The 56704-nt window shown below is 63.3% G+C and carries 61 protein-coding genes, 2 tRNA genes and 2 riboswitches (2 of these 65 only partly in view); of the genes, 12 read left to right on the top strand and 51 right to left on the bottom strand.

All coding sequences use genetic code 11. The annotated features are described in order from the left end of the window. A protein-coding gene (locus Q7S20_01415; protein MDO8500484.1) for a cation diffusion facilitator family transporter crosses the window boundary here: on the bottom strand, positions 1 to 162 show its beginning. The gene continues 771 nt to the left of window position 1, outside the view; 162 of the gene's 933 nt are visible here — the first part of the coding sequence; it begins with the start codon at positions 160 to 162; its stop codon lies off the left edge, out of view. Positions 163 to 302: 140 nt separating this feature from the next. Between Q7S20_01415 and Q7S20_01410 the strand changes: the two genes are divergently transcribed. Then, on the top strand, positions 303 to 1184 hold the full coding sequence (locus Q7S20_01410; protein ID MDO8500483.1) for a serine/threonine-protein kinase: 882 nt from the start codon (positions 303 to 305) through the stop codon (positions 1182 to 1184). 30 nt (positions 1185 to 1214) lie between these two features. On the opposite strand, the gene Q7S20_01405 is transcribed toward Q7S20_01410, so the two are convergent. The 3 genes from Q7S20_01405 to Q7S20_01395 form a co-directional block, all read right to left on the bottom strand. Beyond that, complete coding sequence (locus Q7S20_01405) at positions 1215 to 1889, bottom strand: cytochrome c (GenBank protein ID MDO8500482.1); 675 nt, start codon at positions 1887 to 1889, stop codon at positions 1215 to 1217. A 400-nt stretch (positions 1890 to 2289) separates the two neighbouring features. Further along, positions 2290 to 4278, bottom strand: coding sequence for an aconitate hydratase (locus Q7S20_01400; GenBank protein MDO8500481.1), 1989 nt, complete (start codon positions 4276 to 4278; stop codon positions 2290 to 2292). Positions 4279 to 4521: 243 nt separating this feature from the next. Continuing rightward, a complete protein-coding gene (locus Q7S20_01395) occupies positions 4522 to 4794 on the bottom strand; it encodes a ferredoxin family protein (protein ID MDO8500480.1) in 273 nt (90 codons plus the stop codon). Between the two features lie 279 nt (positions 4795 to 5073). Between Q7S20_01395 and Q7S20_01390 the strand changes: the two genes are divergently transcribed. The 4 genes from Q7S20_01390 to Q7S20_01375 are packed head-to-tail and all read left to right on the top strand — an operon-like array spanning position 5074 to position 9174. Beyond that, complete coding sequence (locus Q7S20_01390) at positions 5074 to 5862, top strand: hypothetical protein (protein ID MDO8500479.1); 789 nt, start codon at positions 5074 to 5076, stop codon at positions 5860 to 5862. 54 nt (positions 5863 to 5916) lie between these two features. Beyond that, positions 5917 to 7167 (top strand): P-loop NTPase, encoded by a 1251-nt coding sequence (locus Q7S20_01385; protein MDO8500478.1) that lies wholly within the window; start codon positions 5917 to 5919, stop codon positions 7165 to 7167. After that, entirely contained in the window at positions 7160 to 7786 is a 627-nt protein-coding gene (locus Q7S20_01380; protein MDO8500477.1) for a NifU family protein, read from the top strand. The genes Q7S20_01385 and Q7S20_01380 overlap by 8 nt, the downstream gene beginning before the upstream one ends. A gap of 26 nt (positions 7787 to 7812) precedes the next feature. Further along, complete coding sequence (locus Q7S20_01375) at positions 7813 to 9174, top strand: NAD(P)/FAD-dependent oxidoreductase (GenBank protein ID MDO8500476.1); 1362 nt, start codon at positions 7813 to 7815, stop codon at positions 9172 to 9174. 230 nt (positions 9175 to 9404) lie between these two features. Here Q7S20_01375 and Q7S20_01370 read toward each other — a convergent pair whose 3' ends face one another. The 4 genes from Q7S20_01370 to Q7S20_01355 form a co-directional block, all read right to left on the bottom strand. Then, positions 9405 to 9962: an ATP-binding protein gene (locus tag Q7S20_01370; protein MDO8500475.1), complete on the bottom strand. Its 558-nt coding sequence runs from the start codon at positions 9960 to 9962 to the stop codon at positions 9405 to 9407. Between the two features lie 6 nt (positions 9963 to 9968). Further along, positions 9969 to 10553 (bottom strand): nicotinamide riboside transporter PnuC, encoded by a 585-nt coding sequence (gene pnuC, locus Q7S20_01365; GenBank protein MDO8500474.1) that lies wholly within the window; start codon positions 10551 to 10553, stop codon positions 9969 to 9971. A gap of 1 nt (position 10554) precedes the next feature. Then, positions 10555 to 12654, bottom strand: coding sequence for a TonB-dependent receptor (locus tag Q7S20_01360; protein ID MDO8500473.1), 2100 nt, complete (start codon positions 12652 to 12654; stop codon positions 10555 to 10557). Between the two features lie 91 nt (positions 12655 to 12745). Continuing rightward, positions 12746 to 12854: riboswitch (TPP riboswitch) on the bottom strand. Positions 12855 to 13954: 1100 nt separating this feature from the next. Further along, positions 13955 to 14614, bottom strand: coding sequence for a hypothetical protein (locus Q7S20_01355; GenBank protein ID MDO8500472.1), 660 nt, complete (start codon positions 14612 to 14614; stop codon positions 13955 to 13957). A gap of 1242 nt (positions 14615 to 15856) precedes the next feature. On the opposite strand from Q7S20_01355, the gene Q7S20_01350 reads away from it, so the two are divergent. Continuing rightward, positions 15857 to 16426: a tyrosine-type recombinase/integrase gene (locus tag Q7S20_01350; GenBank protein ID MDO8500471.1), complete on the top strand. Its 570-nt coding sequence runs from the start codon at positions 15857 to 15859 to the stop codon at positions 16424 to 16426. 356 nt (positions 16427 to 16782) lie between these two features. On the opposite strand, the gene Q7S20_01345 is transcribed toward Q7S20_01350, so the two are convergent. After that, positions 16783 to 17277 (bottom strand): hypothetical protein, encoded by a 495-nt coding sequence (locus Q7S20_01345; GenBank protein ID MDO8500470.1) that lies wholly within the window; start codon positions 17275 to 17277, stop codon positions 16783 to 16785. Positions 17278 to 17397: 120 nt separating this feature from the next. Here Q7S20_01345 and Q7S20_01340 point away from each other — a divergent pair, with 120 nt between their 5' ends. From Q7S20_01340 to tcmP, 3 genes are all read left to right on the top strand, one after another. Further along, positions 17398 to 17619 carry a helix-turn-helix transcriptional regulator gene (locus tag Q7S20_01340; protein MDO8500469.1) on the top strand — a complete coding sequence of 74 codons (222 nt, stop codon included), beginning with the start codon at positions 17398 to 17400 and terminating at the stop codon, positions 17617 to 17619. 333 nt (positions 17620 to 17952) lie between these two features. Then, positions 17953 to 18102 (top strand): hypothetical protein, encoded by a 150-nt coding sequence (locus Q7S20_01335; protein MDO8500468.1) that lies wholly within the window; start codon positions 17953 to 17955, stop codon positions 18100 to 18102. An 810-nt stretch (positions 18103 to 18912) separates the two neighbouring features. Continuing rightward, entirely contained in the window at positions 18913 to 19809 is an 897-nt protein-coding gene (gene tcmP / locus Q7S20_01330) for a three-Cys-motif partner protein TcmP (protein ID MDO8500467.1), read from the top strand. 2 nt (positions 19810 to 19811) lie between these two features. On the opposite strand, the gene Q7S20_01325 is transcribed toward tcmP, so the two are convergent. From Q7S20_01325 to Q7S20_01265, 13 genes are all read right to left on the bottom strand, one after another. Continuing rightward, the gene (locus tag Q7S20_01325; protein MDO8500466.1) at positions 19812 to 20564 is read right to left on the bottom strand and encodes a phage Gp37/Gp68 family protein; all 753 of its coding nucleotides are present in this window, start codon (positions 20562 to 20564) and stop codon (positions 19812 to 19814) included. 114 nt (positions 20565 to 20678) lie between these two features. Next, entirely contained in the window at positions 20679 to 22934 is a 2256-nt protein-coding gene (locus Q7S20_01320; protein ID MDO8500465.1) for a hypothetical protein, read from the bottom strand. After that, positions 22934 to 23323, bottom strand: coding sequence for a hypothetical protein (locus Q7S20_01315; GenBank protein ID MDO8500464.1), 390 nt, complete (start codon positions 23321 to 23323; stop codon positions 22934 to 22936). Before Q7S20_01315 ends, Q7S20_01320 begins: the two co-directional genes overlap by 1 nt. A 192-nt stretch (positions 23324 to 23515) precedes the next feature. After that, entirely contained in the window at positions 23516 to 23884 is a 369-nt protein-coding gene (locus tag Q7S20_01310; GenBank protein MDO8500463.1) for a hypothetical protein, read from the bottom strand. 2 nt (positions 23885 to 23886) lie between these two features. After that, complete coding sequence (locus Q7S20_01305; protein MDO8500462.1) at positions 23887 to 25038, bottom strand: HK97 family phage prohead protease; 1152 nt, start codon at positions 25036 to 25038, stop codon at positions 23887 to 23889. Beyond that, positions 25035 to 25619 (bottom strand): hypothetical protein, encoded by a 585-nt coding sequence (locus Q7S20_01300; GenBank protein MDO8500461.1) that lies wholly within the window; start codon positions 25617 to 25619, stop codon positions 25035 to 25037. Before Q7S20_01300 ends, Q7S20_01305 begins: the two co-directional genes overlap by 4 nt. Position 25620: 1 nt before the next feature. Continuing rightward, positions 25621 to 26199 (bottom strand): hypothetical protein, encoded by a 579-nt coding sequence (locus tag Q7S20_01295; GenBank protein ID MDO8500460.1) that lies wholly within the window; start codon positions 26197 to 26199, stop codon positions 25621 to 25623. Further along, a complete protein-coding gene (locus Q7S20_01290) occupies positions 26199 to 26486 on the bottom strand; it encodes a hypothetical protein (GenBank protein MDO8500459.1) in 288 nt (95 codons plus the stop codon). Before Q7S20_01290 ends, Q7S20_01295 begins: the two co-directional genes overlap by 1 nt. A 65-nt stretch (positions 26487 to 26551) precedes the next feature. Then, positions 26552 to 26854 carry a hypothetical protein gene (locus Q7S20_01285; protein MDO8500458.1) on the bottom strand — a complete coding sequence of 101 codons (303 nt, stop codon included), beginning with the start codon at positions 26852 to 26854 and terminating at the stop codon, positions 26552 to 26554. Positions 26855 to 27067: 213 nt separating this feature from the next. Continuing rightward, complete coding sequence (locus Q7S20_01280) at positions 27068 to 27412, bottom strand: hypothetical protein (protein ID MDO8500457.1); 345 nt, start codon at positions 27410 to 27412, stop codon at positions 27068 to 27070. After that, on the bottom strand, positions 27409 to 27603 hold the full coding sequence (locus Q7S20_01275; GenBank protein MDO8500456.1) for a hypothetical protein: 195 nt from the start codon (positions 27601 to 27603) through the stop codon (positions 27409 to 27411). The genes Q7S20_01280 and Q7S20_01275 overlap by 4 nt, the downstream gene beginning before the upstream one ends. Further along, positions 27603 to 29228, bottom strand: coding sequence for a DnaB-like helicase N-terminal domain-containing protein (locus Q7S20_01270; protein MDO8500455.1), 1626 nt, complete (start codon positions 29226 to 29228; stop codon positions 27603 to 27605). The genes Q7S20_01275 and Q7S20_01270 overlap by 1 nt, the downstream gene beginning before the upstream one ends. A gap of 255 nt (positions 29229 to 29483) precedes the next feature. After that, a complete protein-coding gene (locus tag Q7S20_01265) occupies positions 29484 to 29684 on the bottom strand; it encodes a hypothetical protein (GenBank protein MDO8500454.1) in 201 nt (66 codons plus the stop codon). Between the two features lie 85 nt (positions 29685 to 29769). Between Q7S20_01265 and Q7S20_01260 the strand changes: the two genes are divergently transcribed. Both Q7S20_01260 and Q7S20_01255 read left to right on the top strand, forming a co-directional pair. Then, the gene (locus tag Q7S20_01260) at positions 29770 to 30498 is read left to right on the top strand and encodes a hypothetical protein (protein ID MDO8500453.1); all 729 of its coding nucleotides are present in this window, start codon (positions 29770 to 29772) and stop codon (positions 30496 to 30498) included. Positions 30499 to 30508: 10 nt separating this feature from the next. Continuing rightward, positions 30509 to 31729: a hypothetical protein gene (locus Q7S20_01255; GenBank protein ID MDO8500452.1), complete on the top strand. Its 1221-nt coding sequence runs from the start codon at positions 30509 to 30511 to the stop codon at positions 31727 to 31729. A 9-nt stretch (positions 31730 to 31738) separates the two neighbouring features. Here Q7S20_01255 and Q7S20_01250 read toward each other — a convergent pair whose 3' ends face one another. The 9 genes from Q7S20_01250 to Q7S20_01210 form a co-directional block, all read right to left on the bottom strand. Next, a complete protein-coding gene (locus Q7S20_01250) occupies positions 31739 to 32113 on the bottom strand; it encodes a hypothetical protein (GenBank protein MDO8500451.1) in 375 nt (124 codons plus the stop codon). 252 nt (positions 32114 to 32365) lie between these two features. Then, positions 32366 to 32453 (bottom strand) — tRNA-Ser (locus Q7S20_01245). A gap of 68 nt (positions 32454 to 32521) precedes the next feature. After that, positions 32522 to 32608 (bottom strand) — tRNA-Ser (locus tag Q7S20_01240). A gap of 60 nt (positions 32609 to 32668) precedes the next feature. Further along, entirely contained in the window at positions 32669 to 33172 is a 504-nt protein-coding gene (gene tadA, locus Q7S20_01235) for a tRNA adenosine(34) deaminase TadA (GenBank protein MDO8500450.1), read from the bottom strand. A gap of 3 nt (positions 33173 to 33175) precedes the next feature. Next, positions 33176 to 35887, bottom strand: coding sequence for an ATP-dependent chaperone ClpB (gene clpB, locus Q7S20_01230; protein MDO8500449.1), 2712 nt, complete (start codon positions 35885 to 35887; stop codon positions 33176 to 33178). 79 nt (positions 35888 to 35966) lie between these two features. Next, the gene (locus Q7S20_01225) at positions 35967 to 36425 is read right to left on the bottom strand and encodes a hypothetical protein (protein MDO8500448.1); all 459 of its coding nucleotides are present in this window, start codon (positions 36423 to 36425) and stop codon (positions 35967 to 35969) included. Positions 36426 to 36575: 150 nt separating this feature from the next. Next, a complete protein-coding gene (selB, locus tag Q7S20_01220) occupies positions 36576 to 38456 on the bottom strand; it encodes a selenocysteine-specific translation elongation factor (GenBank protein ID MDO8500447.1) in 1881 nt (626 codons plus the stop codon). Beyond that, positions 38441 to 39202: a DNA repair protein RecO gene (recO, locus tag Q7S20_01215; GenBank protein ID MDO8500446.1), complete on the bottom strand. Its 762-nt coding sequence runs from the start codon at positions 39200 to 39202 to the stop codon at positions 38441 to 38443. Before recO ends, selB begins: the two co-directional genes overlap by 16 nt. Before the next feature lie 9 nt (positions 39203 to 39211). Next, complete coding sequence (locus Q7S20_01210; GenBank protein MDO8500445.1) at positions 39212 to 41020, bottom strand: TonB-dependent receptor; 1809 nt, start codon at positions 41018 to 41020, stop codon at positions 39212 to 39214. A 13-nt stretch (positions 41021 to 41033) separates the two neighbouring features. Between Q7S20_01210 and Q7S20_01205 the strand changes: the two genes are divergently transcribed. After that, positions 41034 to 41222, top strand: coding sequence for a hypothetical protein (locus tag Q7S20_01205; GenBank protein ID MDO8500444.1), 189 nt, complete (start codon positions 41034 to 41036; stop codon positions 41220 to 41222). Between the two features lie 13 nt (positions 41223 to 41235). Here the strand turns inward: Q7S20_01205 and Q7S20_01200 are convergent, their stop codons facing one another. The 20 genes from Q7S20_01200 to ribD all read right to left on the bottom strand — a co-directional run. Beyond that, on the bottom strand, positions 41236 to 42027 hold the full coding sequence (locus Q7S20_01200; protein ID MDO8500443.1) for an ABC transporter ATP-binding protein: 792 nt from the start codon (positions 42025 to 42027) through the stop codon (positions 41236 to 41238). Continuing rightward, positions 42024 to 43010, bottom strand: a complete 987-nt coding sequence (locus Q7S20_01195) for an iron ABC transporter permease (protein ID MDO8500442.1) — start codon at positions 43008 to 43010, stop codon at positions 42024 to 42026. Before Q7S20_01195 ends, Q7S20_01200 begins: the two co-directional genes overlap by 4 nt. Continuing rightward, positions 43007 to 43885, bottom strand: coding sequence for a helical backbone metal receptor (locus tag Q7S20_01190; protein MDO8500441.1), 879 nt, complete (start codon positions 43883 to 43885; stop codon positions 43007 to 43009). The genes Q7S20_01195 and Q7S20_01190 overlap by 4 nt, the downstream gene beginning before the upstream one ends. Before the next feature lie 112 nt (positions 43886 to 43997). After that, positions 43998 to 44117, bottom strand: a riboswitch (cobalamin riboswitch). A gap of 34 nt (positions 44118 to 44151) precedes the next feature. Then, complete coding sequence (locus Q7S20_01185) at positions 44152 to 45147, bottom strand: hypothetical protein (protein MDO8500440.1); 996 nt, start codon at positions 45145 to 45147, stop codon at positions 44152 to 44154. Further along, positions 45128 to 45664 carry a bifunctional nuclease family protein gene (locus Q7S20_01180; protein ID MDO8500439.1) on the bottom strand — a complete coding sequence of 179 codons (537 nt, stop codon included), beginning with the start codon at positions 45662 to 45664 and terminating at the stop codon, positions 45128 to 45130. Before Q7S20_01180 ends, Q7S20_01185 begins: the two co-directional genes overlap by 20 nt. Positions 45665 to 45742: 78 nt before the next feature. Further along, positions 45743 to 46981 (bottom strand): methionine adenosyltransferase, encoded by a 1239-nt coding sequence (gene metK / locus Q7S20_01175; GenBank protein ID MDO8500438.1) that lies wholly within the window; start codon positions 46979 to 46981, stop codon positions 45743 to 45745. Between the two features lie 5 nt (positions 46982 to 46986). Continuing rightward, on the bottom strand, positions 46987 to 48810 hold the full coding sequence (gene ptsP, locus Q7S20_01170) for a phosphoenolpyruvate--protein phosphotransferase (protein MDO8500437.1): 1824 nt from the start codon (positions 48808 to 48810) through the stop codon (positions 46987 to 46989). Next, entirely contained in the window at positions 48810 to 49073 is a 264-nt protein-coding gene (locus Q7S20_01165; protein MDO8500436.1) for an HPr family phosphocarrier protein, read from the bottom strand. The genes ptsP and Q7S20_01165 overlap by 1 nt, the downstream gene beginning before the upstream one ends. Continuing rightward, the gene (locus Q7S20_01160; protein MDO8500435.1) at positions 49073 to 49858 is read right to left on the bottom strand and encodes a PTS system mannose/fructose/sorbose family transporter subunit IID; all 786 of its coding nucleotides are present in this window, start codon (positions 49856 to 49858) and stop codon (positions 49073 to 49075) included. The genes Q7S20_01165 and Q7S20_01160 overlap by 1 nt, the downstream gene beginning before the upstream one ends. Beyond that, the gene (locus tag Q7S20_01155; GenBank protein ID MDO8500434.1) at positions 49855 to 50529 is read right to left on the bottom strand and encodes a PTS sugar transporter subunit IIC; all 675 of its coding nucleotides are present in this window, start codon (positions 50527 to 50529) and stop codon (positions 49855 to 49857) included. The genes Q7S20_01160 and Q7S20_01155 overlap by 4 nt, the downstream gene beginning before the upstream one ends. Before the next feature lie 5 nt (positions 50530 to 50534). After that, complete coding sequence (locus Q7S20_01150) at positions 50535 to 51038, bottom strand: PTS sugar transporter subunit IIB (protein ID MDO8500433.1); 504 nt, start codon at positions 51036 to 51038, stop codon at positions 50535 to 50537. Then, positions 51038 to 51460, bottom strand: coding sequence for a hypothetical protein (locus Q7S20_01145; protein MDO8500432.1), 423 nt, complete (start codon positions 51458 to 51460; stop codon positions 51038 to 51040). Before Q7S20_01145 ends, Q7S20_01150 begins: the two co-directional genes overlap by 1 nt. Then, a complete protein-coding gene (gene hprK, locus Q7S20_01140; protein MDO8500431.1) occupies positions 51450 to 52418 on the bottom strand; it encodes an HPr(Ser) kinase/phosphatase in 969 nt (322 codons plus the stop codon). Before hprK ends, Q7S20_01145 begins: the two co-directional genes overlap by 11 nt. Positions 52419 to 52423: 5 nt before the next feature. Next, positions 52424 to 52750 (bottom strand): HPF/RaiA family ribosome-associated protein, encoded by a 327-nt coding sequence (locus Q7S20_01135; GenBank protein MDO8500430.1) that lies wholly within the window; start codon positions 52748 to 52750, stop codon positions 52424 to 52426. Continuing rightward, positions 52741 to 53859, bottom strand: coding sequence for a glycosyltransferase family 4 protein (locus tag Q7S20_01130; protein MDO8500429.1), 1119 nt, complete (start codon positions 53857 to 53859; stop codon positions 52741 to 52743). The genes Q7S20_01135 and Q7S20_01130 overlap by 10 nt, the downstream gene beginning before the upstream one ends. After that, entirely contained in the window at positions 53859 to 54269 is a 411-nt protein-coding gene (gene nusB / locus Q7S20_01125) for a transcription antitermination factor NusB (GenBank protein ID MDO8500428.1), read from the bottom strand. The genes Q7S20_01130 and nusB overlap by 1 nt, the downstream gene beginning before the upstream one ends. Continuing rightward, a complete protein-coding gene (gene ribH / locus Q7S20_01120; protein ID MDO8500427.1) occupies positions 54259 to 54738 on the bottom strand; it encodes a 6,7-dimethyl-8-ribityllumazine synthase in 480 nt (159 codons plus the stop codon). The genes nusB and ribH overlap by 11 nt, the downstream gene beginning before the upstream one ends. Beyond that, positions 54739 to 55947 (bottom strand): bifunctional 3,4-dihydroxy-2-butanone-4-phosphate synthase/GTP cyclohydrolase II, encoded by a 1209-nt coding sequence (locus Q7S20_01115; GenBank protein ID MDO8500426.1) that lies wholly within the window; start codon positions 55945 to 55947, stop codon positions 54739 to 54741. Further along, positions 55947 to 56570 (bottom strand): riboflavin synthase, encoded by a 624-nt coding sequence (locus tag Q7S20_01110; GenBank protein ID MDO8500425.1) that lies wholly within the window; start codon positions 56568 to 56570, stop codon positions 55947 to 55949. The genes Q7S20_01115 and Q7S20_01110 overlap by 1 nt, the downstream gene beginning before the upstream one ends. Beyond that, positions 56571 to 56704, bottom strand: partial view of a bifunctional diaminohydroxyphosphoribosylaminopyrimidine deaminase/5-amino-6-(5-phosphoribosylamino)uracil reductase RibD gene (gene ribD / locus Q7S20_01105; GenBank protein ID MDO8500424.1) — the 3' portion only. 1015 nt of this gene lie beyond the right edge of the window; only the last 134 of its 1149 coding nucleotides appear in the window; the start codon falls outside the window, past its right edge — the gene reads right to left on this strand; it ends in the stop codon at positions 56571 to 56573. It abuts the gene before it with no gap.

Genomic DNA, 56704 nt, shown 5'->3' with positions numbered 1-56704 from the left:
CGCGTAGGTATTTCCGACGAGGCCCGCGACGAGTTTCACCAGCGCCAGCACCGCGTTGACGAGCATGCCGATCTGCGCGGCCCTGATCACCCGTGAGCCGGATTCGCTCACAGAGGCTTGATGTCGCACCGGCTGGATCCGGTCCGCTGGTAGTCTTGCCATGCGCGGAATCTACGCCGCTGGTGCGTGCGTTGCCCTCCTTCGCGCCGAAACCGGTACGCGGTTGCGTGGCCGGCCGCGGGTTCGGTAATATGGGACCATAGCGGACCTCTGCCGCGCCAGCCTACGCTTTCGCTGAATCAATGAACCCACGACATCCAGCAGAGCAGAGCGCGACCTCGGACGCAGCCGTCCCGCAACGAGACATGCTGGGCGAGTACTACCGCATAGACCGCGAGCTGGGCCAGGGCGGCATGGCGACCGTGTATCTCTGCACCGATCTGCGAACCGGGCAACACGCAGCCGTCAAGCTTCTCCGGCCCAAGCTGGGAAACGTCATCACACGCGAGAGATTTTTCAGGGAGATCAGATTCGCCGCCGCGCTCGAGCATCCTCGCATTCCGCGGGTCCTCGAGACAGGTGTCTCAAAAGGGCTTCCTTTCTACGCAATGACATACGTGGAGGGAGAATCGCTGCGGCAGCGGCTCGACCGCGAGCCGCCCCTGGAAGTGGGCGAATCACTGCGCATCGCCCGCGAGGTCACGATACCGCTGAGCTACGGACACGCGCGCGGAATCATCCACCGCGACATCAAGCCGGAGAACATTCTGCTGAGCGGTCGAGAAGTCTACATCCTCGACTTCGGCGTCGCGCGGGCGATCATCGGATCGGCGGATGATACGCTCACGCGCACCGGCATCACGGTCGGCACGCCGGCGTACATGAGTCCGGAACAGGTGCGGGCCGACCGCGCCCTCGACCGGCGGAGCGACATCTACTCGCTCGGCTGCGTGCTCTACGAGATGTTGTCGGGTGCGCCTCCATTCCGCGGGGCGACTCCGTATCTGCTGATGGCGAGTCGCTTCACGACGCCACCGCAGCCGCTGCGGGCAATGCGCGCGGACGTACCGGAGTCGGTCGAGCGGGCGATCGCGAAAGCGATGGCGCTCGTGCCGGAGCATCGCTGGCAGTCCGCTGAACAATTTTCGGCGGCGCTCGATGATTCCACGCCGGCTGCCAACTGACGACAAACCCCGCCGGCTCCGCTGCTATTCCTATTGGCCGAACGACCTGATGTAGGCGGCCACCGCGACCATCTGGTCGTGCGACAGCTTGTCCTTGAACGACTTCATTCCTTCGGATTTTCCGTTCGTCAGCACTGTCACCACCGAATCGACGGAGCGCTTGGCGAAGAACGCTGCATCGAACGCCGCGATCTTCGGGAACTTCGCCGCCATTGACTTGGGAGGAACGCCCCGTACCCCGTGGCATTTCCGGCAGTCTGCCTCATACAGAGTCTTGCCTTGCGCTACCTGGCCAGTCGCGACCGGCAGAGTGATCGGTTCAGTCCTGGCAGCCCTTGCCGCCTCCGCTCGCTTCAACGAGTCCAGCCTGGCAACTCTTATCGCCTCGGCCATTGCCTGCGCCCGTTTGATTGAATCTGCTCGTGCTGCCGCCGCCGCTGCCGCACTACTCTGAACGGTTTGGCCACCCTCTTTCTTCGGCTGATCCACTTTCTTGATTGGCGCTTGCGGCCCTGGCTTTGCTTGAGGCTCTGCAGCAGTTGCCGGTTCGGTAATTGGTTCCACGGACTTAGTCACGCTCTCCGCCGGCGCCTTGATCTGGCTTTCTGTGGTATCATTGCCCGCGTCCTTTCCGGCTGGCTGGCACCCAGACACACCGGTGCCGGCTAACGCTGACAATACCAATACATGAATGAACATCTTCATATCGTGACCAGCTCCTATTTTCAAGAAGGTTTTTTTGTTGCTCTTGGCTCATGGGTTGTCTGATTGCCTCTCGTCCTGCGCCTCTTTGCTTTACTACGGACAGGGTGGGATTCGAACCCACGGTACGCTATAAACGTACACACACTTTCCAGCTTGAAAGTAAGGCCACGGATTCGGACAATCTGAGAACGTAGCAGCGACCTCCGAGAAGTGAAACTACGCTTCCCAAAGTGCCTCGTCGAATTGGGGTAAAGAGCAGCGGCGCGGAACGCCGGTTCAATCCATATGATGGTGTTTGGCAGATCACGGTTGCAGTCTATGGCACAGCCACATACCCACAAATCCGACGACTGAACCGTCACAGGATCGAATCTTCCTGCACAATAAATCCGCGTGGGCCCTACCTGACTTCCTTACGATCGCCGGCGTCACGCGCTCTCCGCTCGCGCAGCCACGGAATGAGACCACCCACAAGGAGCATGTCGACCTGCCGCGTCGAGAGACCGTTCCGCACGGCGTAGACCTCATCGCGGGTCACGTTGCGCACGGCGATCTCCGTCCCGGCCACGAGCGCCTCGCGGATGCCGGCCAGCACAAGCACGTCGCCCTGCTGAATGCGATCGTGATCGGCCGCATCCGCGAACTCGAGCGCGAGCACCCCGAAATTGGCCAGGTTCTGCCAGTGAATTCGCGCGAACGACACGGCCAGCACCGCGCGCAATCCGAGGAAGCGTGGGGTGATCGCGGCGTGCTCTCGCGAGGATCCCTGCCCATAGTTGGCACCGGCGACCACAATGTGACCCGACGTGTCGCGGGTTTCCGCGGCGCGAGCAGGGTAGGTTTCGTCGATCTGCTCGAAGGTGAATTCGGCGAGCTTCGGGATGTTGCTGCGATAGGGCAAAACGCGCGCACCGGCCGGCAGGATCTCGTCTGTCGAAATGTCGTCGCCCACGACCAGGGCAACCGGTGCCTCGATGCGATCGGCGAGCGGCCCGAAGACCGGCACCGAGGAGATGTTTTCGCCCTTAACCAGTTGCACTTCGGAGGCCTCCTCCAGCGGCAGCGGCTCCTCGAGCATCGTCAGGTTCACGCTCGACACTGCGGGCAGTTCGAGCTCCGGGTACTCCAGGCCAAGGAGTTTCGGCAAGTCTCGCGGGTCGGTGATCATTCCGGTGAGTGCGGCCGCCGCCGCCGTCTCGGGCGAGCACAGGTAGACCGAGTCTTCCCTGGTACCCGAGCGACCCGGAAAGTTGCGCGGCATTGTGCGCAGGCTGTTGCGTCCGTTCGCCGGAGCCTGACCCATGCCGATGCAGCCCATGCATCCAGATTGATGCAGCCGGGCGCCCGCGCCGATCAAATCGAAAGTGGCGCCCATTTTAGTCAGGTCCTGCAGTATCTGACGCGTGCTTGGATTGACGTCGAAGGACAGGCCGGGGTGGGACTGCCGTCCCTTGGTGATTGCGGCGACAATCGCGAAGTCGCGCAGCCCGGGATTCGCGGATGACCCGATCACGACCTGCTCGACCGGCCGGCCGGCGACCTCTCGCACCGGCACGACGTTGCCTGGCGAACTGGGGAGCGCGATGAGCGGCTCGATCGTGGAGAGGTCGATCTCCTCGGTCACATCGTACGCTGCATCCGCATCCGCGAGCAGTTCGATGAAGTCGCCTTCGCGCTGTTCTGAGCGCAGGAAAGCTCGCACCTGATCGTCAGCCGGGAAAACCGTGGTGGTCGCTCCCAGTTCCGCGCCCATATTGGCGATCACATGCCGATCCATCGCGGTGAGAGTCGCGAGGCCAGGACCGTAGTACTCGATGATCCGATTCATGCCACCGTGGACGCCGTGGCGGCGCAGCATTTCGAGAATGACATCCTTGGCGCTCGTCCAGGGCGGCAACTGCCCAGTGAGCCGCACGCCCCAAATTTCGGGCATCCTGATGTAGAGCGGTTCGCCGGCGATTGCCAGGGCCACCTCTGTGCCCCCCACGCCGATGGCCAGCATCCCGAGCGAGCCCGCGGCCGGGGTGTGGCTGTCCGAGCCAACCATGGTCTTGCCCGGAATACCAAACCGCTGCATGTGCGTCGGATGCGACACCCCATTGCCGGCCTTCGAGAACCACAGACCGAACCGACGGGACGCTGAGCGGAGAAAGTCATGGTCCTCCGCGTTCTTGCTGTCGGCCTGCAAGAGGTTGTGGTCGACGTACTGCACGGATAGTTCCGTGCGTGCGCGATCGAGTCCCAGCGCCTCCAGCTCGAGCATGACAAGAGTTCCGGTCGCGTCCTGGGTCAGGGTCTGGTCAATGCGCAAGCCGATTTCTGTCCCCGGTACCATCTGCCCCACAACCAAGTGGGAGGCGATGAGTTTCTGGGCGACGTTGAATGACACGGCGAGTCTCCTTAGTCGATAGCGCTGCGATCACACCTTCGCCCGTGACGAATCGCCCCCCGGGACATTCCGCTCATCCTCAACGTAGCCACTCATAGCGCTGGGACAAACACTCCCTGGGAGACACAGCCTCTGTACCGGATGCCTGTTGCCTGATATCAATACCTGCGGGAGGGTTGATTCGTTGCCTCAGATGAAAACCTCCGGAAAGGCGGAGCGTTTCAGGGCTAGTTAATCGTGGGCTTACCCTCCGCCGCCCCGCCCCACTTCCCGGGCTTCACCGCCTTCAAAGTAGGCATAGTTCTTTTGTGTGTAGCTCGCCCACTTCTCGGGTACATCTTCTTCAGGGAAGATCGCGGTTACCGGGCACTCAGGCTCGCACGCGCCGCAGTCGATGCACTCATCCGGGTGAATGTAGAGCTGGTCCGGCCCTTCGTAGATACAGTCCACCGGACACACATCCACGCACGCTCTATCCTTCACGCCGATACAGGACTCGGCAATGATATACGTCATTATTGCTCCATGGCGCCAGCCTAATCCGCTCCCGGTTCGATCCGGCGGGTTCGCACTAGGTAGCTCCCTCTAAGATGTCAACTTGGATGTCGTCGCCGTGGACAACAACCGTGTACGCAGGCACGCTCTGCCCCGCTGGGGGCCCACGACCCGCCCAGTCCTGCGACCTGATCAGTTCGCCCCATCGATGGCTAACCGCGCTCGCCCTCTTGCGGAATATCCCCGCTCTCACGGAGCGTCCTGCGACGTAGACCTTGGGTGAACAGAAGAGACCCTCGCGTGAACTCGGTCAGACGCGCATCGTCGACTCTCGGCTTGAACGCTTCGCTCATGAACTTCTGCTTCCCTCCGGCCCTCGCCCGACTCCACGATTATTCGGTAGGCGCACCGGCGGTCGCCACTCAGCATGTGCTCGATCCGCTCGACGGTGACGCGGTCACCGAGGACCTCACGGAAGAGCGTCAGCTCGCCGCCGCAGAGCTTCGGGCAGAACTGCGCTGCCTTGGAGATCGCGCAGTGGTTTTCTACGAGCTCGATCGCTCCATTCCGGACGCGCCTGCACTCGGCCATGTAGCCTTCCTCGCGTCGGATCCTCGCAAGGGCGGCCACGCGTTCCTCGAGCGGCCGGTCCCGGCTGGGCATCCGCGCGCGATAGCTTTCCACCTGCTTCCGCGTCCTCTCGGCGGTCAGGCGTTCCAGGCCTTCTTCCCCGAAGGTGCTCTGAATCGCCTCGAGCATGTCGACCGCGAGCTCCGCGTGGGAGTCCGGGAATCGATCGTTGGCGTTGGCCGTGACTTGCCATACGCGTGCGGGCCGACCGACCTTCCGCCGCTCATCCGTGAAGTCGACCAACCCCTCTCCTTGAAGGACGGAGAGGTGCTGGCGGACAGCCATGGCCGTAACGTCCAGCCGTTTCCCCACCCGCGCTGCGGTCTGGGGCCCGTGCGTCTTAAGCTGGAAGAGGACACGGTCCCGACCGGAACCGGGAGTTTCAGGGTTCATGCTGGCAACCTGCATGTGGGTCTCCATTTTAGCAAGTTTACAAAGTATATAGTTTACAAAGAGTAAGTAAGCTGACTATTTTCTGAACAGAGCAATCGCCCTGTTAATTGGAGCTGAGCCATGCAGTCCACCGGTCCGAACCATGACACCGCGCCGAGCGCGTCGTCCCAGCCTTCCGCCGGTCGTGAAAAGTTGCCGGGCATCAAGCACATCATCGCGGTGGCCAGCGGCAAGGGCGGCGTAGGCAAGTCCACTGTCAGCGTCAATCTCGCCCTCGCGCTCCAACAAGCCGGCTATCGCGTCGGGCTGCTTGACGCGGACATCCTGGGCCCGAGCATCCCCGTCATGCTGGGACTTCCCACCGGCGAGCAGCCCGAGACGACCGCGGACCAGAAGATCGTCCCCGCGCAACGATACGGCCTGAAGGTGATATCGATGGGCATGCTCACCGGGGACGACAGCCCGGCCATCTTGCGCGGACCGATGGTGGGCAAGTACCTGAAAATGTTCATCGGCTCCGTGCAGTGGGGACAGCTGGACTATTTGATTTTCGACTTCCCGCCCGGGACTGGTGACACGCAACTGACTTTGGCCCAGAGCGTTCCGCTGTCCGGCGCGATCGTCGTGACGACGCCGCAGGATGTGAGCCTCAAGATCGCCCGCCGCGGGCTGCGTGCGTTCGAGACCCTGAATGTCGCCATCCTCGGCATCATCGAGAACATGAGCACCTTCACCTGCCCGCACTGTGGACAGGACACGGACATCTTCCGGCGTGGCGGCGGCGAGCGGATGAGTAGCGAGCTCGGCGTCCCATTTCTGGGTGCCATTCCGCTCGATGCCGACATCGTCACGGGTGGGGACGAGGGGCATCCGATCGTGGCCAACAAGGCGAGCTCGGTCGCAGCCAAGGCTTATGTCGCGATCGCGACGGAGCTTGCCAGTCGACTCGAGGCGCTTCCAACGACGGCGCTTGGAGCATTCGTCTGGAACTGGGAAACGAACGAGGGTGAGCCGGCCTGGATGGACCGCTCGGTCCGGCCGATGGGATCTGCAACCACCCCCGTCGGTTTCCGTCGGCGAGATCCGCGCACGTTGTCTGTGCTCTGGGAGGACGGGCGCAGTGACGACTTCGACGTCCGCGACCTTCGACTGGCATGCCCGTGCGCCCTCTGCGTCGAGGAAATGAGCGGACGGCCGCTCCTCAATCCAAAGAGCGTAATGCCGGACGTGGCCCCGCATGCGATCACCAGCGCAGGCAATTACGCCATCATATTCCGCTGGAACGACGGCCACAGTACCGGGATCTACTCGCTGAAGCACCTGCGGGCCCTGGCTGAGCGCTTCGCAGCCAAGGTGGTGGAAGATGTTTGATGTCCTGCCTCTCGACCCGACGATCACGATCCGCGCCATATCTTCCGTCGCCGATCCCGACACGTGCAAGTTCACTGTAAGCCAGATGGTACAACCGGGCGGTCCCTTCTTCTTCCACGCCAAGGAATTGGCCGCTAGTTCACCCCTCGCCGAACAGTTGTTCGCGCTTCCCGGCGTCGCCAACGTGCTCATTACCGAGAACGTCGTGACGGTCGGGAAGGACTCAGTCGCCTCGTGGTCCGCACTGAAATCGGCAATCGGAACGGTCATCCGAGCGCAGCTCCTCACAGACGTACCGGCCATCCTCGCGGCCCCTCGCACCGCAGGTGCGTCGGGGCGCACCGACGCCGAGGTTCGCACGGTTATTCAGGAACTCCTGGACCTGCAAGTCAACCGTGCCATCGCGGCCCACGGCGGGAAAATTTCCATTGTCGACGTGAAGGACGGCAACCTCTTTGTCACCATGAGTGGCGGGTGCCAGGGATGCGCGGCCTCGCAACTCACGCTGCGACGCGGGTTCGAGGTTAAGGTGCGCAGGGTTGCACCGGAGATCGTGGACATCGTCGACATGACGGACCACGAGGCCGGGAAGAAACCCTTCTACCAAAACACCGGCTGATGGAGGCATAGATCATAGAGGACGTCATGGACCCTTTTGCGCGCGCCGACATCGTCATCATCGGCGGCGGCTTCGGCGGGATGAATGCCGCCATGGCCCTGGATCTCCGACTCAGACGGGGCCTCAAGATCGAGGTCACCCTCATCAGCCGCAGCAATTTCTTTCTCTTTACCCCTCTGCTCGCGGAGGTCGCGGCCTCCCTCGTGGAGTCTCGACACGCCGTGAGCCCGATCCGCCGCATGCTGAGCCGGGTTCGGTTCATCGAGGGCACGGTCCAGACAGTGGATCCGGTGCGGCGAACTGTAGGCTTCGTCGACCAGAACGACCATTCTCGGCTGCTCTCCTACCAACATTGTGTGCTCGCCTCTGGCAGCGTCACGGAGTTCTTCGGGATCCCGGGGCTCGCGGAAAACGCGTTGACCCTGAAGACCCTGGGGGACGCCATTCGCATTCGGAATCGCATTATCGACCTGCTGGAGCGGGCCGCGCTTCTCTCAAAAGAGGAGCGCCGGGCGCTCCTGACTTTCGTCGCGGTGGGCGGGGGGTTGAACGGGACCGAGATCGTGGGCGAACTCCACGACTTCGTTCTCAAGGCGCTCGAGGACTATCCAGCGCTCGACCCCGGGGAGATCCGCATGGTCCTGATCGAGATGAGCGATCGGCTCGCGCAGGAGCTGCCCTCTGAGGTCAGCACTTACGCGCAGCGGGACCTCGAGTCCCGGGGCATCGAGGTCTGGCTTGGGGCGCGCGTCACGGGGTACCAGTTCGGCCGCGTCCGCGTTCACGACGGGCGAGAGCTGAACGCCGGTACGCTCATCTGGACGGCCGGTGTCCGGCCATCGCCTCTCATCCGCGCAGTCGAATTGTCGCACCCGGAGCGCACCGACCACCGGCTCCCCGTGAACGAGTATCTTCAAGTGCGGGGGTACGAGACGCTGTGGGCCGTCGGGGACTGTGCCCTGATTCCGGATCCGAGCGGAGGCTATCAGCCGCCCACGGCGCAGCATGCGGTGCGTCAGGGCCGGCATGTGGCTCGCAACCTCGTGGCGGCACTCACGGAACGAAAGCTGGAGCCCCACCATTATCGCGGCGTCGGGATGCTCGCGACTCTGGGGCGCCACCGGGGAGTGGGCCGAGTCTTCGGCGTCACGCTGACAGGGTTTCTTGCCTGGTTTGCCTGGCGGACCTACTACTTGTTTATGCTCCCACTTTGGGAACGACGCTTCCGTGTGGCCTTCGATTGGACCCTCGACCTTCTCTTCCCGCCAGACATCGTCGAGCTGAAAGTGGAACCGCTCCAGACGGGCCGGGAAGCGTTGACCGCCGGCTCAGTACCGGCGGAAAGGGCCGTGGACAAGGGCTCTTGGCTCGATGGTAGAACAAAGTGATTTGCCAGCAGTTTCGGTCCGAGATGCCGGGTCGGCTTTGACCTCTAAACCTGGAGACGGCGCACAGGATGTACCAGCCCGCGCGCGTTCTGGCGTTCGCCCGAGCTGTGCCGATGCCGCGTGAGACCGCCACCGGATGCCGGGCGGACAGGCGCTCCGCATCGAGTGGGCGACGGTGAGCGCCAGCGCTCCATTCACGATCGGCCGGTGGCCTCGGGTGGGGTGACGCCTCACGCCTCGCTCGGCGTCCGGCCGACGCCGAGCAAGGCGACGGCATCGCGAGCGCGCTCCCAGCGAGTCGCCCAATCGCCGCGGATGATCGCCCTCCTGGCATCCTGTGCGGCCAGCGCGCGTCGGAACAGGTCGAACATCGCCGCGCGGTTTTCCGGCCGGTCACGCGCGCCATCCGGCACCCAGGGGACGTCGACGTCGCAGAGCAGATAGAGGTCAGCACGCCGTTCACGCTGAGCGCGCACGATCCAGGCGGGCACCGCGCCGTAATAGTGGCGCGCGTAGACGACGGTGCTGATCAGGTCCGTATCGAGCACGAGCACCGTCGCCCCGCGCGCGCGCACCCGCTCGACCGCACCGTCGGCGAGCTCGATGTGCTCGCGCGCGATGGGCGACACATCCGAGGCGAGCAGCTCACTTCCCTTTCGTACGGCGTACCGGCGCGACGCCTCCGGCACCCATTCGGTGTCCAGCCACTCGGCGAGACGCCGCGCGAGCGTCGTCTTGCCTGTCGACTCCGGGCCGGTGACGCAGACAAGAACGAGAGGGTGCAGCACGCCGCGTCAGGCCGCCGCTCGGGCGGCGGCCGACGCGACGGTCATCGAGCGGCGCCACTCGCCGTAGCCACGCACCGCGAGCGCGAGAAACACTGCGTAGAGGGCAGAGGTGAGGTACAACCCCTTGTAGATGAACATCCCGACGTACAGCACATCCACAACGCTCCAGACGAGCCAGTTCTCCAGCTTCTTCCTCGTCATCATCCACTGCCCGACGAGGCTGGTGCTCGAGAGAGCCGAGTCCATGAACGGGAGCGACGCGTCGGTCGCCCGGTGCAGCAGGGTGCCGAGCAGCACCGATCCGGCCACAGCGATGAGCGCGAGCAGGGCACCGAGCCGCGGGCCCGTGCGCGTGACGTGAAGCTCCGTACGGTTCTCCCCGCCATGGAGCCACTCGTACCAGCCGTAGACCGACAGCGCCGCGTAGACCACCTGCAGCCCCATGTCGGCGTAGAGCTTCGCCTCGTAGAAGACGATCGCGTACAGCACGACGTTCACGATGGCGGTCGGCCAGCTCCAGATGACCTGCCGGATGCTGAGCCAGACACTGATGGCGCCAATCGCCGCGGCGAAGAGCTCGAGCGGACTCAGGTTAGAACACGAGCCGGGCGTTGACCGTCAGATTTCTCGGCGCGAGCGTGTAGTAGTACGGCTCCATCGCCGACCGGTCGGCGCCGTCCATGGCGGGTCCGGGATAGCCGCCGGTGTAGACGCGCCGGTCCAACACGTTGCGGAGCTGCACGAGCACCGAATGCCGCGCGAGGCGGAGCGTGATGCCGGCGTCGGCGTACCAGCTCGCCGGCACCACGAACCGCGCGTCGTTCGTGTTGGTGAGCATCATGCGGGATGAATAGCGCCCATCAACGTCGAGCGAGAGCCACGAGGCGAGGTCGCTGCGAATGCCGTGGCCACTGGTGAATTTCGGCGTGAGCAGCGCGGTGACGTCGTGGAACAGCTCGCCCGTCGCCTCGTCGCGATAGTCCTGGATGCGCGCGTCTGTGAGGGACGCGGTCGCCAGGACGGTGAGGCGCGGCATCGCCCGCCAGGTCAGATCGCCTTCCATGCCGCGGCGCACGCTCCGCGCGACGTTCTTGCGCAGGACGTAGCCGATCTCGTTGATCTCGCCGATCGGCGCGATCTCGTCGCGGAACTGCATCAGGAAGAGGTTGGCCTGCGCCTGCAGCCTGCCTCCCTGCCAGGTGACACCGGTCTCGACGTCGCGCACCGATTCCGGATGCACGCGGGTCAACGGCAGCACCGAGCGCGCGGTGACGCTGTCCACGTCGTCGGCACCGGCAAACATGTCGGCGCGCGTCGGCTCCCGCCCGTTGATGCCCGCGCTGGCGTACGCGACGAGCCGATCGCTGACGCGCACGCTCACCCCCGCCTTCGGATTGAGAAACGACCACCGCACCGACGCCGGCGAGACACCCGAGCTCTCCGTCGGCTGGTAGCGGAATTGCGAGAGACGCAGCTGCAGGTCGCCGAACAGCGTCGTCCGTCCGCGGGTGACCGAGCCCTTGGCAAAGGCGCTCTGCTCGCCCTTGTAGCCGACGTTGCTGTACAGACGGGTCTCGAGACCGGGACGCGTGTACAGCCAGTGCTCGCGGTGATAGCGCGCGAGGTGAAGGCCGAACGACGCGGTGGCCGCCTCGCCGGTCCAGTCAAGCGCACTGATGATGCCCCCCCAGCGCGAGTGGAGATTGTAGTTGTACGCGTCGCCGAGACCGGTGATGCCGGGAACGTCGTACCAGCCGCCGGCGTCGAACCCGTAGGCGGTAGTGGCGAGGCTGAGCGACGCCGACAGCGCGTGCGTCCACGCCACGCTGGCGAGATCCTGGTGAAAGCGATCGCCGACCGCGCTCGCCGGGCTGTTGCCGTATGGGTTGTCGCGCTGGTTCTGGCGCAGCACCGAGAGCGGCGACGCGAGGTAGGCCTGCTCGTTGGACGAGATTCCGGCGAGCACCGTGGCCTTCACGATGTCGCGCGCGCCGAACCATCCGCCGCTCGCGAACGTACTGCGCGAGCGGTTGCCGGAGTTGAAGCGATAGCCGTCCGTCCGCTGGCCCGAGGCACGCACATATCCAGCGAAGCCACTCGGCGTGAGCCCCGACTGCAGGGTGGCACTGAGCCGGGAAGTGCCATAGGCACCCCGGGTGAGCTGCAGCTCGCCGCCGGGCGCGACGCTCGCGACCGGCACGGACTGAAAGTTCACCGATCCGGCGTACGAGGCGACGCCATGCGTGCTCGAGCCGACACCGCGCTGAATTTGCACCGATGCGATGCTGTTCGCGAAGTCGGGGAAGTTGGAGAAGAAGAGTCCCTGGTCCTCCGGCTCGTTCAGCGGAACGCCGTCGAGCGTGATGTTGATGCGCGTCTGGTCGATCCCGCGCAGTCGCATGTACGAGTAGTTGGATGCCGACCCGCTCTCCGAGTAGGCGGTGATGCCGGGCGCGGCCTGCAGGAGAATCGGCGTCTCCTGTCCCGCGTAGCGGCGCTGAATGTCGGCGCGTTCCAGCGTCTTCTCGGAGATCAGCGCGGAGCCGCCGCGAATCGCGGTGACCTGAACCGACTCCAGCCGCTGCGCGCGGCGGGCGCGCAGCGAGTCGGCGGCGAGCGAGTCGGTGCGCGCGTGGGTGGTGTCGGCGGGAGAGGCCGCCTGAAGGGCGAGGATGAGTGCGAGTGCCAGCACGAGCGCTCCGGAATGTCGCGTATGTCGCGATGGGAGCGGGGCCGGCGGAAGAGGCGAGGGACGAAGACTCGGGCTTCGGCGGCTCGCGACGCGCATGCACCAGTGACGCTCCCTTCGCTGGAATGACCCAGATCAGGTTCGACGGGTGTGATCTCAGCCCGCGCTTGTCGACTCGTGCGCAGGCACCCCGTGCCACTATCTCAAATGGTAACCGGTCAGGCGGGTGTCGCGCAACCGGTTGTCAGGCATTTCAACGCGAAACGCCCATCATGCTCATCTCGCACTACGATCGCGACTCATGCGGTTTAGGTGGATGGAAATCACCGCAGACAGTGCTCACGTTTACCAGCAGCCCGAGCTGGCCGTCATGCGGGAAGCGTTGAATGGACAAGCGAAGCGATCGATCGCCGGTGGAACGTGAAATGGCCAGCAGGAGTGGACAGCAGAAAAATCGCTCGTCCTGAAACGAAAATCTCGCCTACTCACCCGTCGTTCGAGCTTGGCGATGATGGAGTCGGCGGTGCCGGTCCACATGAAAGGGCACGTGTTGGTTGATACGGACAGAGAAAAAATCTGTCAACGCCGGCGGGCAGGCGGAAGTAACCCGCGCTCTCAATGACCCCGCCCTGAAGTGAGCCTTCGTTTCTTGCTCAACTGCCCTTGGCCCTGTCGGTGGTTTTGTTGCTCGGGTATCGCCGGCGCCGTGCGCGGCGCTCTACTCGGCGCTCCACGTATCCAGCGTAAGAACCATCTTGATCGCGCCTGGCACTGTGCGAAAAGGCGATTTCCTTTCCGGACGATAGACCTTTGCTATGAACGGTGGCCTGTGCTTCTCGCGAAACCTTATGAGGCGTGGCGCTAGCAAGACAAAGCTTGCCGCCAAGTCCTGATGCCTCAACTTCCCGACGTGAATAAAAAGCGGCACGCCGCTTCGCATCACGGCATCGCGTTCATCTGGGTTCCTTCGTCAAAGCTCGTGCAGCAACTGACTTACTGCTGATTTCTCGATGCTGAGAACAAAACAAATCGCTCTCAAAGACGACTCAGAACCTCGAACTCTGCGAAAACGGCGGGCCCACTACAGCCATTGCTTCGCAGAAAACTGAAGGAACAATTGAAGGGAGAATTGAGGCGAGAACCCAAAGATAACCGGAGCAGAGCCAGTGAGTCCTGGGGGAAGCCGACGTTATCGATCCTGAGGCCAACCCGAGACGCGGTCTCTCATGTGAACCATCATTCCAATAGCGAATCTGATGATGTCCGTGTGACGGCCCCGAGGCGGGACCTTCTAGGGGGAGAGTTACTCATCCCCCCTTCTTCTCTTCCGCGATTCTCGCGCTTTATCGCGCGGCAGTTTGGAGCCGATCTTGGGCGAGGCCCCGAGCGGTGGCTCTTGCCTCTGCCCTTTAAGATGTGGCGGGTACCGCCACCCCTGAGCCGCCACCTGCATCGCCTCCTTCCATGCTTCCAGATCCGCGGCTGACTTAGGCTTTGTCGATGGATGGATGAAGAGAGACATTGCGACCGGGCTGAACTGCATGGTCACCAGCGACTCTGACTCGAGCTTCCTCCGCACGGCGTCTCCCCCATTCTCGTTGATGAGCCCTTCCAATAGGGTATACCACGCCCGAAGCTCGAGCTCCTCGGCCTTGGCTCTCAACTCGTGACCGCCCGCTGACAGGTCGCTGAGGCTCAACCCTTCTATAACCAGGGCGTTATACGCCAGCCGGATTGTCCGCGGGACAGCGAGCAAGGACGTGTGACAATCCTCGCTCAGCCGAAGGCTCCCGACGACGGACTCCCACCTCGCTAAAGCCGGCGTCGCGGATGGAAGCGTCGGCGGCGGCGGGATGGGGGCCTGCCCCTCACCCCGGAGCAGCCACCCGAGAGAGGCCCCACACGCATTAGCGATATTCTCGAACGCCCTATTCCGCGGCGACTTGACCACTCCGTCGATCAAGCGGATCAACGTCGGCCGAGTTACTCCCCATTCTCGGGAGGCAGCACGCACGCTACCGCCAGAAAACTGGTTAACGAGCCATTCTATTCGCTCACCGATCAGAGACTGGCTGCTCTTCCTCGTGTCGACCCGTCTGGACATAGGGGTGTTCTATTAATAGGTTACGAACATGGATCTGTCCAATTTATCACCTCACGCTCGCGGTCGCGACAGCCAACTGGGGCGATGCGCAGAGATCCTTAAACGCTGGCGCCTACGCAGGGACGAATTCAAGAAACTCCAGGCGTCGGTTGATGGTGCGAGGATCTGCGACGAGGTGCTGGCGGACCTTGAGGCGATAGCGAAGAGTGGGCTGGACGATCTGCTGTCAATTACACAGGCGGCCCACGAATCGGGGTATTCAACTCGACAGTTATCTCGCGATGTGCGCGCGGGACGCATTCAAAATTTTGGCCGCGGCGGCGCTCCTAAGCTCCGTCGAGGCGATCTGCCAAGAAAACCCGGTCACTTGTCTCCGCGCCCGCAACCAGCCATTGTTGGCACTGCAACGCAGATCGCGCGGTCCGTCGTCACCCTCAGCTAAAGAGGTTTCCGATGGGACACGCGAGAACACGAAAGGCATGGAGTTACTTGTGCGGTGAGCGAGGACGCAATCGCGTCCGCGCTTTCGAGGACTTGACGCGTCGCGTCATCTTCCTTGAGTTCTGCGAGCGGCATAGAGATGGCCGCGGTATCAAGAAACGCGTATCGACCGGTCATTCGGATCGCGAGCGCGCGAAAACGCAGGCTGACACGCTAGCACTCGAACTCCGCTTCACTGCATCACCTGCGCGCGCCACGCTAACCTTGGCGTCGTTGTTTGACAACTATGTACGTGAAGTAACGCCAGAGAAAAGTGCTGGCAAGCAGCGCCACGACCGTGCCTGCACGGAGCTATTCCGTCGGTGCTTCGGCGAGAAGCGGCATCCCAAGACGCTCAATCGGCGAGATTGGGATCGGTTTATCAAGGAGCGGCGGCGGGGCACGCTCCGCCCGCCGGGTTTGATGAGGACCAACGGAGAGAGAGAGCGGTCGACACGACCTCGGCCAGTGCGCGATCAGCAAATCCGATACGACTTACAGTTCCTGCTTGCGTGTCTTAACTGGGCGACCATGGTACACGATGCGTCAGACGCGCCGCTACTCGATCACAATCCACTCCGTGGAAGTCCGCTACCTCGGGAAGAGAACCCGCGTCGGCCGATGATGACGGAGGCTGAGTATCGCTCTCTATTAGTTGCGGCCCCGCAGGTAAGTGAGCAGTTTGCGCTCGCTCTCATGCTTGGCTACGAAACGGGCCATCGGATCGGAAGTATCCGTCTTCTTCGCTGGGCGGATATCAACTTCGGCGAGCGGTCAGTGCGTTGGCGGCCCGAGAGCGACAAGATCGGGCTCGACCACACGACCCCGTTGAGCGATGTAGCGGCAAGTTTACTGGAGCGGGCACGCCGGCAGCGCGCGACGATCGGGGATGGATGGGTATTCCCTGCCCCGACCGATGGAGAGGCGCCCTGCCACCGCCGCACACTCCTCAAGTGGTGGACTCAAGGGGAGAAGCTCGCGAAGATCGAGCATGTGCCTGGATTGGGTTACCACAGTCTCCGCAGGCGCTTCGCCAATGACTTGAAAACCACCAACCTCCGTGACTTATGCGGTTTAGGTGGATGGAAATCACCCCAAACAGTGCTCACCGTCTACCAGCAGCCCGAGCTGGCCGTCATGCGGGAAGCGCTCAAGGGACGAGCGAAGCGATCGATCGCCGGTGGAGCGTGAAATGGACAGCAGGAATGGACAGCAGAACGATTGCTCATCGTGAAACGAAAATCCCGCTTACTCAGAAACAGCAAACGGGATAACGAGTTACAACGGACGGGGTGGGATTCGAACCCACGGTACGCTATAAACGTACACACACTTTCCAGGACTGCCTGAATCTAAGCCATTTCGGCTAAGTTAGCCGCTCGTCAACACTTGGCGTTGTCGGTGAGCCGACCTTTACGCCGAAATAGCCGAGTTTAGCCGCTGAAAAGGGCACAAAAAAGGCACAGTCTCAGGGAGCCGCGCCTAAGGCACATCCACCATCGCCGCGATGGTGGATGTGCTGAACGACTTCATTTGCGTGCTCCGCCTTACCTCGGCTCCGTTCGCAGGAACCCCTTCGGCTGCTCCCGGTGAGGCCAGGGCTTGATGCCCTTCGCGACCGGGAGCGTCCCGTCGCGACGCCCGATCAAGAGCGCCGCAGAAAGCGCCTCTACGAGCGTATCGAGATGCGCCAGCTCGCATTCGATCGTCGTGCCGCGAGATCGACCGTCCTCGGCGCCGCGCGGGTGCGCGATGTCAACGTTGATAAGTACGTGATCCCTCGGGTTCGCGTACTGCCCTGTCGTGGTCGGGAGATAGAGCGATTGCGCCGCTCGATCGTGGTGAATGGTCACGCCAACGCTCCACAGAATTGGCGAGTCCGCAGGTAGGAAGGAATCGTCGGCTACGATCGCCTTCACTGAGACCGAGCCGCTCGTCATTTCGTCGGTGACCATGGAGCCGCGCCAACCCTGCGGGCGGCTGTGTCTGAGTTTCAGGGCTGTTGCGGTTTCTGGTGCTGCCTTCCTTTTCTTGGCGGGCATCGTGGCTTCTCCTGTTGGGGTTTGGTCTACGGCGTACTATATCACTTGTGCTAGGGTGCTGTCAAGCCGCTTGTGACATATCACTTGTGCGTTAAGCCAGGAGGTGGTAATTTTTCCATTATGAGCCCCGCCCGATTCAGGCTGCAGGAGGTTATCGACGCGAAGGGAACAAGTCAGAGTCAGCTTTCGAGAGACTCAGGCGTGAGCTTCGCCACGATCAGCCGAATGTGCCGGAACGTCACGGCCCAGGTATCGCTCGCGACTCTCGATAAGCTCGCCAGCGCCCTGAATGTCGAAGTCGGGGATCTGATTCAGCGGGAGCCGAAGGGCCGGCGGAAGTGAAGCGCGCACTTCGGATCGGTTTAGGCCTACTGGCCCTTGCACTTGCTGCGTTCGTCTGGCCGACCATGTACCGATATGAGCATGGCGCAATCGGCAATGGCACGGGAGACTGGCTTATACGAATCAACCGTATCACCGGAGAGGCGCAGGTTTTCACAGGCGCCCAGTGGGGACTCTGAACCCCAGTGCTGGTGACGTTCGACCGCGAATGAGAGAGCTCCTCGAGTGGGTAGACGAGCCCGCCACAAAGCGGGAAAAGAAACGCAAGGCGAAGTGATCTGCCCCGTCCACTTCCAGCCTCGGCCCTGCTTCGTATGTGCGCTCGAGGAGAGATTGCCGGGCGGCCTGCTGGAACAACTCTGCGCGACGGCCGCCTTCATGGAGGCGCTACCGAATCGCTACGCCATGACCGGCGAGATTCAGGGAGAGGTGATTCACATCGCAGCGGAGATTCGAGGACTTGCCGAGCTGCTCGCCGCTTGAGGTCGCCTGCGGGCAATCTCCTCGAGCGGGAGCCCGAAGGGGCGGCGGGACTGTGACGCCTCGTGCGCTGAAGCCGCCGTCTCCGGCGCGAGCTGAGGCGGAGAGACAAGTCGGAACGGCTATTGCCGCCCGCGATTTTGAGCGCGCAGCTCGCATCGTTGGGGACTACGAGAAGAAACAGCCGTCACCGCGCGGAATCGGCGTCGACTGGCAGAACTACGATGCACGCATGGATGTTCGCATGCTCTCGGTGATCTACTCCGTCGTTCCCGGCATTCTGCGCAACGTGCGGAGCGAGGCGATCGCACAACTTCGCTTTGCAGCCGCAATGCAATTATTATGGGGTGAATCCAAACGTCGCTGGCTGCCGAGGGAGCTTTCTACGGGCATTCACATAAACGCAGATGCAGCAGCTAGAATGTTCGTGTTTTTTGCGAGGAATCGCGCGCAACTGGAGGAGTATCTCGGGCCATTCGCGTACAACCGGCTAATGCCCACCGCCGTTTCAGTCGTTGGCGATCCGCGGACGTGCCTTTCATGTGCTGCGCTTACAGGCCGAGTCTTCCCGCCTGGCTCCACGCCAGAGCTTCCACATCCAGAATGCACCTCCTCAGATGGCTGTCGCTGCCTGATACGCATTAGCCGATGATATACGACCACCGCGGGCGGGCTCTCGAGCTACGCCAGAGGATTCTCAAGAGCATGACGGCAGAAGAGATTGAGGAGTATGCTCGCCTTCATTCTCCTGCCGAATTGGGTGCGCTGGTCCAGCGACCAAGAGCCAACGGAACCCTCACCGCCCGAACCTGATTGTCACGTAAGCGGCCAGTCGTAATAGCGAAAGACGGCCTACGTGCTCGCGAGAGTGGCGCATGGGGTAAGCAGAAGCTTGAGTTCATCGATCGCTTCGGTCCTCCCGCGCTCAACGTCACGAAATCAAAGCGACAGCGAGTCTACTTGGATCTCTTCGCGGGGCCGGGGCTCAACGTGGCGCGCGATGGCGGGGGAGAGGAATTCGACGGGTCGCCGCTCAGAGCTCTCAAAATGCACGCGCCCGGCAACCCCGACGTCTGCTTCACTGATGCTATTCTGGTGAACAGGGTGCTCCCCGATCACGAGGCGTTGACCGAGCGTGTTGCGCGGCTCGTCGCTTCCGGTGAGTGCCGAATACCACTCAATCGAATCCGCCTCGTTCACGCCGATGCGAACGAGGCGCTGCCGGCAATCATGGACAGTATTCCACGCTTCGACTACGTGTTCACATTCGCGGACATCGAGGGCATAAAGGAGTGGCCGTGGAGATCGGTCGAGAATCTGAAGGCACTCGGTCACCAGAGCGTGGACCTTTATATGCTCTTCCCGATCCGGCAGGCGTTTCAGAGGTTGATGTCGTTCAAGCTGGAGTATCTCGAGCGGTACGCGCCGCGATTCGACGCATTCTTCGGATCTGAGGAGTGGCGGGAGTGCCTTCCAGCACGAATCACGAACTCACATACGAAGGCGTTTCTTCTTTGCCTCGAAGCGGTCTACCTTCGACGGCTGAAAACTCGCTGGAACCACGCTCGCATTGTCCGAACCGTGTACGAGGTGGGGGACAAATGCCTCTACAAGATGCTATTCGCGTCAAACAACGCGGTCGCGGCCAAACTGGTGAAGTGGGAAGAGGGGGCTGGTGATCCGCCACCGCTCGAGTTCGACTTCACCTGACTTCACGCGACTGCTTCGCCGAGCTTCTCTGGATATTCGTTCCATTCGCGGCCTTCGAGTACGCGTCCCTTCGACTTTGGGGTCCGTCCGCCCCACTGTTTCCAGAAAAACGAAACGTCGCGCTCGAGGCAGAGATCGCGTAGTCCGATTGCCCATTCCTCTTTGCAGGGACGGTAGCCGATCCCACTTTCGCCGCCGCCGATTACCCAGTGGATGTCGTCGAGATTTAGACCATCGAGGGGAGCTAGCAGCGGCTCTGCAGAGATGAACCGCACAGCCGCCGGGACCTGGCGTAGTGCGTCGGCTCGTCGTGCGACATCCATCGATTCGATCGAAGTGCCCATCCAAATATTGTGAGTCCACACGAGGTGCTCTGCGAGACGCGCGGCCCGCTCAGGACGCTTCGTCAGAACTTGGAACTGATGTTGAGGGCAGGCATTCATCACGTCGAACACTTTTTGTATCTGCTCAAGGGAAAAGTGCGCGTGGAAAACGTCCGACATGCTGTTGACGAAGACTCGTTTCGGCTCGCGCCAGCTGAAGGGCTTCATCAGCCGCTCCTCCCAGAAGCGGGGGGCGAACGGATCTGCGCGGTTCTGTTCGGTGTCCTTCACCGGGAGTTGCCGGAGGTAGTGTTCCCGGACTTTCGTGTGGGCCAGCGTGTAGGCGTAACAGTTGTCGCAGCCCGAGGAGATTTTCGTGCAACCCGTCATCGGATTCCACGTCTCATTCGTCCATTCTATTCCGGTACTCATACTCGATACTCCCGCGCGGCGCGGAGCCGAATATATGCCGAGAGCTCAAGGAATGCGCCATCCGACGTGAACACTGTTCTAATTACCATGCGGCGTTTCCTCCGCCGACGGTTCTCAAGTTGCCACCGCTAACGCGAGGCGGGACATGCCCCCCCGCGCGCGCTTGCGCTCGATGACACGACCTACCGCCTCCGCCACTCGTTCCGGATCGCCCGCGCCCGGCACGGTGATGTTGATGGTGTCGTAGCTGTACAAAATCTGGTCGCCTTTCCCACCGCCGCCACCACCTCCGCTACCCCCGACACTCCCGCCGCCGCCACTTCCACTATCTCCGCCACCTGCGCCCGTGACCATGTGCCGGAGCGCGTTGATGTTCAGCACGCGCGGGATGTTGCTGAGTGCACTGGCGAACTTGGTGACAGCATCCGTCGCGTCGTCGGTCGCGTCCGTGTTGCGCCGCGCCGCACGGGCCGCGTCAATCATGCTCTGGCCCATGTTGATCATGCCCTTCGCACTGACGAACGGGAGCGAGTCAATCAGCTTGCCGATACCGAGGATCATCCAACCGATTGCCTCACTGACGAAGCTGAACGCGACCGAAATGACGCGGACGACCCCGGCAAGAATTTTCAGCGCGGGGGCGAGAGCCGCCGATAAGAGATCGGCCACCATCTTTATCGGCGGCACCAGCATGTCACCGATGACACGGCCCACCATTTTCAGCGGCTCCAAAAGCGCGGAGAACGCTGGCGCAAGCGTCTCCATCGCCCCGCTGATAATGGGAAGCAGGATAGCGAACTTGCCGAACTCCGCGGTCGCCTGAATCATCTGTCCCATCTCGCTATTGCCAGCGCCCGCCTGAATCACCCGGCCGATCTTCATTCCGAAACTGTCGCCCTCTTGAAAACCGTATGGCCTCCCTCCCGCCGACGGCGAGACGATATTCCCGGTCATCTCGGCGATCTTGGGCCCGCTAAGGGGATTGCTTCCACCTGCGCCCGCGAATGCCGGCGTCACACTCGTCCCTAGCCCGCCGAGCTGTTCAGCGAGCCGGCCGAGGAGCTTACTGGCACCGCCAGAGCCAAGGGTGTTCAGCGTACTGACGAGCTTTCTGACCTTGCTATCGGTCATCTCTGCAGCCGTGCCAGCATCCAGAAGCTTGAGCTCGAGCGCACCTATCGCGCGCCCGCTCGAGGCCATCGACTTTTCTGCGATCAGGTCGAACGCTGAGCGCAGCCCCATGATCTTGCCGGCGAGTACTGGTATCCTCACCGTCAGCGCGACGAGCATGTCCAGGATAAAGCCGACCGAGGTGAACGCGGCGTCCTTCATGGCCGTCCAGGCCAGCACAAACTGCAGCTTCACGGCGTCCCAATGCTTCACCATCTGGATACCGGCTGCGGTGAGCGCGCCGATCGCGAGGATGGTGAGACCAATCGGTCCGGTTAAAGCAGTGAATCCCGACGTGAGCAGCGGCATGAACTTAAGAATCGTCCCGAAGATTATTACCGCCCCGGTAAGCGCGACGGCCAGTCCGGCGACCACGCCGATCGTTATTTTCGTTCCTGTCGAGAGGTCGCCAAACCATCCGACGACGGCGCGCACGGCGGGCACGACACTCTCCTGGAGGAATTTGGCCAGACTCGTCATAACAGGGATCATGCCAACGCCGATCTCGCGGGTGATCGCGCCCGCGGTCTGGGTGAGTGTGCCCAGCGCCTTTCTGAAGGCGTCGGCGGACTTGAGCGCCTCATCGGACATAACGAGACCGAGCCGCTGCGCTTCGTCGCGCGCCGCCGTCATTTCCCCACTCGTCATCGACAGGATCGGGGCCAACTCAGACCATGATTTCCCGAAAATATCGGCGGCGAGCGCGTTCCGGCTCGTGATGTCGGTCATGCCCTGCAGACCGGTGATGATCTGAGGCAGCAGGACGTCCATCGAGACCAGCTTGCCTGACGCATCGTTGGCCTTGATGCCGAGCAGTCCGAGCGCATCCCCCAACTTCTTGCCCTGCTCGTCGCCGGAGGACATCGCGGCCGTGAGCTTGATTGCTGCGTTGGCCAGCGTGTCGGACTCCACGCCAGCGACCGATGCAACGTGGCGGAATTCCTGCAACGTGCGCGCGGTAAGCCCGGTCATGTCTACCAGGTCAAGCAGCTCATCAGCGAACGTCCCAACCTTCACGGCAGACGCCGCGAGCGCGGCCCCAACTCCGACGATGGGAATAACCAGATTCTTGGTTAAGGACGCGCCGAGATTGGAGAATTGCCGTCCTGCCTTCTGAATGTCCTTCTGGGACTGAGTTAAGGCTTTATTGAGCCCGCTCGTGTCGGCGCCGATGTGAACGACTAGAGATGCGAGACTCATTAGAATTCCCTCGGATATTGTGTGAGCGTGTCGACGCGGCTCCGGGCTAGCCGAACAAGCAGCCGCGTTTCTGGCGCCGCGTCGTCTGGTAGCGGCGTGGCGATCGCCTCGCGCAGAGACCTCCGCGTTGTCTCGATCTCACTGATGTAAGCCTTGAGGAGAACGCCGCCGGCGATCAGGCGAGGGAGAAAGGCGCTCGCCACCGCCTCGGCGTTTTCCGGTCCGAGTAACGGCTCAAGCTCGAGCGCGCCTTCCTCGATTGCGGCCGAGATCTCAGCGCGTGCTGCTTCCTCGGCACCCGCTTTCTTGATCTCGCGACGGAGCAGTCGCGGAAGCTTCTCGAAAGCCCCCTCCCTCGCTTCCTTCCCAGCGTGACGGTCAGGCAGCATGTGAAGCTCTGATTGACCGGGCGATGATGCGCTCGGCCTTAGCTCCATCCAGTCGGCCATACTGGCAGTATATGCCGATATGGCGCGGGCGCCAGTGTTTTTTGTCCCCGCACGTCGGCCCGCCAACTGCTGCGCAACCGCCGAGAGCTTCATCCGAATATCTGGCAACAGTTCACCGTTTAAGAAAAGTGTTTATCCGACGACGACATGAATGGCGCCGGTCGTCGCATTGCCGCCGGCCGCGACGACGACCTTCACCCGGTCGCGCACGGCAACGATGAGGTCAGCGACCGCCGTACCTCCGGCCGCGTAGAGCGCAGCGACTCCTGCCGTGGAATGCGTGGCCTGTCGCGGTGAGCGCGTGGCGCTCGCGTTGACGTTGTCCTCCGCCCAGACCGTTTCCCCGGTTCCTTCCAGCGTGACGGTGAAGTCCACGCCATCGGCAAAGTCCGTCTTTACATAGCGAATCGTGCGGATCGGGCCGGTAACTACCGGCGTGTAGCCGGTTGCCGACCCGTCTGCTGCGGTGGTCAGTGCGACCACATGGCGTTCAGCGTACATGGTCAGGCAACCCTCTTGGCAAATAGCGCCTTCTGGATGATCGCCTCGGCTTCTTCGCCGGTCAGCGCCGTTTTGCTCCAGATTTCCCGAGAAAGGGCAACAACGGCCGGCCAGTGCTGTCGCAATACGCCTTCAACTCGCGCGATCTCGTGCTCGATGTCGTCGTAGCCCGAGGAACGGCCGGATGCCGCCAGCGATTTGCGGGCACGATTTACGTCCGAGTTCATCGGCCACTCGGTGGGTCCGGGCGCGTCATATCCGGCGAGCCGTTCGCAAGCGATGCCTCCAAGACTCGCTTGCGCGTCTGAGTACGGGTCCTTTTGCCGCTTGGCATGAGCGCTCCCACTAACCCGCACCCGGTCGCGATCCTCGTCCACGACCAACCCTACCGCGTCTACTCCCGCACCCGTTGCCCAATACATCACGGCGTGGCCGCTCTCGTGGTCGCAGACTCGTGCTACCCATGATCGCGAGACATCGCGGCCGATGGCCTCGTTAAGGATGCGGCGAGTGCGGGCGCGGCGCTCCTGTTCCTCGCAGCGCGCAATCTCTGCGTCGTTTCGGCGGCGCTCGGCCGCCAAGTCGCGAGGCGGGCGTGCCTTCGCCGTTTCCGTAGCGAGCTGAAGCGCGCGGACTGAGACGACGGTTTCACTATAGGCGGCGAATGCTACCGGGGACACGTCTATGAGTTCTTGAATCTCGACAATGCGCCGGACGGTTACGCCATCTTTCCCGGTCGAGAAGCGATCGCCGATGCCCGGCTCGACGCGAAACGCAAAGCTCATCTGGCTAATGTCGCCGCGGCGCACGGACTCGAGCACGCCGTCACCTGTCGCAGTCTTGGGAACGTCGATCTCGGCGCGGAGTCCGGTCGCGTCCTCGTTCAGTCGGAGCGTGCCGCTCTTGGTGCGGCCGAGCACGTAGTTTGGGTTGTGGTTCAGTAACGCCCGAACGTCACTGGTGCGGAGTGCCTTGGTGAACGCCCCCGGTTCGATGATCTCCCGCATTCCGCCGCCGAGATTCTCGCTCAGCGAGTTGAACACGGCCGCGTAGCCGATCAGTCGGCGCCCATCCGCTGCTGCACCAGCCCGGCCCTCCGAGCGGAGCGGGACCGGGGACGCCGAAATGCGCCGCTCGATCTGTGGCGCGCTCATGGCTGCCTCCGGCGGTTTTTCACGATCACGCCATAATCCTTTTCGACCTGATCGAGCCAGCGATTCACGTCGCTTGCGTAGACGCTGAGTCGCGTTCCGTTGAGCGGCACGGGTGGCGCGATGGACGCAAACGAAATCCCTTGCTCGGTGAATCGGTCGCGGAATGCAGCTTCCTTCTCGCACGCGGCGCCGAAGGGCGCGAAGGTTTCCACCATCTCGCGCACGATGCTCTGGTATTCGGGGAGCGCCGCCCGCGCGATCTCGCGGCAAATCGCGGCGCGCGTCGTCTCGACTTCCCGCACCTGTTGCTGGACAGCCTCGCACAGTACGCGGCGCTGGTCCTGCAACTCGTCGATTGTCTCGGTGGTCGGCGCGTCTGCCACGGCAACGCTACCCTGACTCAAGAGCGCGCGGGCCTGCTCTGCGACCTGTGTCGCCGCTGGTGTGCGCGACACGCGCCACGCTTCGATCTTTGCTTCGACGCGGGACAATTTGTGCTTTACTGAGTCTAGCTTGTCGGTGGCCTCGATGTATGCGGGGTAGTCCGTCAGGGTTTGCGCGGGTTTTGGCTTGGTGAACATGTCAGTCGGTCCTCATGGTTGGGGGTTCGGTTGTTACGGTCTCGGGGTCCTCGTCGTACTCGATGATTTCGTCGCCCGGCCAGCCGTCGCGCTCGAGCCGGGACCGCTCGCCGGCTGTCAGGAGGGCGTGCCAATCCAGGTACGCGGCCTGAGACTCGTATCGCGGCGGATCGCACGGGTCCAGCGCGACGGCTGGTCGCTCCTGCGCGTGGTTCCACAGCGCCTCGCCCGGGTAGTCCGACGAGTCTTCTTCGGTGTAAAAGGCGCTCGGGATGCCGCAGTTCCACGATTCAACATGTGCGAGCACCGCGGACAGCTCGTCGCCGATTCCGCCCAGCCGGCGGCGCGGCTCAGGTGCATCATAGTCCCACCAGTTCGGTTGCCTCGTGCCCGGGCGCGCCTCCGCCCACGCGGCAACCGCCTCGTCGCGCAACTCCTCCCAAACCGCACGAAGGCGCGCGGGCGACGTGAAAAACTCCTGAATCGCGTACTCGCCGAGCGGCTCACCGAAGGCCCAGCGCCTTTCAAAAGTTGTTATCTCCGGCCGACGGTCTCGGGCGGCTCTTCGCGGTCTTGGCATTATCTCTCCATTTTACGTAGGTGATCGACGCCGGCAACGCTCGGCGGCCGGGACTCGGCGGGCGGGTCAACATCAAGCGCTAGCTCCCGAAGGAGCCGCGCGAATGAGGTCCTGCTGTCCCTCTCGATCGCTACCTCGGGGCGCGCCTTCGGTGAGCCGAAGCGGTCCAAGTAGATAACTCCGAACTTCGCGAGCGCCTCGCGTGCCTGTTGCGTCCTATCCCACGCCTCGCCGGCGAGGGTTAGCAGCCGGCGGTGATGGGGTTCAAGCTCGAAATCCGCGACCACTGAGGACCACCATCGCCGAGTTTCGGCCCGTAGGTGACGCGGGGGAGTCGGTAGGTTTGGCTTCTTCATCCTCTCATAGCCTCAATTCTCGTTGAACCGGGTACCTTTTTGTGCGCGAATAGGTTGCGAGTGGTCGGGGACTTTGCGTTCGCGTGGAGATCCGATCCGCCCCCGGAGGGGGGTATCCCCGCGCCCCGCTGTTGCGGCTGAACCTCGGGTAAGCCCCGGACCCGCCTGATCGCAGCCAGCATCGTCTCGACGGGGAGCCTGCCCGTCGTGGTTACGATCCCGATCTCCTCGACCAGTTGCCGGGCGTCGAATGCAGCCTCTTGCTCACGCCGGGCTACCTCTCGGTCATCAATCATCATGGAGTCTCCGCATTGAGGGGTAACCCGATCTCTCGCCGGCGCTGTCGGCGTTCGGCTTCGACGCGGAGTTCGTCGTCAGTCCGCAGACGCGGGAGCGCGGGAGCGAGCTTGGCGATCGTTGCCCCGCAATCGAGGCAGCACTGCCTCCGGGAACCGTCCGGCTGAGCGACTACCCGCTGGCGACGGTGGCGACAGGTGGCGGGTATGTCGCGCTCACGCATGGCCACTCCGGAGAACACCGCGAGCCGCCGCGACGGCATCGAAGCCGCCCATGTTCGCCCGACTCTTCGATGGCAAGTCTCCGCGACGGATGCGGGGTGAGCCCTTCCGGCCGGCGTTGGGTATCGCGCCCTCGGCCAGCATGTGGCGAAGCCGGTCTCTGGAGTAACCCGACTCGTGTGCCGCCGTTGCGAGGTCCAGCGCATCGTCAGCAACGGAGCGGAGCGCCGCGTCCAGTTCGTCCGCATGGCCCCGACAGACGCCGGCGAGCTGGGAGTCGTAGCGCTCCAGCGTCTCGGCGTCCTGCCGCCAGTGTTTGGCAAGTTCGTTCGGCGTCACGCGGTCCTCGGAGAGCGGGAGACGGCACGCAGGTGATCGAGGATGGCCGGCTTCATTTGCGATAGCTTGGGCGCCGCGCACCTGATGGCGTCCGCGTTCCCGGTGACTAACAGGTGTTCCCCATCAGGCGCCAGCGCGACGCGGACCTCGTACATCACATCAAGCCAGAGAAGCATGTCGGGGATCGTCATTAAAGCACCAGACCTCTCGTCGGCTGGCTGTCTGTCCGTCCGTCCCCCCCCACTACGTGGGGTGGGGGAACGGGACAGGCTTCGGAGTTGTGCTGTGGGACAGGCACCGGACAGGCACCGGACAGGGTGGGACAAGCCCGGGCCGCGTCGCTGGGACAAGCTGTCGCAGAAGAGGCCGGGACAAGCTTCGGGACAAGCTGTTTTGGAGAGCCAGCCGCGATGTCAAACACCGACCGCTGGGGCCCCGCGGGATGGTACGCATGCTTGCCGTTGACACCAAGATCGACGATCGCCCCGCGGTGAAGCAGCTCGGTCACAGCATCGTCAACGACCTTTCCGCGCCCGCCCACCTTTGCCCGAAGGACAGCCAGGCTCACGCCGCGGTTTTGCTCGATTTGGATCAGGACGCGGGCATCGAGCGAAAGCTCAAGGCCGCTGGCCAATTCGTATCTGCCGTTTCGAAAACGGACGTCGAACGGTGGCACCTGCCACCGAGCTCGCCCGGTGATGTGACGGATAGTCGGATCCTCACCGTCCTTTGGCCCGCGCATTTCCAGAAGGCAATCGAATGCAGCTGCAATCTCCCCGGACCCACGGAACTGGCCGTCGCTTCTCCGGGGGTGATGCAACATCAGCAAGCAGAGACTCGGAAACTCGCGGGTGAGCGCGACGAGAGGCCGGACTACCGCGTTCCATCCGCTCGAATCTCCCTCCTCGGGGACCTTGCCCTGTACGACGCGCGCGTACTCCGTGAGCGAGTCAACAACGAGGACATCGAAGGCGTGCTCTGATAGCCTCGCTCGGATTTGCGCGAAGAGGTCAGGCCGCTGAATAACGACAATATCGATATTTTCGGGAACAGCATCCATCTCCGAGAATCGCCGAACGGCGTCGCCTGTTGCTTCCTCGATGCCGGCCCACAGAGATCTCGCACTGGCGGCTGCGACGGGCTCGCCGAGGAAGTATCCGCGCCTTGAAATCGCGGCGACGGCGTGCGCCGCCATAGTAGACTTGCCCGCTTTATCAGGCGCGACAATGAGGGTTGCCCTTCCCCTGTGAGCGAGGCGCGGCACGATGCATGGCGGCGGCAAGAGTAGCTCGGGCTGTTGGACCAGCACCGCCAACGAGACTATGACTGGGACGTCATCTTCCCGCGCCGAATCGTCCAATGACAACTCACGGAGTCGCTGAAGGGCCGCCGCTGGATCTCCCCCGGTTGCCTCTGCCTCAGCAATGAGCTGGCGTGCGCGACGAATGGCTTCGCGTCGCAGCGCCTTTTTGCGAACGATCTTGGCGTGATATTCGACGTTGGCTGAGGTCGGGACCGCAATCTCGAGGAATCCGATGTAGTCCTTGCCGCCAGCCGCACCGAGTTCGCCCGCGCGCGTCAGCTCTTCCGCGAGGGTTATCGGATCGATTGCATCGCCGCGCTCCGACAGTGACGCTATCGCACGGAAGATTCGCTTGTGTGGCTCGCGATAGAAGGCGGACTCATCGACGTGCTTCATTGCCTTGAGCACGGCTTCCGCATCCATCAGCATCGCTGACAGGACCGCCTGCTCGGCGTCCTCGGAGTAAGGAGGAGCCACCTCCGCGTCATCGCGGTGCAACTTCGGTGCAGTCACCGGCGGCGCATGAAAAGGTGACGCGGCCGAACCTGCTGGCATTCGGGGCGCGCGGACTTCGGCATCGGTACAAGTGGCCGTGGTTCGGAGCGATCGCGAGGCAAATTGAGCGTGAGCTGCACACAACGAACTTCACGTTCCACCTCGATCTCGCGGAGGATCTGGCGACATGCAGCAGCGCGATCCGGCTTGCGCCTGCAATAATCGAAGAGCATGCGCGTCATTCCCTGAGTGCACCGACTGAGCGGACGGGCATCATCGCGCCGCCCCCGAATCGCCCGCGAGATAGTCGCGAGCAATCGCCACGCTCGCCGCCCGGATGAAGTCACTCACGGTGGCGTGGACTCCGGCTGCGGCTGCCTCGATAACGCGCCTTTCGCTGGCCGAGACGCGCGATCCCAGTACCTCGGACTTGCAATCGCCACGCGAAGCAAGCAGATTCTTGAAGTCAACCATAAGTTGACGGTAATTAACGGCAGCGGGGGGCGCAATGAATCCCCCTCAAACGGAAATACACTTTCCAGCAACGCGGAGTTTCCCTTTGGCAACAACAAAAGAATATCAGGCCTGGCTACAGGGGGTTAAGGGACGGCTGTCGCTGCTGGTAAAGGAGGCCGGTGAGCAGAAGGCCTTCTGCCGGAAGGTGTGGCCGAGCGACGATGCCGATGTCAACAAGTCGAAGGTTTCAAAATGGGTCAACGGTCTGTCGGGCATTCATCCGACGGAAGTACTTACCGTGGCCGCGGCATTCCAGAGGCGCCCGGCGTGGCTGCTCTTCGGCGAGCTCCCCGAGCGCGAGGGCGTCACGCGCACAGAGGCCAAGCTCGCCGCCGACTTGGCCGCCTACGTCTGGCCTGTAGCGATCAAGAAGGCAGGCGTGAAGCTGACCGAGCCGGCCGGCGTCGGTCTCAACTTGGGTGAGAAAGTCAAGTCTATGATCTCCGGCGAGACTCTTCTACAGCTCTGTGTAGATACGCTCGCGCACTTCCTCCGCGATAATGCCGCGTACTACAGTGAAATGCACGCGATATTGGGAGCCCGCGCGGCACTCGGGGTCACCGCCATACGCTTGAACCGCGCGAAACTGACTGAGGATAAGGCCAGGCTTGAACGCGCGAGTGCGATCCTGGCACGTTTCGCCACCGCGCCAAGGCCCGCCTGGAAGGTCCTCTCGTGGCAGCCGGTCAGCTCCACGCAGGGTGCAGGATCGCCCGCGCCGGCGAGGAAGAGCCGACGAAAGAACAAACCCACGAAACGGAGGAAGTCATGAGGTGGACATCATGAAGCGTAAGAAGAGTGCGACCGTCGAAGCGTCCGGCGTGCGCGTGCGCATCTTCCGCCGTGGCGATCGCTACTATTTCGACGTGCGCCACGGAGAAAAGAGAACGCGGGTCAGCGCTGAGACGGGTGAGCGCAACATTGCGGAAGCGAATGCGCTCACCCTGGCGCGCGAGATCGCGACACAGCAACTACTCGGCGTCACACCTGATACCCTCACGGTCGCTCAACTCTTCACCGCGTATCACGAGCACAAAGGACAAACGCTAAAGGCTCAATGGAAACGTGGAGCCGAAACCCGCTCCCGTCTTTTCAAAGATGCCTGGGGTGATGGCTTCCCCGTCGCTCAGATCTCTCAGTCATCGGTTGATTCATACTGTGTCGCACGTCGTGACGGCCGAGTCGGGCCAAGGGCAGCGACGGGACGCCTGACCAACAAACAGAAGCCCCGTCCATTGCGTGACGGAGCGCTCGACTCGGATTTCAGTTGGCTCTCGAGCGTCTTCAATTGGGCGAGAAAGCACAAGCTTGCATCGGGTAGGCGACTGCTCGACCACAACCCTCTCCATGACTGCGATTGGCCAAAGGAGAAGAACGTGCGCCGGCCGATCGCTTCACACGATCGCTATGTCCGCACCATTGCCAAAGCCGGCGAAGTGGATCCGCAGGGGCGACTGCGCCTGATCCTCTCTCTCGCTCGATACACCGGCAGACGTGAGAGCGCGATCATCCATCTCCGAGCATCGGACGTGATGCTCTCGACTGAGCGGATTGCAAAGGCGCTTGCAACCGCCGGAATGGACGAACGGCTCGCGGAGCACATGCCCTACGGCGCGATCCGGTGGAGTGCAGAATCGGACAAGCAGGGCGTCCTTCACATCACTCCAATCTCCGCGGCGACTAAGACTGAGATCGAGCGCTATCTGTTACTCAATCCGCGACTCGGCGACGTCCCTCTCTTCCCTGGGCCCAAGGACGGCGCGCTTCCTATCTCGCGAGTCGTTGCCGCGCGTTGGCTACTGAAAGCGGAAGTGCTCGCCGAAGTGGCGAAGCTGACGGGCGGGACGTTCCACCCTTACCGGCGGCTATGGGCGAGCGAGCGGCGTCACTTGGCCGACGTGGATGTTGCACGGGCCGGTGGATGGAAGAGCACTAAGACGCTCAGCATCTATCAGCAGTCGGACCCGGCTGCCGTTCTCGCAGCGGTTATGAACGGCACGTGATTGGTGTTGCTAGTGCCTGGAGAGCGTCACGCCCTGATTAAAGAAGCCTGACCCGTTTAGTGCGCCGGACATCGACGCCTCCTTAACGAATGCGGCATAATTCATCGGTTCGAAGCCGGGCGGGCTTAGCGTAAGGGAAACATTCGGAGCTACGAAGGTTCCGGTTACCGTTAGCGCTGTGCTTGTTTCCCCGCTGATTGTCCCATTGCCGGTCACCTGCCCCGCATTCTCCGTGAGGAGTAGCGAAAGACTCACGCTCGATGCACCCGGCGTAAATGTCCCGCTCCAGTTGCCTGCGACCGTCAGTTTTGGCTCGGTCACTTTCTCACTACTGCAGGCCGCAAGTGCGATCACTCCGACTAACAACATGCGGTGGATCTTCATGCTTGGCCTCGATTGAGAGGGGAACCAATTTCACCTGAAGGACTGACATCGCTGGCACCAAACAGTCGCACCAGGATCGCTTCTGCGCCACGATCTAGGCCTGATCCTACGACGGGCCAACCCAATACCGCTCGCCATTCCTAGGGCATTTTAGGGCACAAAAAGGGCACAATCGGCAAACCGACGGAAGAACCGGACGAAAAGGAAAGCCCCGCTCAGCGTTGTAAGCTGTTGCGGGGCTTCTCGTTACTACGGACAGGGTGGGATTCGAACCCACGGTACGCTATAAACGTACACACACTTTCCAGGCGTGCGCCTTAAACCACTCGGCCACCCGTCCCAACATCGATTTGACGCTTCAAGAACCAAAAGGGCCCGAGCTGGCTCAGGCCCATCGCTTGGATATTACGGACAGGGAGAGATACGAACTCTCGATACCCTTGCAGGTACGCCGGTTTTCGAGACCGGTGCCTTCAACCACTCGGCCACCTGTCCAACAGCCTTGAAAGTTATCCGGATGAAGGGGTCGAATCAATCCGCCCATTACGGCGGCCATTACGGCGCGGAATCCCTGCGTGATTCGAAAAAATCCGACAACATCAACGCGCACTCATCCTCCAGAAGACCACCCTGGACCTGCGGTGAGTGGTTCAATCGGGGATGCCGCAGGAGATCGGCGATCGAGCCCGCCATTCCGGCTTTCGGATCCCATGCGCCGAATACCACGCGCTCCATGCGCGCGAGAACTATCGCCCCCGCGCACATCGCGCAGGGCTCGATAGTCACATAAAGCGTGCAGTCGTCAAGCCGCCACCGGTCGAGCACAGCGCACGCTTCGCGAATCGCCAGCATTTCAGCATGCGCGGTGGCATCCTGGTCGCGCACCGTGCGATTGTTCGCGCCGGCAATGATCGTCGTGCCCTGCACCACCAGCGCGCCTACAGGCACCTCGTTCTGGCGCGTGGCGTCGCGCGCAATCGCCATCGCGTTGCGCATGAACTGCTCGTCTATCGCGAATCGCGTGATGCCTCCGTCCGCCACGGCGCGCGAATCAGGCAAGCGTCATGATGCGGCGCCGGCGGTCGCGCCCTTCACGTCGGATTCGATCTCCGAGCCCGAGCTTGGCTCTCCTTCGGGGGCTCCCGGGATATTCGTGAACGTCAGCTGACCATCCGGTCCAACATCCACCGTGATCCGATCGCCTTCCAGGAAGCGTCCCTCCAGCACGGCGAGCGCGAGCGGATTCTGAATGAGCCGCTGTATCGCCCGCTTCAGCGGCCGAGCGCCGAAGGCCTGATCGTATCCTTCGGTTGCGAGGTGATGCCGCGCTGCCGGTGTCAGGTGAATGGAGAGCTTCTTCTCGGCGAGCAGATTCTCCAGACGCCTGAGCTGAAGCCCGATTATGTGCTCGATCTCCGCCTCGCCAAGAGGGCGGAAGACGATGATGTCGTCAACCCGGTTCAGAAATTCGGGGCGGAAGTGCTGGCGCAGCGCGGCGGTCACCTGCGTCTCGACCAGCGCCCAGTCATCGGTTCCATGCTCGAGAATGAAAGCGCCTCCGATGTTGGACGTCATGATTATCACGGCGTTCCTGAAATTCACCGTGCGGCCCTGCGAGTCAGTGAGACGTCCGTCGTCAAGAATCTGAAGAAGGATGTTGAAGACATCGGAGTGCGCCTTCTCGATCTCGTCGAACAGAATCACCGCGTACGGACGCCGTCGCACAGCTTCGGTGAGCTGCCCGCCTTCCTCGTAGCCGACATACCCTGGAGGCGCGCCGATGAGACGCGCCACCGCGTGCTTCTCCATGTACTCCGACATGTCGATGCGCACCATCGCATGCTCGTCGTCGAAGAGGAACTCGGCGAGAGCACGCGCGGTTTCCGTCTTCCCTACCCCCGTGGGGCCGAGAAAGATGAACGATCCGATCGGGCGATTTGGATCCTGCAGCCCGGCGCGCGAGCGACGCACGGCGTTGGATACGGCGCGCACCGCCTCGCCCTGGCCAACGACACGCTCGGCGAGCAGTGACTCGAGACGCGTGAGGCGCTCGCGCTCTCCCTCCATCATCCGCGAGACGGGAATGCCCGTCCACTTCGCGACGATGTCGGCGACGTCGTCCGCCGTCACCTCTTCCTTCAGGAACTGGCGCCCCGAACCCTGCTTGCTTGCCAGCTGGCTCTCAGTGTTGCGGAGCTGCTGTTCGAGCTGAGGGAGGGTTCCGTAAGTGATCTCGGCTGCCTTGCCGAGGTCACCGGCGCGGGTCGCCTGCTCCGCCTGGATTCGCGCCTCCTCCATCTGCTGCTTGATCTTTCCGACGCTGCCGAGCGTCTCCTTCTCGTTCTGCCACTGGGACTTCATCGCGTTCGATTTCTCGCGCAGCTCGGCAAGCTCGCGCTCGAGCGCCTCGCGGCGCTCGACGGACGCCTTGTCCTTCTCCTTCTGCAGCGCCTGGCGCTCGATCTCGAGCTGAGTGATGCGGCGCTCGACCTCGTCAATCTCCTGCGGCATCGAGTCAATCTCGATGCGGAGACGCGATGCGGCCTCGTCGATCAGGTCTATCGCCTTGTCCGGCAGGAATCGGCCGCCGATGTACCGGTTCGAGAGAGTCGCGGCGGCGACGACTGCGCCGTCGGTGATGCGGACACCGTGGTGTACCTCGTATCGCTCCTTGAGACCGCGGAGGATCGCGATGGTGTTCTCCACGCTCGGCTCTCCGACATACACCGGCTGGAATCGGCGCTCGAGGGCCGCGTCTTTTTCGATATGCTTGCGGTATTCGTCGAGGGTCGTCGCGCCGACCACACGCAGCTCTCCGCGCGCGAGCATTGGCTTGAGCATGTTACCGGCATCCATCGAGCCTTCGGCTTTGCCGGCACCGACAATTGTGTGCATCTCGTCAATGAAGATCACGAAGCGGCCTTCGCCTTCGGTGATCTCCTTCAGAACCGCCTTGAGCCGTTCCTCGAACTCACCGCGAAACTTCGCGCCCGCGATCAGGGAGCCGAGATCGAGTGACAGCAGCCGCTTGTTGCGGAGGCTTTCGGGGACGTCTCCGTTGGTGATGCGCTGCGCAAGTCCTTCGGCAATCGCCGTCTTTCCGACACCGGGCTCGCCGATGAGAACCGGATTGTTCTTGGTCCGCCGGGACAACACCTGAATGACGCGGCGGATTTCTTCATCGCGTCCGATTACGGGATCGAGCTTTCCCTTTCTCGCCGCGTCGGTGAGGTCGCGCGTGTAACGCTGCAGCGCCTGATACTGATTCTCCGGATTCTGGTCGGATACGCGATGACTTCCCCGCACCTGCTCGAGCGCCTGCAGCAGATCGTCGTGCGCTGCGCCCGCGTCATTGAGCAGTCGCTTCGAGTCGGTGCCTTTGACATCGGCGAGCGCGAGGAGGAGATGCTCGGTAGAAACGAAATCGTCTCCGAGGTCCTTCGCTTCCTTTTCCGCTCTGTCGAAGACCTGGTTGAGCTCGCGCGAAACATTCGGCTGCGCGTCGCTCTGCTTTGGATACCGCGCGGCCTCGCGCTCTGCCTGCTCGCGGAGCGACGCCACGCTCACGCCAAGTTTCTGAAGAACCGGTACGACGATGCCCTCATCCTGCGCGAGCAACGCAAGAAGGAGATGCAGATCGTAAATGACTGGATTGCCCGCGCGGCGCGCGAGCGAGACGGCCTCGTTGAGGGCTTCGCCGGACTTTACGGTAAGCCTGTCGGGATTGATCATGCCGTCACGTGGTGCAATGTGAGTGCCCGGAAAGCCTGCCACTGTGGCCGACCCGCCACGCAAAAAGAAACGCGCCCCGTTCCCGGGGCGCGTTCAAACTGCCGATTCCTGCGTCGTAATGCTATTTCGACACGAGCATTTTCTTGACGACTGCCTTGCCATCGACCTCGAGACGATAGAGATAGACTCCCGACGCGACTTCCTGCTGCGTCCTGGCGTCCTTACCGTCCCAGTACGCCGTGTACTGGTTACAGGTCAGCAACAAGCGGTCGATCGGTTCCCCCCCAGCAACATTCCCCGTTCCGCCTTGCAGGACCGGCACAGCCACTGGCTGCGCCAACACATTGTAGATCCGCAAGCTGACGCGGTACAACCGGCTTGGATCCGTACATCCCGCACCGTCACCGATGCTGAACGGGATCCTCGTCTCCGGATTGAAAGGGTTCGGATAGTTCTGTCCGAGCTCCAACCCGGCGCCATGCGCCTTGCCGGATTGGGGTATTACTCCCTGAGCCGACAGTTTGCCTGGCATGAACGCGCTGAGGGCAAGCACTACTAGTGCCACCCACAGGTGTTTCATTTTCGCTCCACTGCTGACAAAGAAAGTGTTAGAGAATGCCCCTTGGAATACTGGTTGTACGGATGTTCGCTTCGGCCAACCTACGGTCATACTGACAGAACGTCAAGCACGGTCGGGACGTGTCCGGAACCCGTTCCATTCCCACCGCCATCAGCTTACCGCCCCCCTTACAACCCTGCCCTCGTCCCGTCGTTCCGTGATGCCCTTTCGGTCACAGAACTCCAGAAATGGGATCAGATACTTCCTTGAAACCCCGAGAACGTCCCGAAGCTCCGCCGGCGCGTAGATTCGCCCGGCTTCGAGTGTGGCTCTCATCTTTTCGATCATTCCCGCCACGGCGTCACGCGAATAGAAGCGATCGTCCGAAACGCGCTCCAGCTGTCCTTCCCGTTCAAGCCTTCGAAGCATCGCCGGAGCCGATCCGCCAAATTTCGCGGAAAGCTCCCCGACGCTCGGCGGCTCAGCAGGGTGAATGCAAATCTCATGCAAGATCGCGTCGCTCAGCGCCTGCTCGCGCTCGCCCAGCTGAGACACCCATCCAAAAGGACGCGCGAGCGAGCCGACAAGCTCGATTCGCCGCCTCTCTGCAAGACGATTCAGGGCCAGCTCCATAACCTCCGCCGGTGCCGTGACGGAGGACCTTATTGTCTGCAATGAGACACCTGCCTCGAGCGGATGGTTTGCCATGCCGACAGCGATCGCCATTTCCACGGCGCTCTCTATCTGAGTGATGGTGCCGGAGCACCACGCACGTGCGGCCGCCACCTCAGCGTCGAGCTCGGCGAGCATCGAATGCACTGCCGATGGCGCGAGTCCCGTCCGTATCGGAATGACATCCAGCGCGATTCCGGTGGCTCCGGACAATTCGAGCATTTTCGCCAGACCGTTTCCGGCGCCGTCGTATTTCGAACGGCCGGATGGTTCCGAATGCCGCATGGACGCGAGCCGTTGCCTTCCCGGCAGCGGATACGGGTCGAGGACCTGGCCACCGCCGATCGTGCGCGCCGGCGAAGGAAGCCGGATCACGAAGCGGTCGCCACCGCGGGCGAGTACCGGGTCGTCCAGAATGACACGCGCGAGCACCTCGCCCGATTCCGCCGCGCGCAGACCGCCGAACCGCGCACCGGTATCACTCGTTCCGAGGTGGATGCGCACGCGCGTTCTGGGCGAAGGGCTGAAGCCGGCGTCCATGAATGAGAGACTGGCGTCCATCTCGCGCGTCGGTGCCCACGCCGGCTCGGTGACGAGCACACTCCCACGTCCGACGTCGGATACATCGCAATCCATCAGCGCAATCGCGGCTCGATGGCCAGGGCTGGCCGCGTCGACCGCCGTGCCGTGCGATTGAATCGCTCGCACACGAGACTTCCGCCCGGCGGGTTGGATGATGAGCGTCATGTCCCGTCGTACCTCGCCGCTCCAGACGGTGCCCGTAACAACGGTCCCTGTGCCGCGAACGGTGAATGCGCGATCCACCGGCATTCTGAACAGATCTTCGTCGCGCAGTGGTCGCCCGGACTGGAGAGCGGCACGCGCTATCGCGCTCTTCAGCTCGCCGATGCCTTCGCCTGATATTGTGGATACCGGCACAACCTCGGCACCAGCGAGCGGCGTGCCCTCGACGAGAACGCCGATTTCCTCTGTGACGAGCTCGATCCAGTCTGGCTCCACGAGATCGCATTTCGTCAGCGCCACTACGCCCCGTGGGATCTTGAGCAATGACAGTATCTCGAGATGCTCGCGCGTCTGCGGCATGATGCCTTCATCGGCCGCAACCACGAGAAGCGCCACGTCGATTCCACTCGCGCCGGCAAGCATCGTCCGGACGAACGCTTCGTGCCCGGGGACGTCCACGATGCCGATAGTGCCGACCCCGTCCAGCGTCAGCGGTGCGAATCCGAGATCGATCGTGATGCCCCGACGCTTCTCCTCGGGCAGGCGATCCGTATCTATTCCCGTAAGAGCGCGAACGAGTGCGGTCTTGCCATGGTCAATGTGTCCGGCAGTGCCAAGTATCACGCGGCGCTCCACGCTCCCTGCTCCCACACGCGGTACGCGCGCAGCTCACGGTCGCCGCCGAGATGCTCCTGGAAGAACTCGCGGAGCAGGCGCTGATGGGCTCGTGCCTCAGCAGCGCTCAGGTCAGGAGCGCGTCCGCCGCTGCTCCATTCGCGAATCGCATTGCGCGCGGCTGGTGGGATTACGCGACTGCCGGTGGCGATCGCGCCGCATCGCGCGCAAAGCGCACCGCCCGCGGAGTGCGAGAAAGCGACGCTGGCCGCAGGGTCCAGCGACGCGTGGCAATTGGCGCAGACATCGAGCGCCGGGTTGAATCCGATGGTGGAGATGATGTTCCAGGCGCCGGAGAGCGCCGCGTTCACCGTGTCGTCAGGCTCGGCGACGGCTAGCTTGTCGAGGGCAAGCTCGATCACGTCGAAGAGACCGGGCGCCGGCTCGTCACTCGTCGACCTCATCGCCAGCTCGGCGATCATCGAGCCAGCGGTGAAGCGGCCGACATCCATGGCCAGTCCGGCGCGCGCGCGCGTCACGTCGAGAGAAGCCAGCGCCTGCAGCTCTCGATTGGGACGCACGTCTATCTCCGCCGTACCCTGCGCAAAAAGATCCACAGCACTCCCGAACCTCTTACGCGAGTTGCGCGCGCCCCGCGCGAGCACCGACTGGATCCCGGCGTCCCGCGTCATGAGACGAATGATGCGGGACGTCTCGAGATAATCGAAGGCGTGCAGTACTATCGCTTCGGTGACGAGCGTGCCCATCCGCGCAATCTACAATCCTCCCGAATAGCGCGCGCCGAGGAGGAGCGTCCTGCGCGGCGCGGGGAAACGCAGTACGTCTTCGTACTTCCTGTCGAGCGCGTTCTCCACGCGCGCCGTCAATGAGAGCGCAGACTTGCCGGAAGCGCCGTGAAGCACCTCGACGCTCGCCGAGAGATCCAGCTTTACGTAGGCGGGCAGTGTGATCACCGGTGACGGGAATTCGGCGAAGTCCACGTCCGGACGTTTTCCGACATAGCTCGCGATGGCCGAAAACGACCCGGAGCGGCTGCGTGACCATGTGACGGCGGCGTTGCCGGAATGCGTCGGCCGCCGGATGAGCGCCTGGCCTTCCTTCTGACCGCCGGTGTATGCGCTGGAGACCTTCGTCACCCGCGGAGTCGCCTGCGTGAAGCCCGCCACCGCCGACCATTGGCCGACTGGCGTGAGGTTCAATTCTACTTCGTACCCGTTCGACTCCGCCTCAGTCAGGTTCGCGTAGCTGCCAAGATAGCTCGGCGGGCCGCCGGAGACGTACTGGATCAGATCGCTGAAGCGCTGGTTGAAGTAGCCCGCCGACAATCGCAGCACTCCATCGATGAGACTCTGCTCGACCCCGATGTCCCACGACCGCGTGTGCTCGGGATCGAGGTTCGGGCTGCCCGTGGTGTACAGCGTCGGGCGGAGCTGGTTGAACGCAGGCGCATTGAAAGCCGTGCTGAGCGAACCGCGCAACCTCGACGACGCGCCGATAGGCAGGCTGGCGCCGACTCGATAGGTGGTGAACGGGTCGTAGTCGGAATTGTCGTCGCGCCGGGCCGCGACCGTGTACGAGGCTCCCGACGCGGTCAATGCAATTAGCTCGGAATACACCGCTTTGTTGTCGCGGTGCGCCGAGAATCTCGATGTCGGCGTGGTGGGCGCGCCGACGGCCCCTTCGCCGTTCGTGCTCGTCTCGCGCTCGTCAACGTATTCCCCGCCAGCGTTCAACGTGCTCGTGCCGGGGAGGCGAATTACCAGACCTGCTTCCGCCGCGCGCCGCTTGTTGCGAGAGAGCAGCGCGGAGTGGCGCCGAGCGGTCGCTCCGAACGGCACTGCAATGTCCTCGGTGAGATCGGAGACTTCGTTCGAGCCAACCCGCAGCCTTCCCGTCACAGTCTCGGCGAGCTGCGTCGAGGCGTCGAGGCCCACTGTGAAGCGATGCTGTACGCGATAGGCGTTGGAATCCACCGGAGCTCCGGTGAAGTCAGTCGGATAGTGGAATTCGGCGGTGGTGTAGCGCGCGGAGAGAAGCGCATCCGAGCCGGTCGCCAGCGTGAAGCCCGCCGAGCCGCTGAGGGTTCCGTTGTAATACTGATTGTTGAAGGAAAGCACTCCGTCAGTCGAGTGCACTCCGCCACCGATCGAATACCGGGCGCGCCCGGACGCGCCGTTGGCGTCGAGCGAGCCTTCACGCGTGCCGTATGTCCCGGCCCGGCCGTCGGCGACAAAGGTCATCGGCCCGCGTCCCTGGCGAGTGAATATCTGTACGATGCCGGAGACGGCGTCGGCGCCGTAGAGGACACTGGCTGGCCCGCGCACGATCTCGATCCGCTCGATGTTGTCCGTCGTGAGATGGCTGAAATCGAAGAATCCGCCCGGAGCGTTCACTGCCACGCCATCTATCAGCACTTTCGTGTAACGGCTTTCTCCGCCCCGCAGAAACAGCGTGGTCACCGAACCAGTGGATCCGTTCTGCACGATGGCCGCGCCGGGCACGCCTCGCAGCGCGTCGGAGACTCGCGAAATTCCGCGCACCCGAAGCTCATCGCCAGAAATCACCGTCACAGCCTGAGTGAGCGATGAGCGTAACGCCGGCGTTTTTGTCGCCGAGATGATTACGGCCGTGAGCATGGCGGTGTCGGGCGCCTGCGCGTTCAGCGGGCGCGCACCCGATGTGGCGGTTGAAAGAGCGGCAGACAGGACGAAGGCGAAAGCTCTGGTGGTGGCTGATGACATTGCGGTTGCTGGAATGGTTGGTTGAAGAGGATGCCAGTTCATTGAAATGACTGACGCTTGCGAAGAGGTACCAGCGATAGTGCGCCGACTGCGGGGTCGCGAGTGATCACCAGCGGCCACTCGTAGACCTGCTCGAGGAGTTTTGCCTGCATGACTTCCTCCGGCGCGCCGGAGGCGACGACTCGACCGTGATGAAGAAGCACGATGGAGTCCGCGAAGCGGGCGACGAGGTTGAGCTGATGACTCACGAGAAGAACTGCCATGCCATCGGCGGCGAGTGAGCGCAGCAGCTCGAAGAGAGCCATCTCGTGAGCGAGATCGAGGAACGTCGTCGGCTCGTCGAGCACCAGGGCGCGGGCCTCCTGGGCCAGGGCACGCGCGATGCGCGCGCGCTGCCACTCTCCGCCAGACAGCGTGTCGGTGTTGCGCGCGGCGAGCTCGGTGACGCCTGCTCTCTGCATTGCCGCAGCGACGGCCGAATCGTCGGGAGTCGCCGCGCTTCTCCACAGGCCGAGCCTCGGATAGCGTCCGAGCGCCACGTATTCCGACACGCGCGTCGGGAACGCGGGCTCTTCACGCTGCGGCGCCACAGCGACGCGAAGCGCGACCTCGCGCGTGGAAAGGGCCGTGAGATCGGCTCCATCAATGCTGATGGATCCGCCCTCGAGCGGTTGCCGGCGCAGAAGCGCGCGCACGAGAGTGGACTTGCCGCTCCCGTTCGGCCCGGCGACGGCGGTCACTTTGCCTTCGCGGGCATCGAGACTGACGCCGTCGAGCGCCCGCGTCGCGGCGCCGGAGTACCGGACGGAGACACCTTTGAACCGGATCATCGCGCCTTCCGCAGCTGAGCGAGGAAGAACGGCACGCCGAGGATAGCTGTGACCGCGCCGAGCGGCAACTCGCCCGGAGGCCGTACGGTTCGCGCGACAAGGTCGGCAGCTACAACAAGTGTCGCGCCGATGATTCCTGCCGCGACGAGAAGCGGCCGGTGGCGCCGAATGCCCGATGCTCGCACGATATGCGGGACGATCAGCCCGACGAATCCGATCAGTCCTGCCGCCGCGACGGTCGCGGCTGCCAGGAGCGCTCCCAGGAGGTACATGCGACGCGCAGCGACCTCTACATTTACGCCGAGCGCCGCCGCAGCCTCGTCGCCGAGCGAGAGCACGTCAATCTCGCGCGCCCAGTAGACGAGCGCGCTGCCACCGATGGCGACGTAGCATGCAAGCCACGAGACTCCGCTCCACGAAGCGTCGGAGACGGATCCCATCATCCACCAGAGAGCGCCGCGAATAGTGTTCGGCGGCGCGTTGGCGAGAGCGATCATGATGACCGCGTTGGCGAACGCACCGATGACGACGCCGGCCATGAGAAGCGTGCGCGGATCTCCACGCCCCGCGCTTCCCGCCGCACGCGCGACGAGTAGCGCGAGCAGCACGGCACCCGACGCTCCCGCGAAAGCCGCGATACCGATCAGTCCGTCACCGGAGGCATGCATCGCAAGCGCAATCACGGCACCGACCGCCGCTCCCCCCGAGACGCCAAGCAGATACGGCTCGGCGAGTGAGTTTCGGAGGGTCCCCTGCAATGCACCACCACTCATCCCGAGTCCCGCGCCAACCAGAGCGCCGAGCAGAATCCGCGGGAGCCGCAGATTGCGCACGATGGAGATGACGGCCGGCTCACCCGAGCCGCGGATTGCATCCACGATCTGATCCGCGGGGATGTGAATCGCGCCAGTGCCGACCGCGACCACGCACAGCGCGACGAGCACGCCTGACATGGCGACCCAGTGCCATGTGCGATGGGTCATCGGCGGACTGCGCCCGGATGAAGCAGCTGGGCGAGCGACAGCGCGGCCTCGCCCAGGCGCACCGATGGGCGGCCGACGATCGCCGTGTCCACGACGAGAATGCGCCGCCGCTTCACTGCCGATGACTGCGACCAGCGCGGATCACGCGCAATCTTCGCCGCCCCTTCAGGGCCAGTGATGATGTACTGCGGGTCGTGCTTGAGTACGTCCTCGATGGACACGGCCGGTGACGCGTCAGGTAACTCACGATAGATGTTGCGGCCACCGGCGATGTCTATCAGCTCGTTCATGTAGCTGCCGCTCGCGATCGTGATCAGCGGTGCGTCCCAGATGTGCCAGAACACGGTGGGCTTTGGAAGCGAAGCCGTCGCCTCGCCGACCCGGCGGAGTGTCCGCATGACGGAATCGGCCACCGCGGGGCCACGGGCGCTGTCGCCAAGCAGGATGGCGATCAGCCGCACCGCACGATCGAAATCGGCGATGTGATCTATCTTGAGCGAGACAGTGTTGACGCCGGAGGCGCGAAGCTCGGTCGCGGCAGCGCGGTTGTCATTGCTCGCATAGAGGATGACGAGATCGGGCCGCGCGCCGAGCACTGCTTCGACGTTTGGCCGGAGGCCGGAGCCGAGGTCAGGGACGGCCCTGGCCTCTTCGGGATACAGATCCCAGTGAGTGCGGCCGACGAGGCGACCGCCGGCGCCAAGCGCAAAGACGAGATCCGTCGTCGCCGGGTTCAGAGAGACGACGCGCCGCGGAGCCGCCTTTCTGATTATCGGATCGCCGAAGTCGTCGGTATTGGCTTGCGCAGGAACGTCAGCGCGCTGGCACGCGGCGATCGCGAGAAGCGGTAGGGCGAGGAAAGCGTATGCGCGCAAAAAAGGCATTCTCCTGGGAGAATGCCCGCAACGTCAACGCGTCCGCCGGGGACGCCTCGAACGCCACCAGCACCTCCCCCGAGGTTCTGAAAACGTGGCGCGAACGAAAGTCGTCTCCTGGCTCCGGGCCGCGGCGCTCACCTTCCCGGCTGTGTCTTGCCAGTGGTGCTACGAGCGCGCGTTGTGATGCCCGATACAGTGGCGGGGCCGCGCCGGCATTTCACCGGCTTCCGTGGCTCCCGTTCGCGAATCAATTGTACCGAAGCTTACCGCCGCCGGAGTGCGCGGGCAAGCGCGAATGTCATCGCGCCCCCGATAATGATGGTGAGGGCAATCATGTACCTGGGACCGATGGCCGTGTTCCGCGCTGCGGCGGGAAGATCGATCACCGAGACGGAGTTTGCGGGGACGTCATCGGCGAGGAACCGGCGAAAGCTCCGTTGCTCGAGTGCGACGGGCGCGCGTTCCTTGAGCTTCGCGCCGGAGACGGTGCCCTTCTCCTCCTCGACGAGCACCTCGAGTATCTGCGTCTCGCGCGTCACCGGAATGCGAAGCGGAAACGCGCTCGCCGCAATCGAGTAGCTGAAGGCAAGCTGCCTGAGGCCCGGCGCGATCGGCGCGAAGACGCGAGCGCGCCCACCCTCGAATTTCACGGCCGCGGCGGGAACATCCCCGTGCGAGACATGGAAGCCAGACGCCTGAGGCGGCAGAACGGCCGACCATGTCGCGCCGTCAGCGCCTGATGATACGACCCTCGTGACCGAGCTGTCGTTTGCGAGCTCGAACACTTCGGTCACGTTCCGTTGCCCGCTGGCGTCCACCGCGGACACGACGACATGATGACCGCGAACACTGATCGGCACCATCGCCGACGTCGTATCGAACACGGCTATCTCCGCTTCTTCTCCGCTGACTGTCGGATGCGCGAGCGTCGGAGTGAAGTAGGCGACCCCCCCGTACGATGCCGACACGAAGTAGATCGCGCGGCGGTCGCCAGTTCTGGTAAAGTCGAAGTGATACCGTCCGCGGCCGTCGGCGCGCATCGAGTCGAGCGGAGCGGAGCGGTCGGAGCCGACCCGGTGAAGCGTCACCCACACGTTCGGCACCGGGAGCATACTGCTCGTGCCCGGCTTGACAACCTGGCCGACGACGCGCTGCGGTCCCGTCGGCACCTCGTCGGTGTCGGAGGGAAGCACCGGATCCTGCGCCATCGCGACGCGCGCAACGAGCAGGAGGATGAGACTAGATGTTGAACTTCCCAAAGTCTTCGGGACGCAGATTCTCCAGATAGCTCTTGAGCTCGTCGGCCGTCATCTCGTCGCCGGGACGCGCGGCGGTGGCGCCCGGCGTCGTGTAGGATTCGCCTTCTTCGGACGATCCGTCAAACACGAACGCCGTCAGCAGGGAGTCCTGCGCGTACATCGGAGCGGTGAAGCGAAGCGCAATGGCGATGCTGTCGGACGGGCGCGCGTCGATGTTGATGATCTTGTCTTCGCGATGAATCTGGAGCTCGGCGTAGTACGTGCGATTCTCGACCTTCGTGATCTGGATTCTGCGAAGTGTCCCGCCAAGTCCGGTGATCAGCGTCTTGCAGAGATCGTGAGTGAGCGGCCTGTCGCGGTGAAGCTTGCTCATCTCGATGACGATGGATTCGGCTTCCGGCTGGCCAATCCAGATCGGGAGCAGCCGCTCGCCGCCCTTCTCCTTGAGTATCACGACATAGGAGTTGTTGGACCGGTCGAGTCCGAGGCGCATCACTTCCACTTCGACAAGCTGCATTTCCGGAATGTAACGCCGCGTCGGATGGCGTTGAAGGCGTCCTCCCCGGCTGTGGCACTCGTTCAGTCGGCAAGTTGACTACGGCTTCACGGCCTTCTGGAGCTGCTTCACACGATCGGTGCGCTCCCATGTGAAGAAGGTGCGCCCGCGCTTGCCGCTTCCGGTCTTCTCCGGGTCGCGCCCGAAGTGGCCGTATGCAGCGGTCTTCTCGTAGATCGGCTTGCGAAGCTCGAGGTCCGCCATGATGCCGCGCGGCGTGAGGTCGAACACTTCGCCGACGGCCCGCATGATCGCCGCTTCGGGAACGGTATTCGTCCCGAACGTATCCACCATCACCGATACCGGGTGCGCAACACCGATCGCGTATGCCAGCTGGACCTCGCAGCGCCGCGCGAGCTTGGCCGCGACGATATTCTTGGCCACCCAGCGCGCCGCATAGCACGCGCTGCGATCCACCTTCGACGGATCCTTTCCGCTGAAAGCGCCGCCGCCATGACGCCCCATTCCACCGTACGTGTCCACGATGATCTTGCGCCCGGTGAGTCCGGCGTCGCCCTGCGGGCCGCCGATCACGAATCGCCCGGTTGGGTTGATGTGATACTTTATGTCCTTTGGTCTAAGCTCTTTGGGGATAACAGGTTCGATGACGTCAGCTATGATCGCCTGAAAAAGCTTCTTGTTGCTGATCTTGTCGTCGTGCTGGGTGGAAATAACGACCGTATCAACGGCGACGGGAACGCCGTCCTCGTACACGACGGTCACCTGCGACTTGCCGTCCGGGCGAAGCCAGTCGCTGCCGTTGCGACGGCAATCCGCCAGCCGCTTCGTCAGCCCGTGCGCGAGAACGATCGGCATCGGCATCAGCTCGGGAGTCTCATCCGACGCGTAGCCGAACATCATCCCCTGATCCCCCGCTCCGCCGGTATCCACACCCCGCTTGATGTCGGGCGATTGCCGTCCGATCGTCGAGATCACGGCGCAGGTCTTGAAATCGAATCCGAAAGTCGCATCCGTATAGCCGATGCGCTCGATGGTCGAGCGCACGATGTCGGAGAAAGGAACGTAGGTCGTTGTCGTGATCTCGCCGGCAATGCAGGCCAGTCCGGTTGTCACGAGCGTCTCGCACGCGACGCGCGCGACTGGATCGTCCGCCAGGATGGCGTCGAGAATGGCGTCCGAGATCTGGTCAGCTACCTTGTCGGGGTGACCCTCGGTAACTGACTCAGAGGTGAATAGATGTCGATCGAGCACGATATCCCTCAGGATTGGGACAGGGAGAAGCGGACTGCGGGCACGCCGTACGATTCGTGCCGGCATTGGTCTTAAGGTCCGCCGAATCCCTCAAACGTATTCCCGTCCACGTACTCAGGCAACCCGTCGCGCAGAAACTCCGCGTCACCGAACGCAGCGAGAAGGCGGCTGCGCAGCTCGCGCTCCGCTTCGCGCGCCGTCTGAGTCGCCAGCGCCGCATTCGCCGCCTCGGCCGCGATGCTCGCGCTCACTCCGCGGAGGATGCGCTTGACCAGAGGCACTGACCGCCCCGCGACGCTCAGCTGCCGCACGCCGAGCCCAATGAGGGCGAACGCCATGATCGGCTGCGACGCCATCTCTCCGCACACGCTCACCTCGAGCCCGGCATCGTGCCCCACTTCGACCGTACGCCGAATGAGCCTCAGCACGGCCGGATGCAGCGGAGTGAAACGGCTCGCGAGGTTCGCGTTGCCCCGGTCCACCGCGAGAGTGTACTGCACCAGATCGTTGGTGCCGATGCTGAAGAACGCCACGTCGTTCACGAGCGTGTCCGCGGCCAACGCCGCCGCCGGCGTCTCCACCATCACGCCGAGAGGCAGATCGTGCCGGTAATCCACGCTGCGCGCGTCGAGCTCGGTGGCGGCTTCCTCGAGCAGCCGCCGTGCCTGCCGCACTTCATCCACCGTCACGACGAGCGGAAGCATGATTCGCACATCGCCGTGCATCGCCGCGCGCAACAGCGCCCTCAGTTGCGTCTTGAAGAGCTCGGGCTCATCGAGGCACATTCGGATCGCGCGCCAGCCGAGAAACGGGTTCGCCTCCGTCGGATAGCCGCCTACTGGCAGCTTGTCGCCGCCGATGTCGAATGTCCGGATCACCACGGGCTTGTCGCCGAACGCCTCCACGACTCGCCTGTAGGCGCGATACTGCTCCTCTTCGTCGGGCATCGTCGCGCGACCTACGACCAGAAACTCGGTGCGCATCAGCCCAACTCCTTCCGCGCCCGAACGCGCCGCCGCTTCCGCCTCCTCGGGCAGATCCACATTCGCCCTGAGCGTAATCCGCACTCCGTCGAGTGTGACCGGCTCGGCATCCACGAGTCCCTGCAGCTCGGCCGTGTCCGCTTCTTCGCGAGTCGCGCGGTCGGAGTACGCGGCGATCTGAGCAGCCGACGGATTGACGATCACGACGCCCGACGAGCCGTCGAGAATTACATCCTCGCCGGAGCGCAGCCGCAGCGTCGCGTCGCGAAGTCCCACCACGGCGGGCAACCCGAGCGATCTGGCGAGAATCGCGACATGTGATGTCCGCGTGCCCGCGTCGGTCGCGATCGCCGCGATCGCGTCGCGGTCGAGCTGCACTGTCAGGCTCGGTGTCAGATCGTGCGTGACGAGGATGGCGTTCCTTCCCTTCGTCGCATCCACCGGGTCATGGTCGGGGAGGCCAAGCAGGATGGAGAGGACGCGAATCTGCACGTCCGTCAGATCGCCTACGCGCTCGCGAATCATCGGCTGCGTGTGCCGCGCGAAGTTCTGGCGCCATTCGATCAACACGAGATCGAAGGCCTTCTCGGCGCCCAGATTCTGGCGGATCAGCGTTTCGACGCTGTCTATGAGCTGGACGTCGGAGAGAATCGCGATCTGCACGTCAAAGATCGCGGCCTCCTCGGGACCCGCATGCTTCTCGACTCGGTGCTTGACCTGGATCAGCCGCTGCTTCGCCTGTTCGAGGGCACCATGCAGGCGGGCGATCTCGTCCGGGATGGATTCGTCGGTGACGATACGGCTCGGCACCTCCGGCACTTCCCAGAGGAGCAGATGCACCGGGCCGATCACGATGCCCGGCGACGCGGGCATCCCGACCAGTTTGCCTTCGGGAGATGAGTGGTCGCGCACTATTCCCCGAATCCGTCAGCGACGACGGCGGCAAGAGCGTCGAGCGCGGCGCCGGCGTCCTCGCCGTCCGCACGAATGAGGATCGCCGAGCCGCACTCCGCAGCGAGCATCATCACGCCCATGATGCTTTTCCCGTTGACCTCGAGATCCTCGCGGATGATCGTGATGCTGCTCCGAAACCGCGAAGCCGTCTTGACGATCTCTGCCGCCGGCCGAGCGTGTATGCCGAGTTTGTTCACGATCTGCACGCTGCGTTCAGCCATCAACGAGTCACCGAGAAGAGAACGAACAGCGCGAGCACCGCGAGCGACAGACGCCACCCCTCGACCCGCTCTCCGAACCGCGCGAGCAGCAAACCACCGCCGATCGCGAGCAGAATGATCTCCGCCGAGAGAGAGCGACTACCACCGATTACCTCGCGCGCGGCGAGCGGAATGGCGATGCCGGCCAGCAACGCCGCCGCGGTACCGACGTACTGCGGCCCTCTCCGCAAAACGGGGTGGCCCAGCGCATCCGCCACTTGCAGTCCCCGCTGAAAGCCTACTCGCAGTCCCCAGGCGCGGAGGATGAAATGACCGAGATTGTAGATCACCAGAAAAATAGCGACGACCTGAACCGGGCGCGCGCCGAGCCCATATGCGCCGAGCGCGATCAAAGAGCACAGCGGAAGCCAGCTCGCCCAGACGAGCCTGTCGCCGACACTGCCCAGCGGGCCGGCGAGCGCCGTGCGAAACCGCTCGATGAGAGCCGCGGGAACGCTGTCGAGCTCCGCACGAGCGAGCGCGCCGACGGCGACGCCGGCGAGATACGGATGGGCGTTGAAGTACTTCGCCTGCCTGCCAAGCGCTTCCGCATAGCGCGCTCCCTTCATGCCGCCTGGAAGAAGACGGAGGGCCGGCTCCGTGCAGAACGCGATGCCGTTGCCGAGCATCGTCTCGTAGTTCCACGATCCCTGGACCGCGAACAACCGGAGATACATGCGCATCCAGATTCCGAAAGGAATCCGGATCGCCTCGCTCCCCCGTCCCGTGTGGAGCGTGCCCGTCATCGCGTCACCAGGATCACCGCACCCAGAGAGAGGCCCGCGACGAAGAGCAGGCGCGCGAGCGGCAGGCTGTGAAAAATCTTCCAGATCGCTCCCGCAGATACCGCCGCGACGATCGCCACGACAGCGCCGCGCGAGTATCGCGCATCGGTTCCCCACGTGCCGACGATTGCGCGCATCAATGGGCTGAATGCCACCATCGCGACGAGCGTAACGAGAAATCCGCGGATCAGGTCGGCGGTGAGACCGAAGAGCTGCAACCCTGTCACCGCGTCGGTCGATCCGCTGTCGAGCGCGTCTCTCTCTCGCATGGCGAGCGATGCGTTCAGGCGTCTCAGCCATACCATGCTCTTGCCGCTCAGCATCGCCGTGACCAGAGCCGCGAGCAGCGTGGCGGCAAGGGCACCCGCCGGATCGCCGGGAAACGCCGCATAGAGAGCTCCGCCGACGACGCTTGCCGAGCCCCACTCCGGATACCGTGATGCGCCGAACGGCAGCATTTCGAGCGCGAGGAGCTCGAGCACGACGCCCATCATCAATCCCGCGGGTGCGTTTCCGATGAACGCCCCGGCAACCGTGGCCGCGACAATCGGCCGTGAGATCATCGCCTGTGGAAACGTAACGACGTCCATGCCGAGAAATCCGCCGAGGATTGCAACAGGAAGAAGATCCATGAGAATCACGCCGACTTCTCTCCCGAAGACGGATCGGCGAGCACCTCACTCACCGGAACGGCCCGCGCAGCAGGGACATCCTGCGCCGTGATACGAAGCCCGGCGGAGACAAGCTCGCGCAACTGTGCTTCCTCCTCCGGTGCGAGGAAGACGTAACGCAGCTTCTGCACTCTCCCCGCGCGGTGATGGATTCCGCCGATATTCACCTCGCGAATTCCGGGGAGTGCCCAGGCGAGTCGCTGCATCGTTGCGATGTCCGGCGTGACGAGAATGCCTCGCCGGGGATCAGAGACGTAGGCGGCGTGATTCCTGACCGCCGTGGCGACATCGTTGAAGATGATGTCCATCTCCGGCGGCACGCCCATCCGGTAGAGGTCCTGCTCCCAGTCGCAGGTCGCGACGTTGTCGTCAACCAGGACGATGAAGCCGATGTTGAGCGGCTGGCCCCATCCGACGACCACCTGTCCGTGGATGAGGCGGTCGTCAATGCGACAGAGCGCGATCGCCATTACGGCCCCCCGAATACGGCGAGAGCGGCCTTTCCTTTTTCCGCCGCACGCAATGCTGCCTCGCGCGGGTCGGAGTCGGGCTGAAACACGAACTCGAGCAGCGTCGCGAGGTTCGCACCGGTTATCAGAACCATCTCCGGGTCCACCCGCATGATGCGCCTCACCGCGAGCGTCGCGCTCCCGCCGGGCAGATCGGTGAAGAACACGTGGACTCCGGACGCGGAGGCCTCCTCGCGATACCTGTTCTCGATGTCCTCGGCGCTCAGGCCGGCGTTGGAGAGGGGCAGAAACACGTCGCCCAGGCCGGAGATCTGCTGGACCGCACTGATGAGCCCGGTGGCGAAATCGCCGTGGCCGGCAACTATGGCGCGCGGACGCGGCGGCGATGAGTCGGCGGCGATTCCCTCCGCGTTATTCGTCATCTTCCTGCAGATATTCCCGCACGTTTCCAGCCGCCGCCTGCTGCATGCGCCCGATCAGCCGCTGATTGAATGCCTCGGCGGGATTGATTCCCGAGTAGCGCAGGAGATGGTTGAGCGCGATCACCTCGGCAATGACGGTGATGTTCTTGCCGGGATTGAGGAGAACTGTGATGAGCGGGATCTGGACGCCGAGGATCGTCGTGGTCTCGGTGTCGAGTCCGGTGCGGTCCACGACCGCACTCTGGACCCATTCTTCGAGGCGCACTACCACCTCGATGCGCTTTTGCTGGCGGACGGCCCGTACACCGAAGATGGACGGGATATCAATGAGGCCGATGCCTCGGATCTCCATGTGATGGCGCTGGAGCTCGTGTCCCTTTCCGATCAGAACGTCGTTTCCGCGGCGGATTGTGATCACCAGATCGTCGGCGACGAGACGGTGGCCGCGCTCGACGAGATCGAGGACGCATTCGGATTTTCCGATTCCACTCTGGCCGGTGAAGAAGAGACCCACGCCGAAGACGTCGGCGAGCGAGCCATGGAGCGTCGTCGTCTCGGCGAACTCTCCTTCGAGCACCGGCTTGATGCGCCGGTAGAACTCGGCCGTCTTGAGCCGCGTCAGCAGAAGCGGAATACCGGCCGCCGCAGCCGCGGCGCGCAATCCATCCGGCGGCTCCTGGTTCTTCGTGACGATCACCGCCGGCATCTGGAAGCTGAAGAAGCTCTCCAGAATCCTGTTCCGCTCCGCCCTCGGGAGAGACGCGATATAGGTGATTTCCGTCTCTCCCAGCACCTGCAGCCTTTCGGCGACGAAGCGATCCATGTAACCGGCGAGAGCCAGCCCGGGACTGGAGATGTCGGAGTTGGGAATAGTCCGCTCGAGACCGACGCCGTCGCCGATGTCGCGGAGACTGAGCGACTCTCCGGTGCGTTCGAGAAACTGCCCGACGGTGAGCATTTGGCTCAAGCGGTGGCCGCCTTCCCCGCCGCTGGGACGCGCTGAGCGGTCCTGCGGGTGCTGCGCAGCGTCCGGATCTGGCTGGACAATCGCTCCATGGCGCTGGCGAAGGCGGGGCCGAAGAACGGCGCCTCGCCGCGCGCTACAAGATCCCGCTGCCGGGGGGCGTGGAGAACAATTTCGACTCGCTTCACGCGTCCATCTTGCTCAAAGCGAATGATCGCGTCAACCGCCCGCGCCAGTCTCTGTCCGGCGCGGCGCACGGCTGCCTCGGCGCGCTTGCGCATGCGCTCGGAGACGTTCGCATGGTGGGCGTGAAAAATTATTTCCACTGCTGAGTGCCTCGCTGCACCACTTCCTGCAGGTGCGATAGAGTGTTGTCTGCCGACTGGTCCCACGTGAACCGTTCGGCAAAACGCCTGCCCGCGCTTCCCATCGCTTCAACGCGGTCAGCGGAATCGGTGATCCGGCCCATCGCCTGCGCGAGAGCCCGCGTATCCCCGTGTGGCACGAGAATCCCCGTCTCCCCATCCACGAGCGATTCGCGAAGGCCCGGGGAGTCGCTGGCGATCACCGGCGTGCCGCACGCTGCTGTCTCCAGATTGGTCAGCCCCCATCCCTCCTTGGGCGACGCGAAAACCGTGGCCCACGCGCGACGCATGAGGCTCCGCTTCTCCTCCGGTGAGATGAAGCCAGGAAATCGCACGCGGTCCGACACACCAAGTTGCGCGGAGAGCCGTTCGAGCTCGTCGCGATAATCCCCCGCTCCGGCAATTTCGAGCCGCGCATCGTCGCGGTCCAGCTTCGCGAACGCCCGCAGGATGAGATCCACGCCCTTGTATCGCTTGAGACGCCCCACGTATCCGAAGAGCGGCCGCGGAGAGCGCGAGCCGGACGACGGAGTGAAGAATGTCGTGTCAATACCGTTATATATCACCCTGATGCTCTCTCGCGGTATGCCGCGAGCGACCAGATCATCAGCGGTGCTTTCACTCACCGCCTCGAACGGCCGATCGCGATAGACCAGCGGAATGCCGCGCTCGGCAAGCCACACGGCGGCCGCCATCGGGACTGGCGCCTCGCGGAAGATTGTCGCTCCGAACAGGTGATGGACAAGCGCCACTACAGGCGGCCCGGACCACCGCGGCGTGTACAGGGGAATCTTGTTCAGGTCTTCGATGAGCACGTCGTAGCCTTGCTGCGCGAGTCGCTCGCGGAAGTAGCGCCGGGCGAGAAACTGGAAGGAGTACCGCGTACCCGTGCGATGAACGTCTATGCCGTCGAGAAACGCGCGCGGTGAGCAACCCTTCCAACCGCTCGCAAGCAGGTCCACCCGGTGACCGTGTGCAGCCAGGCGGCCGAAGATTTCATGCAGATGGACTTCGGCACCCCCTCCGAACGGATTCTCCCGATCGTTCCAGTTGACGACGAGAATCCGCACTACAGCACGCCGGCCCGCCGGGCGTATGCGTCGAGAACGCCATTGACGAAGCGCGCGCTGGCGGCTGTTCCGAACCTTTCGGCAAGCCGCACCGCCTCTTGAATGACGACTCGCGGGGGCGCTTCTCCGCGATGCAGCTCCGCCGCGCCGAGGCGAAGGACGGACCGCTCGATGGCTCCGATTCGCTCCAGACGCCAGTTGTCGGTGACCGCCATGAGATCGGCGTCGAGCTGCGTATGCGACGCGGCGACCGTGCGCACGATGCCGCCGGCGAAATTTCTCTCTTCGGGGCTGACCGCGAGGTCATCCCAGACCTTCAACGCCACCCGCGTCAGATCCTCGCCCGCGCGAAGATCCCACGCATAGAGGGCCTGCAACGCGCGAGCGCGCCCGCGGGACTCAACCCTCATCGGTCACGTCCAGCTGGTCGAGCAGGTCGGTCATCTCGAGCGCGGCAAGGGCGGCATCCCATCCCTTGTTGCCGTGCTCTCCACCGCAGCGGGCCATCGCCTGCTCCATCGTGTCGCAGGTGAGCAGGCCGAAGCCGAGCGGGATGTCGGAGTCGCGTGACGCATCGGCGAGACCGCGTGACGCTTCGCCGGCAACATAGTCGAAGTGCGGAGTGTCACCGCGGATAACGGCGCCGAGCGCGACGATAGCATCGTAGCGCTCACTCGCCATCGCGCGGCGAACACCGAGCGGCAGCTCCCACGCGCCGGGCACCCAGATGACGTCAATGTCGTCGAAGGCGGCGCCGTGCCGGACGAGCGCGTCAAGCGCGCCATCCACGAGAGCGCGCGTGACGATTTCATTGAACCGGCTGGCGACGACGGCCAGCCGCCGGCCGGATCCGACCGGGGTTCCCGAAAGCTCAGCCATTCACGACGCCAGCAGGTGACCGAGCTTGTCGCGCTTGGCGTCCAGATAACCGGCGTTCTCCGCCGTCGGCTCGGGGACGATCGCAACACGGTCATCCACCTGCAGGCCGTAACCCTCGAGCCCGATGAGCTTGCGCGGGTTGTTCGTCACCGGACGGATGCGGCGAAGGCCCAGATCGAGAAGGATCTGAGCACCGATCCCGTAATTCCGCAGGTCGGGCTTGAAGCCGAGCTGCTCGTTGGCTTCGACCGTGTCGGCTCCGGTGTCCTGGAGCTCGTAGGCCTTGAGCTTGTTGAGCAGACCTATCCCGCGGCCTTCCTGGTCGAGGTACACGATCGCTCCCCGGCCTTCATCGGATATCATCTGCATCGCCGTATTCAGCTGCCATCCGCAATCACAACGCAGCGAGTGGAAGACGTCGCCGGTGAGACACTTGGAATGCATGCGGACGAGCACGCTCTCCTCGAGGTTGGCGATGTCACCGAACACCAGCGCAATGTGCTCGTGGTGGTCTACATCGTTCCGGTATCCGATCACGCGCCACACGCCGAATTCGGTCGGCAGGCGCGCCTCGGCGACGCGGTGCACAAGACGCTCGGACTTAAGTCTATACGCGACGAGCTGAGCCACCGTGATGAAAGTGAGCCCATGCTCGGCGGCGAATTTTTCGAGTTGCGGACGGCGCGATGTCGTGCCGTCCTCGTTCAGGACCTCGCAGACGACTCCAGCCGGATAGAGACCGGCGAGTCTCGCCAGATCTATCGCCGCTTCGGTGTGTCCGACGCGCTGGAGAACGCCGCCATCCCTCGCGCGAAGCGGCGGAATGTGTCCGGGCCGCCTGAGATCCGCAGGGACAGTCGCCGGATCCACCGCAACATGGATCGTCCTGGCGCGATCCTGCGCGCTGATGCCGGTCGTGACACCGAACCGCGCGGCGGCATCAATGCTGACAGTGAAGGCGGTGCGCTGCTCCTCGGTGTTCTCCTCGCTCTGCTGCGGGAGCTGAAGCTGGTCGGCGCGCTCGCCGGTGAGGGCCAGGCAGATCCATCCGCCGGCCTTTCTGATCATGAAATTTATGAGCTCCGGCGTCACCAGCTGGGCGGCACAGATGAGATCGCCCTCGTTCTCGCGGTCTTCATCATCCGCGACGAGGATGAGCTTGCCCGCCCTGATGTCGGCGATCGCCTGCTCGACGCTTCCGAATTGCATTACGTTGCCCCTGGGCCGCCCGGAGGCGGTTTCCGGTTCAGGTACGGCGCGACGAGTCTCTGGACGTACTTCCCGATGACATCTGTCTCGACGTGCACCCTGGAGCCCTCTTTCAGGTCGCCGAGGGCGGCGTGCTGCAAGGTGTAGTCTATGAGCGCCACCTGCAACTTATCACCGTCGAGGCGGTTGACGGTAAGGCTGACCCCGTCGAGGGCGACGGAGCCGTGCAGAACGAGTGTTTCGGCGAGGCCTGCGTCGAGGGTCACATCGAGCAGCAAGGTGTCATCCAGGCGGGCCGTCCTTTTCACCGTCCCAACCCCGTCAACATGGCCCTGGACGATGTGGCCGCCGAATCGGCTGTCGGCGCGCATCGCTCGCTCGAGGTTGACCCTGCGGCCCGGCATCCAGTCCCCGATCGCGGTGCGGCTCATCGTCATCACCATCGCCGCGGCGGTAAACCATCCGGCGCCACAGTCGAGCACCGTGAGACAGACTCCGTTCACGGCGATGCTTTCACCAGGCGCAAGATCGTCGTACGCGCATTCGATGCGGAGCTCAATTCCAGCGTCGGTTCCCGTCACTGCGGAGACAGTGCCGACGCCGTCCACCAGGCCGGTGAACATCTACGGCCGCCTCACGGAGTAAACCGTCATCACGTCGTCTCCGAGCGCGCGGACGTCGATCAATTCGAATCGTGGAGCATGGTCGGGCTCCTGCGCCGCGATGCCGGAAAATCCACCCAGGGCCCCGTCACCCA

This window comes from Gemmatimonadaceae bacterium (assembly GCA_030647905.1).
Taxonomy (GTDB): domain Bacteria; phylum Gemmatimonadota; class Gemmatimonadetes; order Gemmatimonadales; family Gemmatimonadaceae; genus UBA4720.
This window is presented reverse-complemented; position numbering and strand designations above follow the sequence as displayed.

Bases quoted from the DNA above. Each gene is read 5' to 3' on its own strand.
- Q7S20_01410 (MDO8500483.1), top strand. From the start codon at position 303: ATGAACCCACGACATCCAGCAGAGCAGAGCGCGACCTCGGACGCAGCC.
- Q7S20_01405 (MDO8500482.1), bottom strand. From the start codon at position 1,889: ATGAAGATGTTCATTCATGTATTGGTATTGTCAGCGTTAGCCGGCACC.
- Q7S20_01395 (MDO8500480.1), bottom strand. From the start codon at position 4,794: ATGACGTATATCATTGCCGAGTCCTGTATCGGCGTGAAGGATAGAGCG.
- Q7S20_01385 (MDO8500478.1), top strand. From the start codon at position 5,917: ATGCAGTCCACCGGTCCGAACCATGACACCGCGCCGAGCGCGTCGTCC.
- Q7S20_01380 (MDO8500477.1), top strand. From the start codon at position 7,160: ATGTTTGATGTCCTGCCTCTCGACCCGACGATCACGATCCGCGCCATA.
- Q7S20_01375 (MDO8500476.1), top strand. From the start codon at position 7,813: ATGGACCCTTTTGCGCGCGCCGACATCGTCATCATCGGCGGCGGCTTC.
- Q7S20_01350 (MDO8500471.1), top strand. From the start codon at position 15,857: ATGATGACGGAGGCTGAGTATCGCTCTCTATTAGTTGCGGCCCCGCAG.
- Q7S20_01345 (MDO8500470.1), bottom strand. From the start codon at position 17,277: ATGCCCGCCAAGAAAAGGAAGGCAGCACCAGAAACCGCAACAGCCCTG.
- Q7S20_01340 (MDO8500469.1), top strand. From the start codon at position 17,398: ATGAGCCCCGCCCGATTCAGGCTGCAGGAGGTTATCGACGCGAAGGGA.
- Q7S20_01325 (MDO8500466.1), bottom strand. From the start codon at position 20,564: ATGAGTACCGGAATAGAATGGACGAATGAGACGTGGAATCCGATGACG.
- Q7S20_01320 (MDO8500465.1), bottom strand. From the start codon at position 22,934: ATGAGTCTCGCATCTCTAGTCGTTCACATCGGCGCCGACACGAGCGGG.
- Q7S20_01315 (MDO8500464.1), bottom strand. From the start codon at position 23,323: ATGCTGCCTGACCGTCACGCTGGGAAGGAAGCGAGGGAGGGGGCTTTC.
- Q7S20_01310 (MDO8500463.1), bottom strand. From the start codon at position 23,884: ATGTACGCTGAACGCCATGTGGTCGCACTGACCACCGCAGCAGACGGG.
- Q7S20_01305 (MDO8500462.1), bottom strand. From the start codon at position 25,038: ATGAGCGCGCCACAGATCGAGCGGCGCATTTCGGCGTCCCCGGTCCCG.
- Q7S20_01300 (MDO8500461.1), bottom strand. From the start codon at position 25,619: ATGTTCACCAAGCCAAAACCCGCGCAAACCCTGACGGACTACCCCGCA.
- Q7S20_01295 (MDO8500460.1), bottom strand. From the start codon at position 26,199: ATGCCAAGACCGCGAAGAGCCGCCCGAGACCGTCGGCCGGAGATAACA.
- Q7S20_01285 (MDO8500458.1), bottom strand. From the start codon at position 26,854: ATGATGATTGATGACCGAGAGGTAGCCCGGCGTGAGCAAGAGGCTGCA.
- Q7S20_01275 (MDO8500456.1), bottom strand. From the start codon at position 27,603: ATGACGATCCCCGACATGCTTCTCTGGCTTGATGTGATGTACGAGGTC.
- Q7S20_01265 (MDO8500454.1), bottom strand. From the start codon at position 29,684: ATGGTTGACTTCAAGAATCTGCTTGCTTCGCGTGGCGATTGCAAGTCC.
- Q7S20_01255 (MDO8500452.1), top strand. From the start codon at position 30,509: ATGAAGCGTAAGAAGAGTGCGACCGTCGAAGCGTCCGGCGTGCGCGTG.
- Q7S20_01250 (MDO8500451.1), bottom strand. From the start codon at position 32,113: ATGAAGATCCACCGCATGTTGTTAGTCGGAGTGATCGCACTTGCGGCC.
- Q7S20_01225 (MDO8500448.1), bottom strand. From the start codon at position 36,425: ATGAAACACCTGTGGGTGGCACTAGTAGTGCTTGCCCTCAGCGCGTTC.
- recO (MDO8500446.1), bottom strand. From the start codon at position 39,202: ATGGGCACGCTCGTCACCGAAGCGATAGTACTGCACGCCTTCGATTAT.
- Q7S20_01200 (MDO8500443.1), bottom strand. From the start codon at position 42,027: ATGATCCGGTTCAAAGGTGTCTCCGTCCGGTACTCCGGCGCCGCGACG.
- Q7S20_01195 (MDO8500442.1), bottom strand. From the start codon at position 43,010: ATGACCCATCGCACATGGCACTGGGTCGCCATGTCAGGCGTGCTCGTC.
- Q7S20_01180 (MDO8500439.1), bottom strand. From the start codon at position 45,664: ATGCAGCTTGTCGAAGTGGAAGTGATGCGCCTCGGACTCGACCGGTCC.
- metK (MDO8500438.1), bottom strand. From the start codon at position 46,981: ATGCCGGCACGAATCGTACGGCGTGCCCGCAGTCCGCTTCTCCCTGTC.
- Q7S20_01165 (MDO8500436.1), bottom strand. From the start codon at position 49,073: ATGGCTGAACGCAGCGTGCAGATCGTGAACAAACTCGGCATACACGCT.
- Q7S20_01160 (MDO8500435.1), bottom strand. From the start codon at position 49,858: ATGACGGGCACGCTCCACACGGGACGGGGGAGCGAGGCGATCCGGATT.
- Q7S20_01155 (MDO8500434.1), bottom strand. From the start codon at position 50,529: ATGGATCTTCTTCCTGTTGCAATCCTCGGCGGATTTCTCGGCATGGAC.
- Q7S20_01150 (MDO8500433.1), bottom strand. From the start codon at position 51,038: ATGGCGATCGCGCTCTGTCGCATTGACGACCGCCTCATCCACGGACAG.
- Q7S20_01145 (MDO8500432.1), bottom strand. From the start codon at position 51,460: ATGACGAATAACGCGGAGGGAATCGCCGCCGACTCATCGCCGCCGCGT.
- hprK (MDO8500431.1), bottom strand. From the start codon at position 52,418: ATGCTCACCGTCGGGCAGTTTCTCGAACGCACCGGAGAGTCGCTCAGT.
- nusB (MDO8500428.1), bottom strand. From the start codon at position 54,269: ATGAGGGTTGAGTCCCGCGGGCGCGCTCGCGCGTTGCAGGCCCTCTAT.
- ribH (MDO8500427.1), bottom strand. From the start codon at position 54,738: ATGGCTGAGCTTTCGGGAACCCCGGTCGGATCCGGCCGGCGGCTGGCC.
- Q7S20_01115 (MDO8500426.1), bottom strand. From the start codon at position 55,947: ATGCAATTCGGAAGCGTCGAGCAGGCGATCGCCGACATCAGGGCGGGC.
- Q7S20_01110 (MDO8500425.1), bottom strand. From the start codon at position 56,570: ATGTTCACCGGCCTGGTGGACGGCGTCGGCACTGTCTCCGCAGTGACG.